Raw genomic sequence first — 57,671 nt, 5'->3', positions numbered from 1 at the left:
TGATTTATTTGATGTGATTTATTCTAGTTTCTTTTTGAAGCTAGAATAATGAGTACAATTAAAGAAATATTAAAAGCAATTAATAATTCCATATAAACCTCCTTTTACATCTCTAAAAGACAATAAAAACAAGCTTAAAGCGATGAAAGTATAGCAACTGCTTAATAAAACAAACTTTAAAATATTAATTATGATTTATTTTTTAAACATCATATTTTAGCAATAATAAAGTATGGGTATTTGGTTTTTATGGATTTGCACTGCACTTTGTTTATCCTAAAGGTTTGGTTGCTTTAGCAACAGATGAATAACGCTCCTTGTATTCTTTAGAATGCCTCGTTAGCAGAGCCTCCTCGCAATGACAAGAAAAGAGGGGGATTTTGTAATGTTGAGGGAAGTAACTCATAATGGGCACTTCTCGCTATCGCTTGTGGATAGATTGGCTTGTATGCTTCATCGCTAACGCTTCTAGCAATAATAATGGAGGCGGTTTGTGGTGGTAAAGAGCTTAATAAATCTCTATTAAATCAAATTCTTTTAAAAGAGTAGGGCTTTTTTCTAAGGGTTCTAAAAAGTCATTTCCTGCTTGATAGATAGGCAATAAAAAAGCTTTGGAGTCTTGGGTGGATTTTTTATCGGTTTTTGTGGGAGTAAAATTTTGATTTTTAGTGTAGTAGTGATTTTGGGGATTTTTTTGTGAATTTGCAATTTGAGCTAGAGTGGATTTTGGTAGATATGCTTCAAGTTCTTTTACCTTTTGAGCTATGCTTTTGTAATAGTTTTCTGCTTGAGTGTTTGCGTATTTGTTTTTTTGCCAACTATATCCTTTGTTATAAGATTTTATAATTTTTTTCCAATCCCCTTTATGTTCTTTGTGCCAAAATTGCAAATCATTGAGCGCGATTTTTTGTGCAAATTCATCATTGCTCACTAGCATAGCTCCTACTAAATTTTCTGTAAAACCATTTTGTTTTAGATTTTTATAGCGTTTAATTACTCCTGGGATATAAGCATGATAGATTCCAGCACTTGGATCTTGAAAATTCATTTTATAAACTCCAGCACATGATTCTTGCCAAGCGATTGCAGCTAGTGTGTAGCCAAAACCATATTTTTCACCCGCTAGATAAGATTGTAAAAGAACTTCTTTTTGTTCGGTGCTAAAATCTTTTAGAGGGACGCACGAATTTTTAAATTCTACTTTAGGGAGTGCATAAGAAAAACTAAAAAGTAATAAAAATAATAAAATAAACTTTTGCATAAATACTCCTTTATCTAGCTTAGTTTAGTGAGTTTTTGTAATTATTTTAAAGATAATAGCAAATAGCGTTCCAAAAATTAATTTATCTTTTAAAAAACATAAAGAGGGGGAGAAAAAGAAGAATAAAGATTAAAAAAGAAAGAAAAAAGCCTTAAAGCTAGGGAATCTTATTTAAGATTAAAGCCATTTTTTCTTTTTAAAATAAATTATAGGAAAGATTGTAGAAGCAATCATTAAGCCAAGAACAACAGGATAAGAATAAGTCCATTCAAGCTCTGGCATATGTGTGAAGTTCATACCATAAATTGTTGCAATAAGCGTTGGGGGCATCATGGCTACGGTTACAACGGTAAAGATTTTAATAATTTTATTTTGCTCAATATTGATTTGGTTGGAAAAAAGTGTTTGGATATTATCTAAAATCCCCATATTTACATTTGTAAATTCTACAAGAGAGTTAATATCTTTTAATACAATCCCTAAGTCTTTTCTCACATCTTCATCGGCTTTTCTTGTGCGGATAAGAGCAGCAATCGCAAGACGCTTATCAAAGAGGCTATCTCGCAAACTTAAATGCATTTCTTGTAAAGTGGATAGCTTCTCTAAAATCTCATCGCCTAGCTGTTTTTCTCCTACGACTTTGCGACGCAAAAGACGCGTTTCTCTAGCAATACTCTCTAGCATATCTGCATCTTTTTCAACGCGTAATTCAAAGATTTTACTGATTAAGTCAAAGCCATCTTCAAAGTTTTTTGGACTTGCTAAAACGCGTTGTTGAATCTCATCAAATACGCGAAACTCACTATATCTTACGGTAAATAAAATCCCTTGTGCAACAAGAAAAGTAACGGTTTCATTGTGGAGGAGATTTTGCTCATTGGGGCGTGTTAAAAAATAGGTATTGATGGTAACCGTTTCGCTATCTTCCCAGTAGCGTGCGGATTCTTCAATCTCTTCTCTTTCTTCTTTTGTTGGGATTTCAAGCATATAGGTTTTAGAAATGTAAGCAATTTCTTCTAAGCTTGGATGTAAAAGATCAATCCATAAAATATCTATATTAGGCGCAATGGCTTCTATGGAAAGGATACTTTCCCTAACGACTAATCCATTGCGTTTAATAAAAAAATTCATCATTTAAGCCTCCTAGCTTTGGAGGCTTAAAGCGCCTCCTTAAAATGTGTTTTGGGGTGGTTCTCCCATAAGTTTATCCTTAAAAATTAATCTCTTTTGTCTAAAACTTCAAAAGCAGGTAAAACAATTCCTTCTAGTAGTTCTAAGCTTGCTCCACCACCTGTTGAAGTAAAACTCATGCTATCTTTGTTACCAGCTTTATCTACTGCATCGGCTGTATCTCCACCTCCTATTACGCTGTAAGCATAAGTATCTGCAATTGTATGAGAGATACTAAAAGTTCCGCGTGAGAATTTTTGCACTTCATATACACCTAATGGCCCATTCCAAATAATTGTTTCGCTATCTCTAATCACTTCATTAAAAAGTTTCACAGTAGCAGGACCAATATCAACAGCTGCTAGATTGTCTGGTATATCTTGTGCGGGGGTAATTTTGATAATTTGAGGATTTTTAATATCATCGGTTGCTACTACATCTACTGGTAAGTAGATTTTGACACCTTTTTCTTTTGCGGATCTTAGAATATTTTTAGCTTCTTCTAATAGCTCTTCTTCTATAAGAGAATTTTTAGTATCATAACCGATAGCTTTTAAGAAAGTGTTACTCATTGCCCCGCCAATGATGATTTTATCTACAACATCTAAGATGGAGTTTAAAAGAGTTAGTTTTGAAGAAACTTTAGAGCCTCCTACGATTAAAAGTAGGGGACGCAGTGGATTTGAAAGTGCAATCGCAAAAGAATCAATTTCTTTTTTTAGAAGAAGTCCGGAAACTTTTTGCTTTGCAAATTGTGCAACACCATAAGTAGAAGAGTGCTTTCTATGTGAAGTCCCAAACGCATCATTGACAAATACATCACAAAGGGAAGCGAGTTTTTGAGAAAGTGCAGTGTCGTTTTTCTCTTCCCCTTCGCAAAATCTAATATTCTCTAACAAAATTACGCTACCATCTACAAGAGTGTTTAGCACAACTTGTGTATTTTCTAAACTATCTACAAAAACAACATCTTTAGATAAAAGTCGCTCCAGTCTTTTTAAAATGTGTTTGAGTGAAAATTCATCACTTTTGCCTTTTGGGCGTCCTAAATGGCTTACTAAAATGATGGATTTTGCCCCATTATCAATGCAATAATTGATTGTTGGGATTGCCTCTCTAATCCTTGTATCATCGCTAATATTAAGCTCATCATCCATTGGGACATTAAAATCAACACGGATAAGGATTCTTTTGTCTTTAATATCAATTTCTCTGATATTTTTTACATTTTGCATAATTTCTATATTTTTGCTCATTTTTTACCTTATTTTTTGTTGTGATTATTATTGCTAGAATTTTAACCCAAAATGGCTTAATTATCAATATTTACAATATTTTTTAGAATATAAAATTAAAATAATTTTTACTTATATTTATGAAAAATTTAGATTTAAATTTTCTAGCCATTTGCAAATTTGCAATTTCTTAAAAGTTTCGTTTGTTTTTAAGGCAATGAGTTTAAAATCTTGACTATTATCATAAATATAAACTTCATCACATAGATGAATGGCAATTTTTAAATTAACTAAAGAAGTGTAATATCTTTTTTCAATAATTTCATCTTTAACATTATGCCCACCTTTTTTTACGCGAATTTTAACGCGCTCTTTGGCAAGTTTGACACTTTCTAAACCTACATAATAAAGAATTATTTTAAATTTTTTCTCTTTTGCCTTTTTAAAAAGCTTAAAGATTCCTTTGCCACTTAATGTTATTTCTTGATTAAAACTTTGTTTTTTTAGATAAGAACCTTTTGCGTAACAATAGGGCAATCTTGGAGGCTCTTAATTGAACTTTTCTCTCTCCAATCTCCTAAAGAGCTTATTATCTTCATCAATATTAATTCTAAAAGCCAAAATCTTCATTTTTTTCTAAAGCTTTATAATAAAAAGTGGTTTTTCTTGAGCCATTGATGCCGCCAAAAATTACTAATTTACTCAAAACTTATACCTTTTAGAAAATTTTCAACATTATATTATAAAAAAACATAAAAAATAGGATTTTAAGGATTTAATAAAATGAGGCTAAGTGCCATCACTCCCATTCCTAAAACTAATCCATAAAGGCTATCGTGCGCTTTATCATAGGTGCGTGCTGAGGGTAAAAGCTCATCAAAAGAGATAAAAACCATAATCCCAGCCACCACTGCAAAAGTGATAGCAAGAGTTAATTCATTCATAAAAGGTAGGATTAAAAAAGCACCCACAAATGCTCCAATGGGTTCTGCAACTCCTGAAAGCACTGAATAAATGAAAGCTTTTTTCTTATCACCTGTGGCATGATAAATAGGAAGTGAAACAGCCATACCTTCTGGGATATTATGGATAGCAACAGCTACTGCTATGGCTATTCCAAATGAGAGGCTATCAAGACTTGAGATAAAAGTAGCAAAGCCTTCGGGGAAATTATGGATAGCAATGGCGAGTGCTGTGAAGATTCCTGTGCGTTTTAGAGCTTTTGTATTGACTTTAGCTATGGAAATACCCGGGTGAAAATTAGGTGTTTTTCTAGGATTTTTAGGAAGGGGGCATATTTTAAGCTCTGAGTAGTCCTCTTTTGGTTCGTGAGGATTGACATCTTCGGGGATTAATTTATCAATAATTGCACTTAAAATAATTCCTCCAAAAAAACATAATAATGCTAAAAGTTCGCCAAAATTTGAGTTGTAATATTTTCTAAAATCTGAAAAAGCAGAGGGTAAAATCTCCATAAAGGAAATATAAATCATAACTCCTGCTGAAAATCCAAGCCCAAAAGAAAGGATTCTTAGATTATCTTTTTTAGAGAAAAAGGCTATCACAGAGCCAATGGCAGTGCTAAAACCCGCAAGAAGTGTCAAAATCATCGCATAAGTAATTTGTGTCCAAGTAAAATCCATAAAATCTAACCTTTATTAAATAATAAAAATTATCAAATAATAGCATAAAATTCTTAAAATAAAATCTTAAAAATATAAAAATTAAATATGATTTATAATTTTAGGAGAAATTTAGTTAATAAATATATAATATGTGTATAAAAAGTTAATGTTAGGAGTTGTTTAAAAATGGAAATCTCAAAGGGTTTTGATTATGCAAATGCTTTTAGTAATGCACAAAATGGTATAAATTCAAATATGCAAATTTTACAAAATAGCTTAGAAACTTCCCAAACAGATTTAGCACAAAGTAGTGTGGATAATATCGTATCTCAAAATGGAGTGGAAGCTAATGCAAAGGTAGTGCAAAGCCAAGATTCTATGATGCAAAGTTTGCTAGATTTGATGGCATAAAGAATTTTGCAATCAATTAAGTAGGGTTTAATAAAGAGAATGTGATTAAAATGAAGCTTTAGGGGAGTAATGGAGTTCTTTAAAAAAAGGGAGAGGGGTTAAAAGTATAAAAACAAAATTTTTAAGAATATAAAATTTATGAAATCTTTGTAGATATTCAATTTTTAGGGTATTTATGCAACTTTTAAACACATTAAAATGTTTAAAAAATATAGAATAATAAAAACTATTATTAATAAATAAAGATTATATTTTATTAAAATATAAGTCAATAAGGGCTACACTTCGCTTCTATCACCTCTTTTAAAAAGTATTTTGGGGTGATAAATTTTTAAGGAGGCTTTATGAAAATTAGCTCTTTATTATCTGTTTCGTCAATTTTGTTGGCTTCGACATTAAGCTTAAATGCAGCTAGCTCTCTAGTGCAAGAAGCAAAGAATGCGGGCTTGGCTCCACTTCCAAAAAATCAAAAAGAAGTAGAAAAAATCTTAAAAGATATGGGTGTAAAATTTAGTCCTTTTACAGAAGAAAAAGCAGATCTTGGAAAACAGCTTTATTTTGAACCTAGACTTTCAAAGAGTGGATTGATTTCTTGTAACACCTGTCATAACTTAGGGTTAGGGGGTGCAGATGGAATTTCTGCAGCAGTAGGTCATAAATGGACAGCAAACCCTCATCATTTAAATTCACCAACCGTTTATAATTCCGTGCTTAATGCTACGCAATTTTGGGATGGTAGGGCAGGTAGTTTGGCAGATCAAGCTAAAGGACCTATCGAATCAGAAGCAGAGATGGCAACCCCTGCAAAGCTAGCAGTGGAAAAAATCGCATCTTTGCCAGAATATGTAGAGGACTTTAAAAAGATATATGGCAAAAGCGGTGTAACTTTTGATAATATTGCAGATGCTATTGCTACATTTGAGCGAACTTTACTCACTCCATCAAGATTTGATAAATTTATGGAGGGAGATGAAAATGCACTCTCTAAGGCAGAAAAAGAGGGTTTAAAACTCTTTATGGATAAAGGTTGCACGGCTTGTCATAATGGAGTGAATTTGGGTGGAACTATGCAAGCTTTTCAAGTAGCAGGACAATATAAATTTGCAAATTTAGGAGATTTTAAAGGTGATGCAAATGGTATGGTAAAGACTCCTACTTTGCGTAACGTAACAGAAACTGCTCCTTATTTTCATAATGGTGCATTTTGGGATTTAAAAGATGCAATTAAGGAAATGGGAAGTATCCAACTTGGAATTAGCATTTCTGATAAAGAAGCAAAATCTATTGCTACTTTTTTAGAATCCTTACAAGGAACAAAACCTCAAGTAATATATCCACAGCTTCCTGCTTCTACGCAAACAACTCCTAAACCAGAGCTTTAGGAATTACCACCTATAGGTGGTAATTAAAAAGTGAAAATTTTTTAAATATTTGATAGCACAAACTAGACAACAAATACAAATAACATTAGTTTTTTATACATTATTATGGGGATTGTTTGTGAAATTTATATAAGAAATCAATGATGAAGTTAAACCTAAATTATGGTATTATGTGAAAAATTTTCCATTATTTTTTAGGAGAAGTCTTTAAAATGAGAAAAACGATTGATTTATTAAAAATGCATAATGAGATAAAGATTATTTCCACTCCTTTGGATATAGAGCTTGAAATACCGCATTTAGCGTATTTAGAAGTAAAAAAGAAAGAAAGCAAAGCCTTGCTTTTTACAAATCCTATTTGCAAAAGATTAAATAAAACTTATGAAACTCCTGTGCTTATGAATCTTTTTGGAAATTTTAAACGCGTAGAGCTTTTAATAGGGGATACACAGAAAATAGCAAAAGAAATCAGTTATTTTTTAAAAATGAAGCCCCCAAAAGGCGTGGGTGAATTTTTAAGATTTTTACCTAAAATCGCACAGCTTAGATTTTTAGCTCCTTGTGTGCAAGAAGATATTAAATTGGCACAAGAAGTTGTGTATAAGGGTGTAAATGTAGATTTGCTAAGTTTGCCAGTTATTAAGACTTGGGAAGAAGATGGAGGGGCGTTTATCACTATGGGGCAGTGTTACACACAAAGCCTAAATGGAGAAGTGAAAAATCTAGGAATGTATCGTTTGCAAGTTTATGATAAAAATCATTTAGGTTTGCATTGGCAATTGCATAAAGATTCGGTTGCACTTTTAAAAGAATATAAAGAAGCTAAGCAAAAAATGCCTGTAAGTATCGCTTTAGGGGGAGATCCGCTTTATACTTGGTGTGCTACTGCACCACTACCTAAAGGAATCTATGAGCTTATGCTTTATGGTTTTATTAAAAAGAAAAGAGCAAAACTTATAAAGTGTATCAGCAATCCTTTGTGTGTGCCTTATGATTGTGATTTTGTGATTGAGGGCTTTGTAGATCCAAATGAGCTAAAAGAAGAAGGGAGGTTTGGCGATCATACGGGCTTTTATACACCTATTGAGCCTTATCCTGTTATGGAAGTGAGTGCAATTACTAGCAAGAAAAATCCTGTTTTTTTAGCCACAGTTGTGGGTAAGCCACCTTTAGAGGATAAATATTTAGGTTATCCAACAGAACGCATTTTCTTACCACTTTTGCAGACAACCACACCTAATTTAATAGATTATTATATGCCAGAAAATGGAGTATTTCATAATCTAATCTTAGCAAAGATAAAAAGTGAGTATGAAGGAGAGGCAAAGCAAAGTATGCATGCTTTTTGGGGGGTGGGGCAGATGAGCTTTGTAAAACATGCACTATTTGTAAATAAAGATGCTCCTAGCTTAGAGAGTGCAGAGATTATTACTTTTATGCTTAATCGCTTTAGTGTAAAAGAATGCGTGATTAGCGAGGGGATTTGTGATGTTTTAGATCATTCTTCTCCTAATTATGCTTATGGAGGGAAGCTTGGAGTGGATTTAACTAAAGAGCTAAAAGAGACTAAAAAAGTGGTGCTTTTAGAAGATGAAGTGTTAAAAGATAAGCTTTCTAAGGTATTTTCAAATTTATGTGTTTTAAAGCAAATTTATAAGGACACTTTGAATCCTATTGTTTTGCTGGGTGTAGAAAAGCAAGCAAGTATGCAAGAGATTTTTTCTAAAAAAGAGTTAGCAGAGCTTACACAACATTTAAGAATTGTAGTGGTGCTAGATGCAAAGAGCAATGATTTAGATAATCTTTATATGGTGCTTTGGAGGGTTGTAAATAATATAGATGCTAAAAGAGATATAAAAATCATTCATGAAGCAATTTTTATAGATGCAACTAATAAAAGTGAAGTTGATGGGCATTTAAGAGAGTGGCCTAAAGAGACAGATTGCACAAGAGCTATTTTGGATAATCTAAGAGAAAAAGGGCTTTTAGAAGATTTTAGCGATGAAGAGCTAGAAGATTTTTATAGAAAATTCCATATTGATAAGTCTTATTCTACAAAAACTTGACAAAAACTTGACAAAATATAGATTTTATTTTGACAAATTTTAGGCAGAATTTCTAATGAGAAAATTTTATCAAGAGGTGAAAATATGGAAACACAAGTTTTAAATAGAAAAACTTGGATTAAAAATCTTGGCAGTTACATTGCTAAAAAAAGAGAAGGGGGACTAAGCGAAAGTGCTATTAAAAAACACATCAAAGAAGAATTTAAAAAAAGAAGCACATGGGGTGAAAATATCGCATTTTTAGTAGCTTCTTTTTTGTTGTTTGCATTGATAGGTTTTGGAATCCATTTTAGTAGTGTAATGCTTATGTGGGAAGCAGACATTCATGCGGTAAATTTAGGATTTTCCCCAACTTATTCTTTGGTTTTAATGCTTCTTTGTGGAGTGTTGATTTTTGGATTAGTTTTAGTTTATGCAAAATTTTTCTTAGATTGGTTTAAATACCATAAGACTTTAGATGAGAGTTTGGATGAGAGTTTTTATTTAAGATTATTTAGAGTGATAGCACTACTAGGACTTATCGCATTTGCAATATTGATGATAGTTGTGATTTTGGCAAGTATGCAGATTGCTAGTGAATATGGTGTAGATTTTAGTAATGTTTTTATAAGAGCAATAGGAGAACTTTTTGATTGATGTAGGTAGAATTTATACTTTAGAGATTGTAAAAATTGTAAAAATTGGGGCTTTCTTACAAAAAGGAGATAAGGAGATTTTGCTTCCTTTAAAATATCTTCCAAAAGATGCAAAAGAGGGGCAGAGTATTGAAGTTTTTCTTTATACAGATTCTGAAGATAGACTTATAGCCACTACTTTGAAGCCTTATGCGATGCTTGGGGAAATCGCACTTTTAAAGGTGGTGGATAAGAATAATTTTGGTTGCTTTTTGGATTTAGGAATTGCAAAAGATCTATTTATGCCAACCCTTAAGCCTCAAAACTATCCACTCAAAAGCAATGTGGCAGTATTAGTGAGTGTGGATAGAGAGGGTAGATTAATCGCTAAAAATGATATAAAACCTTACTTGAAAGATCTTAAAAAAAGCAATCTTAAAACATTTAGCGAAGTGGAAATTATCCCTTTTAGAGCCACTGAGCTTGGTTATGAATGTGTGATAAATGGAGAGTTTTTAGGGCTTGTGTATAAAAATGAAGTGTTTAATAAAAATTTTTTAAATCAAAAATACAAAGCATATATTAAAAAAATTTATCCGAATGGAAAATGTGATTTAAGCTTAAAGCCTCCTATGCAAAAATCTAATGAGAAAGAAGAAGCAAAAAGGGTTTTAGAGATACTAGAGCAAAAGGGTGGCAAAATGGAGTTTAACTATGATAGCACTCCACAAAGTATTTTAGAGAATTTTTCTATGAGCAAAAAGGCTTTTAAACGCGCATTAAGTGAGCTAGTGAAGAACAAACAGATCATTTTAGAAAATGGAAATATTACTAAAAAGATTTAATTTTGATGTTTTAGAACGCTAGGATTTGTTTATATTTTTCTTAGCAAAGCTATAGTTATAATTCATTGCTTAAGCTATAATATAAGAAAAATTTTATTAGAATGGATATTAATTTTGGAGCAAGTAATGAAACGACTATTTTTTGCGCTTTTCTTGGGGCTTGGCTTAGTGTGGGCCAAAATAAATATAAGTGTGTTAGATGCGACGATAAAAGACAAGGCTTTGAGCGGTGTGGAGCTAACTTTTCAAAAAGAGGGTAAAGATTTAAATAAAGCTTTTACGGATAATAATGGCAATGCAAAGATACCTATGTCTTTTAGCAAAGATGATGTTATGATGATTTTGAAAAAAGAGGGCTATGCGAGTATGGCAGTAAAATGCCCAAGTGAAGACTTTGTGTATGCGATGAGTCCAAATTTACAAACACTAGATTCTATGCGTGTGGTGTTGCAATGGGATAATGAGCCTTTGGATTTAGATTTGCATGTATATTTTAAGGACAGCCATATTTATTTTGAAAACAAAGAGGGGGTGGATGTGAATTTAGATGTGGAGAATACAGAGGGTTATGGGCCTGAAACTATCACGATAAACAAACGCCACAATGGAGAAAAATACATTTTCTTTGTGCATAATTATAGCTCATGGGCTAAAGAAGCACGAGATAAAGAAGGCAAATATGCACTTCCGCTTGATAAGCTCAAAAATGCAAAAGTCTATGTATATGTGGGCTCTTCACTTATTCGCGCCTACACTATGCCACCCATTCCACAAGGTTTAAAAGATGCTAGAATCTGGGTGCCATTTTATGTGGATGAAGAGGGTAAAATCATTGATAAAAATATTATTTTAGATGATGAAAATGCGCGCAAAGATGATTATTTTAGAAAAGATTTAGAAAAGGTTATTGCTAAAAACTTTCATCTTGCTTATACACAAACTATAAGCACAGAAGATAAAAAACAAGCTAAAATTTTAGATAATCTAGGTGTAGAAGCCTATAAGAGTAAAGATTATGAAGTAGCAATTTATCATTTAAAAGATTCTATTAGGCTTAATCCAAATGAAGCAAAAAGCTATTCTAATCTTGGTTTAGTGTATCAAAAAACTGGAAATCTAGCAGAAGCAAACTGGGCTAATAGAAAGGCAATTGAGCTAGCAAGTGGCAGGAGGGCAAATACTATTAAGGCAAGTTCATACTATAATATCGCAAAAATCTATGAAGAAAAAGGCGAGTATGAAAATGCACTAGAAAATTACAAAAAAGCTCAAAGCCATAAGGCAAATGCAGTCTATACAAACGCTATTAAAAGAATGGAAGATAAGCTAAAATTTAAAGAAAATAGAGAATTTTGATTGCTTGCTTTAAAGAAGTGTAAAAAAGCAAATATAAAAATAAAACTTTTTGTTAAAATTTGCTTTAATTAAGCAACAAAAAGTGTTTTAAATATTTATAACTGGTAAATTTTTTAAAAATAATTAAAATTAATAAAAATAGGGTTAAGGAAGTAGGGCAAGGCTTAAAAGCCTAGATTTACCCCACCACCTTCTACTTCCTTGTAATTCACTCCTCTTTCTCCGCCACCGTTAAATCCACCACCGATATTTAAAGGTCTGCAAAGGTTGCCTTTTTTCACGCTTCCTTCTGTGATTTTTCCATAAGAGAGTTTTGGAGTGGAGCGAGTGATCTCAATAGTTCCTACTTTTGTTTCAATTTGTCCTGTGGTTTCTTTAGTATAAGAATCTTTAATGGCTTTACCTAAAGAAAAGCATTCATAAGTATCCCCTACATTTAAAGTTTGGGAGAAAACTGCTTCATTGCCTGAAATTTCTGCTACTTTTAGTGGATAAATTGCATTTAAAACATCGCTTGAAATTTTAGCTGCAATTCTTTCTATGATTTTTTCATTTTCACTTAAAGTGCCACTTCTTAGTGTGAATTTCTCCACTAAAGTATTAGAATATTTAATCTGTCTAGTCGCAAAGAGTAAAACTCTATATTCAATAGAAAGTTCAATTTTAGCTTGATCTTTGCCTGTAACTACATTAGTCTTCACAGAGCCTTCAGCACCGCTAAGAGTGAAGAGCAAAATATAATCGGTTGCAAGAACATTTTTTAGTTTATAGACTTCATCACTTGTTGTATCGCCACTTTGAATAAGTGCTTTTTCCATTTGGTAGTAGCCATCACTATCTCTATCTAGCACATTAAATTTGCGACTTTGGAGTAAGTCAGTGATAATTTTTTGTTGTAGATTATTACCAATCCCTGCTTGTAAGTCATTGTGTGCTACATTAAACACAGTAATGCTTCTGCGGTTACTTGCTTTTAGCCCTGGAGCTTGGTATTTTTTAGTGGTTGTAGTTTTATAGATTGTAACATTTGCTATGTATTTGCCTTCATTATCTTTATCTACGCTATTAATCTCATAGCTATCAGCTTTGCCTTTAGTGGCTTTGTTGATTTGCTCGCTATAAGTATCTTGGATATTACTTCCATTATTATCGCTTATTGCTAGAGTTGTGGATTTTTTAAGAGAATTAATGCTAACTCCACTCATTTTTCCAATCGCTTCAATAATAGCATTATTAATCGCCTCTTCTCTAGTCAGTCCGCTTCCCTCACCTGTGCTTGATTTTGTGTTGGTGGTGGTAACCACTCTAGCTTCAAGGCTTAAAGCTAAGAGTAATCCCAAAAATAAAAAAACAAAAATCTTTTTCATCTGTTTTCCTTAAAAATTTTAGAAGTCATCTAGGCTATTAACGACATTAGATTCTCGTTGAATATTTGCGCTTTTTTTAGGAGTGTTAGCAGAAGAAGTAGCTTTTTGATTGCTAGGATTTAGTGCTTCGTTTGTGTTGGCTAGATTTTCATAGGAATAAAATCTTATCGCACCTACATACTCTACGCCATTTTCTCCAGTATAATCCCAAGTTTTAAGCGTTCTAATACCCCTTAATTTTCCACTTGCATTGGTTTTAACTTTTGTGCTTACTTTATCAATAATGTTGGCAATGGTTTCTTCTTGTTCTTGGGTGGAGTTATCATTGATATTTATGGATTGCTTTATGATTTCTTCATAATTCTCCCCAGTAGTTTGCTCATTACTTAAGCTAATATTAATATTCATAAACTCTATAATAGCCGCATCTGCTTGATTAGCTGCATTTTTCTTGGCAATTTCTTCTAAGCGATTTGTTTTTCTAGCATTATTTGCTTCAGGGATATAGCCCCAGTTTCCATAGCTTAAAATAATAGGTGCTCCATTCTCATCATAAATCAGTCTAATCCCATATTCATTTAAATAGCCTTGCTTTTCTTTAGGCAAATATTCTCCTATCGCCTTACCTTTTCCAGTAATTATGCTTTTTCTGCCTAGACTCATATCTGTAGCAATTTGTCTAGTTTTGTTAGAAATTACTGCAATCACTCCTACTTGATATTCGCCTCTTTTTTGTGTAAGCACCGTTTGGACAGGCACTAAACCTTTCATAGAACCAAAAGCTTTAATAATATCTTTTGTAATCATTTCTTCTTTTAAAAGTGTTTTTTTGCGCTCTTCGCTTAAGCCTTGAACATTTATGCCTAAATCTTGCAATGCTTTATCAAGCTTTGCACCTGCAAGCTGGGTAACTTTATCCATAATTTGTGAGAATGTGCCACCTTTTGGTAATTCTTCAAATTCTTTTGCGTTAGTGGAATTGTCTGATTCTATGTTTTGAATTCTTTGTGTAGAATGCTTTCCAAAAGCATCTTTGATAAATTCAGTTTGTAAATCTAGCATAGCTTTTTGATAGGCTAATTGTAATGCTTTTGAGAATTGTGGGTCTGTATCATTGACTAATACATTTGCTTTACCAGTATAGAAAGTTTTTCCATCTTTTGTTTGTCCATATTCTACACCAAATCTATCTTTAAATTCGTTAAAAAAATCATCTACGCTTTTGGGAGTAATGTCTTGTGTACTTGCATCAGAAATTTCATTTTGCACCTTAATATCTTCTTGTGAGATTGTTAGAGGTTGTGAGCCTTGCGCATAAAGCAAACTAGATAAGATTAAAGAACCTGCCATTATTAATTTTTTCATATTTTTCCTTTGTTTTGAAGTAAGACTAAGGCATAAAGCCTTAGAAGTTTTTTTGGGGGGTTACCAAGTTACAGATTTGCTAGAACCTGTTTTGTCAATCACTTTTTCATCTTCCCAGAAAGTTGTTCTTGAATTTGCATCGTTGATTCTTAGGTTAAAAAAGTATTCCACTTGAGTTTTGCCATTACTTAGGCGAGTGTTTGTTTGTCCGATTTTCCCCTCTAGCTCAAAATCAATCCCCGCTGCAGTTCCTTTTTTAATCACTGTTTTTTGGTTAAACTCATCAGAATTTCTTGATTCTTCTAATGCATCTGTGATAGTAGAGTTAGAGCCACCCGCTTGAAGCTCAGAGCTTACGATAAATTTACCACTATTTAAAAGAGCGATAGTTAGCTTTCTTGTGATTCTATCTGTGTCAATCCTTTGGGGAGTGTCGTTTTTAACTCTACCTACATAGATTACTTTTCTAGTGCCTGGTTTAATGTTTGTAAAAGCTGGGGAAGAAAGCATGCTTTGAATCATAGATTCAGCTACATCTTCAAAATCTTGTCTATCAAGCCCCATACTTAGTGCATCACCCTTTTTCTTTTGGCTTGCATAGCCATCTGTGTAGCTTCCGCCTGTCACACAACCACTCACCAACAAACCTGCTAAACCTAATGCTACTAAAATTCCTGCTTTTTTCATTTCATCTCCTTGTGAATAAATTAAAATTTACTTTTTGTTTTGATGTCAATTTTGAATTCTTTGGCTCTTTTATCTATTGCCATTTTTTTAAGGATAAATTCCTCGCCACCGCTTAATCTTAAAGGCCTATAAGAATCATCGCTAGAGTTTGGAAGAGAGAATCCCTTGTCATCTAGCCAAGTTATTTTATAGGTTAAATCCCTATCAAATTCACTTAAAAGTAGTATCTCCACTTCCAAAAGTCCATTGATATTATTGCGTTTTTTAATGGATTTGATAATGCTACTAGAATTTGCAGAACTCACATAGGAAGAACTATCTATGCTGGTAGATTCTACTTTGTAAGTAGCAGAACAGCCCACAAAAATTATAGTCAAACCCAAAAAAACTAACAAAATATTTCTCATAAAATTACCTTATTTTTGAATGATATTTACACTTACTGGATTGCTTGGATTAAAAGATCTCACCATTACAAGTGCGCTTTTGTTTTTATCAATCCTACCTTTATAAAGCTGTGTCCCATCGGGTGCTTTAATATCTAATGTTCCATTATTTTCTAGCATAACCACAGAAATGCTTTTAGGCAGTCCCCTCCATGCTCTTACATCAGCACTATTTGTAGCGGTTGTAAGTGCAGAACTAGCTAAACTTAGCCAACCACCTGTTTTATCGTTTTTAGCTACTGCTACATTAAGGGCAGTTTTTGTGATAGTTTGGGCTAGGGCTTTTGCTATCATGGAAGGCATATTGATTTTAAATTCTGTGGCTACGATATTATCTAAATCTACAATTTGTGAAGTTTGTGCTCCATTGATACTTAGATTTTCATAAGAAGCTTCTCTTTTTTTAAGTGTTTGGAGTGCTACGCTTGTAGTTACGATGTTTTTATCCACAACAAAAGGTAAAGTTAGGCTAAATTCATCTTTGATTGTCCCAAAACCATTTTCATACACTACAAAAACTAAATTGCTCTTTTTGGCTTTTGCACTTTTGGCAGCTTTTTGAAAAATTGCAGATTCTTTTCTTATTTCTTTGTTTTTAGGGTTGATGACTGAAACCTCTCTAAAAAGCTCTGCTGCTTTTCTGTAATCTCTATCCATATAAAAAAATACAGAAGCTAGATAAGTAGCATAAGGGTTTGTGAAGTTTTTAGTAGTGTCAAATTCTTTCCAAAGATGTGCGTATTCATCTTGTATGGTTTGTGTGTTTTGACTCATATTTTTCTTATAGTTTGGATCTTTTTTGGCTTCTTCTACTTCTTTCCTATTTTTGTCAATTTCTTTTGCAAAATATTCTTTTGCTTTATCTTGACGCATAAGAGCGCGGTTAAATTCTACTCTTGCATTTTCATAGTCACCTAAACTCATAAAGTTTAGTCCCTTATAAGCATTTACCATAATGCGTTCATACAAAGAACCCTCATAATCTACAATATTATCGTTAATTAAAGTTGTAGCTATGGTTTTTGCACCTTTTGTGCCTATGTTTTGTAAATCTACATCCCATTTATAAGATTCTTCTGCTAAGTCAAAAAACTCATTACTGACTTTAAATTCACCACAATTTTTAGCAATCAATCCTGCGTTTAATCCACGATAAATCGTATCATCTTGCTTTTTGGCTTTAGCAAGATTATCCTCTAAAAAAGCCTTATCGCAGAACTTTTGTGTTAAGTTATTTTCATAACTTAGATTGCTTTGTGAATGGTTGGCACAAGCACTAAAAACTAGACAACTAGCACCTAAAAGTATAGATGTTCTTAGTTTCACTATTGCTCCTTTTTGAAATTTATTTTTATTGTCCCCTTTTAAATTTTAAGCTTTAAATAAGGTCGTATTATTATACCTTCCTTATATTAGGCTTATATAAAATATTATTTTTATAACTCTATATAATGGGAAATAATTAAATAATAAAACAAAAATTAATTTTTAAAATAAATAAGTGGCTTAAAAAAAGTGTAAAATTTACACATATTATTTTGAGTTAAAAAAGTTAAGGTAAAAGTATGTATCATTAAAATCTAAAAATAAAATTGATAAGGGGCTTTAATGTGTAATTTAAATGCTACTTTTCTAATAAATTTTAAAAAATTTAATTTAAAATTTTAGTGAAATCTATTAAATTTTAATCATATATAAGTATAAAACTATAAAATTATGAAATTACTTTTTTTAATATAAATTAACAAAAATTCTATTACTTTATAATTATTTAATTATAGATAAGACAAAATAACAAAATCAATTTTAGAATTACAATATCTAAAATGTTAAGGCATAATGTATAAATATTATTTTAAGGAATAAGGAATGTTGCAAGAACTATTGGAGCCTCTAGGTAATTTAACGGTTTTGATTGTAGAAGATGATCCTGTGGCATTAGAGCTTTTGGAAACACCTTTAGCAAGAAGATGCCACAAGGTGTATGCCTGTAAAAAGGGGGATCAAGGATTAAAAATTTTTAAGAAGAATTCTATTGATGTTGTGATTACTGATATTAATTTGGAAGGGAAAATGGATGGTATTGAGATGATGCAAGCCATTAGAAAAATATCCTCTAATGTTCCTGTTGTGTTTATGACAGCTTATAGTGATGAGGATAAGATTGCCAAAATAGTAGAGTTAAATAGCACTGCTTTTATCAAAAAGCCTATTGACTTAGAAGAACTTTTTGTAATGCTTTTAAATATTAATCGTCAGTTACACAAAGATACTACTACTAATCTTGGAAAAGGGATTTTTTATCGTAGAAAAGATAAAGTGATTTTAAAAGGTTATGCGATTTTTGAATTAACAGATCGTGAAATTAGCATTTTAGAGCTTTTATTAAAGCGAGAAGGTGAGGCTATCCCCTATGAAGATTTTCAAACACATATATGGAAAGAGGGTAAGATGACAATGGATTCTTTAAGAATGCATATTAACAGCCTAAGACGTAAAACCTATTATGATATGATTAAAAATCATTCTAGAATTGGTTATAAACTACATATTGCACCTGAGCATAAAAAATAATAAATAGCATATTTTGTCTCTTTAAGAGACTTATGCTACAATTTAATCTTTTTAAAACAAACTCTAAAGAAACTATCAAAAATAGGAAAACAATGAAATTTTTTTTAAAAATATTATTTATGTTTTTTGTTGTAGGTGCGATTGCAGGCATTATTTTTATAGGAATGCTATATAGTGAAATAGCAAATGATACAGATGAGATTGTGCATTATAAACCCAAAATCGCTACACAAGTTTTTGATAGAAAAGGAAGATTAGTAGCAAATTTATTTGAAGAGGAATTTCGTTTTTATGCTAATTATAATGAGATTCCTCCAAGATTGATTGAAGCACTTTTAGCAATAGAAGATACTTTATATTTTGAGCATCCGGGTGTAAATTTGGATGCGATTATGCGGGCTATGCTAAAGAATCTAAAAAGTGGGCGTTATGCCGAAGGGGGTAGCACTATCACGCAACAGCTTATTAAGAATTTGGCACTTACGCGTGAAAAAACCATTCAAAGAAAAATTAAAGAAATGCTTTTAGCTTTCAAGTTAGAAACCATTTTAAGCAAAGAAGAAATTTTAGAAAAATATCTTAACCATACTTATTTTGGGCATGGGTTTTATGGGGTGAAAACTGCTTCAATGGGATATTTTAGAAAAGATATGGATGAGCTTAGTTTAAAAGAAATTGCTATGCTTGTTTCACTTCCTAGAGCTCCAAGCTTCTATGATCCTACTAAAAATTATGATTTTTCTTTAGGAAGAGCTAATAATGTCTTACAAAGAATGTATGAAATAGGTTGGATTAGTAAAGATGAGCTTGAAAGTGGCTTAAAAGAGCGTCCTAAAACTTATGATGATACACTGACTAAAAATGTTGCACCTTATGTTGTGGATGAGCTTTTAAGGGTGCTAAAAGATTTAAAAGATGTAAAAAGCGGAGGCTATAAAATCACTTTAAATATTGATTTAGATTATCAAGAAGTGGCACAAGAAGCATTATATTTTGGATATGAGCAGATTTTAAGTAGGCACAAAAACGATGCAAGTTTAAAAGAAAAGCTCAATGGTGCTTTTGTGGTTTTAGAAAATCAAACGGGGAAAATTTTAGCTCTTGTAGGAGGGGTGGATTATCAAAAAAGTAATTTTAATCGTGCCACACAAAGCAAAAGACAAATAGGCTCAAGTGTAAAACCCTTTCTTTATCAAACAGCTATTGATTCAGGACTTTCTCCTAACCATAAAATTGCAGATATTGCAAGAACTTATGAATACAGAGTAAATGGCGTTAAAAAAGTATGGCAACCTAAGAATTATGTAAATTCTTTTAGGGGTTTAGTAAGTATGAAAGATGCGCTTACAAAGTCGCTTAATCTAGCTACAATCAATCTAGTAGAAGAAGTAGGATTTGATAGGATTTATGCAGATATTTTAAAATATGGTTTTAGCAATGTGCCAAAGGATATGTCTATTAATTTAGGGAGTTTTGGGGCTTCTCCATTAGAGATGGCTAGGAATTTCACTCTTTTTTCAAACTATGGAAAAATCGTAGAGCCACAGCTTATTGTAAGTATCCAAAATTATGAGGGCAAAAGTGTAGAGTTTGAAACCAAAGAGAGAGAAATCACAAGTGAAGCACAGAGCTTTTTGCTTGTGGATATGCTAAGAAATGCGGTAATAAGGGGTAGTGGCACAAGAGCAAAAGTGGAAGGAATTGAGTTAGCGGGTAAAACAGGAACGACAAATGATAATGTAGATGCTTGGTTTTGTGGTTTTTCTCCTAGTGTTGAAGCAATCGTATGGTATGGAAAAGACGATAATACTCCTATGGGGCATAGTGAGACAGGAAGCATAGCTCCAGCACCTGCATTTTCTTACTTTTTTGAAAGAATCTTAAAAGTAGATCCAGCAATAAAAAGGGAATTTTCCATTCCTAAAGGAGTGCAAAGCAGAAAAGTAAATGGGGAGATTGTTTATTTTACAGAAAAATCTCCTTTGCGTGAAGATGTTAAAGAACAAAATGAAAGTATTATTTTTTAAGATTTTTATAAAAATTTAGGTAAGTGATAGATGAAGAATTTTTTTAAGCGATTAGCCCCCTATATGAAAGAGTATAAATTATATTTTTTTTATGCAGTTTTGGGGAGCATTATGGTGGCAGGTGCGAGCGGTTATAGTGCTTATTTAGTTAAACCTGTTTTAGATGAAATTTTCATCAATAAAGATACAGCAATGCTTAGCTTTTTGCCCTTTTTAGTGGTTATGGCTTATTTTACAAAAGGGCTTGGTGCTTATATTCAAGTGTATTATATGAATTATATTGGGCAAAATATCGTTATGAGTGTCAAAAACAAGCTTTTAGATAAGCTTTTAACCTTTGAAATGGCTTTTTTTAATCGTTATAGAAAAGGGGAGCTTATTTCAAGGGTTGTAGGGGATATTGGCGCAATTCAAAGTGCTGTTTCAAATTATTTTATTGAAGGAATTAGAGATGGTTTAACCATCTTTGCACTCATTGGGGTTGTGATTTATCAAAGTCCTGAATTAGCATTTTATGGACTTGTAGTTATGCCACTTTCTTTGATACCTATTGCAATGATTGCTAGAAGAATGAAAAAGGCTTCTAAAAAAATGCAGGAAAAAAATGCAGATATTTCTTCAAAATTAGTAGAGATTTTTAACAATATTGAGCTTATTAAAGCAAGCAGTGGTGAAAAGATGGAGCATCAATATTTTGTGGAGCAAAATAAAGATTTAGTTAATCTATCTATTAAAACGATTAGAATCTCAGAGCTTACCTCGCCTTTGATGGAAACTTTAGGTGCTATTGCTATTGCACTTGTGATTTTTGTGGGAGGTTTTCAAGTGATTAATGGAGAGATAAGCACGGGTGCGTTTTTTTCTTTTACAACGGCACTTTTTATGCTTTACACTCCTTTTAAAAAAGTAAGTGCACTTTATAGTAAGATTCAAGTAGCACTCGCTGCAGGAGATAGAATCTTTGAAATGCTAGATAGAAAAGAGCAAATTAGCGATGGAAATGAAGAATTAAAAGAAGTAGTAAAAAGTGTAGAATTTAAAAATATTACCTTAAGTTATGAAGGAGAAAAAAACGCATTAGAAAATGTGAGTTTAAAATTAAACCGCGGAGAGAGTGTTGCGTTTGTAGGGAGTAGCGGTGGAGGGAAAAGTTCACTCGTGAATGTGCTTTTGCGTTTATATGATCCAAAAGAGGGAGCAGTATATATCAATGGTAAAAATATTAAAAGTTTTACACAAGAGAGTTTAAGAGAAAAGATTTCTATTGTAACACAACGCATTTTTATTTTTAATGATAGCATTGCAAATAATATTGCTTATGGTTTGGAAATGGATGAAGAAAGGGTAAAAGATGCCCTAAAAAAAGCTAGAATCTTAGATTATGTAGAAAGTTTAGAAAATGGGATATATACGCTTTTAGATGAATTTGGAGCAAATTTGAGCGGAGGTCAAAGACAAAGGATTGCTATTGCAAGAGCTATTTATAAAAATCCAGAAATTTTGATTTTAGATGAGGCTACAAGCGCATTGGATAACAAAACAGAAGAAGAGTTTAGAGAGGCTTTGAGTGAAATTATTAAAGATAAGATTACAATCATAGTTGCTCATAGATTTTCTACTGTATCTTTAGCTAAAACTCTTTATTTTTTCAAAGAGGGTAAAATCATAAATAGTGGAACCTTTGAAGAGCTTTTAGAAAAATGTGAAGAATTTAGAAGCTATTATAAAAAATCTTAAAAATAAAATATGATATAATAAGTTAATTTTACAATAAGGATTTTTGCTATGTCTAATTTATCAAATGTTGATCAAATTACTAATCTTCATAGAAATAATGAACTGCAGTTGCTATGTTTTAGGCTAGAAAAAGATAAAGATTTATATGCTGTAAATGTCTTTAAAATAAGGGAAGTTGTGAAATATCGTGGGGATATTACCGTGGTTTCACATGAAGGTAGTTCTTTAGTGGAGGGGCTTATTACTATAAGAGAGCTTACAATTCCTCTTATTGATTTAAGAAAATGGTTTTTTTATGATGCAAGAAATAAGGAGAAAAATTTAGAAGGGTATGGCATTAAAAGAGAAGAGGGAGAAGATGAAGTAATTATGATTTGTGAATTTTCTAAATGGACGGTTGGGGTTAGAATTTATGAAGCAGATAGAATCTTAAATAAAAAATGGACAGAAATTGAACAAAGTGCAGGAATAGGAAATTCAGGATTGAACACAAAATTAGTAAGTAGAACAAGATATTTTGATGGAAGTTTAGTGCAAGTTGTGGATATTGAAAAAATGCTTGTAGATGTTTTTCCATGGATTGAAGATGAAAAAAATGATGAAATTACTAAAATAAGACAAATCCAAAGCTCTAAAGAAATATTGTTAGCAGATGATTCTCCAAGCGTTATTAAAACTATGCAAAATATTTTAAATAAATTAGGTGTAGAATATAGAACTTTTGTAAATGGACAACAACTTTTAGATTATATATTTGATGAGGAGACGGATATTACGCATATTGGGGCGATTATTACAGACTTAGAGATGCCAGAAGCAAGTGGTTTTGAAGTTATTAAACAAGTTAAAGCCACTCCAAAAACTTCCCATATTCCTATTATTGTAAATTCTTCTATGAGCGGTAGCTCTAATGAAGATATGGCAAAATCTTTGAATGCAGATGAATTTATTTCTAAATCTAATCCTATTGAAATTGAAGAAGCACTCCATAAATTTATGATTAAATAAAAATGTTACAAAAAGTGAAGTCTAAAATAAAAACCTCCATTTTTATTTTAGGCAAAAATTCCTACAATCTTATTCTTTTAAAAATATCTTAAAATATATATTGACATAAATCAAGGCTTTCATTTTATAAACTTTTTAGAATCTTTATAGCATTTAATGCTATTTTGAAAAATAGGAGGTTTTGCTGATGGATAGACGATCTTTTCTAAAAACAGCAGCGGCTGCGAGTGCTGCAAGTGCAGTTGGTATTAGTGTGCCTACTTCAAGTTTGGCTAAGGCTCAAAGTGCTGAAGCAAATTGGAAATGGGATAAGAGTGTATGTAGATTTTGCGGAACGGGTTGTGGGATTATGGTAGCTACAAAAGATGGACAAATTGTAGCAGTTAAAGGTGATCCATCAGCTCCTGTTAATAGAGGATTAAACTGCATTAAAGGATATTTTAATGCAAAGATTATGTATGGAGAGGATAGATTAAGAGTTCCTTTAATGCGTGTAAATTCTAAGGGCGAATTTGACAAAAAGGGTAAATTCCAGCCTATCTCTTGGCAAAAGGCCTTTGATGTTATGGCGCAAAAGTTTAAAGAAGCTTATAATGAGCTTGGACCAACGGGAATTGGTGTATTTGGCTCTGGGCAATATACTATTCAAGAAGGATATGCAGCAGCTAAGCTTATAAAAGGTGGCTTTAGAAGTAATAATTTAGATCCTAATGCTAGACATTGTATGGCAAGTGCGGTTGTTGGCTTTATGGAAACATTTGGTATTGATGAGCCAGCAGGCTGTTATGATGATATTGAGCTAACCGATACTATTGTTACTTGGGGGGCAAATATGGCAGAAATGCACCCCATTTTGTGGTCAAGAGTAACCGATAGAAAGCTTTCAAACGCAGATAGAGTTAAAGTCATCAATTTAACACCTTATACGAATAGAACTTCGGATTTAGCAGATATTGAAATTGTTTTTAAGCCCCATACAGATTTAGCAATTTGGAATTTTATTGCTAGAGAGATTGTTTATAATAATGAAAAAGCGATTGATTGGGATTTTGTAAAGAAAAATTGTATCTTTACAACAGGCTATGCAGATATTGGCTATGGAATGAGAACAAATATCAAGCATGCAAAATATAAACAAGAAGAGCTAGATACCGCTTCTAAAGAAAAATCAAAAGTTATTAGCGAAAATGAGGGTGTAACTTTAAGGTATTTAGGGCTAAAAAGTGGCGATGTTATGGAAAATAAACATAACGCACAAGCAGGAGATCATTGGGAAATTAGCTTTGAAGAGTTTAAAAAAGCATTAGAACCTTATACGCTTGATTTTGTTGCTAAAATCGCTAAAGGAAATGAAAATGAGAGCTTAGATTCCTTTAAAGAAAAATTACAACAGCTCGCGAATTTCTATATTGAGAAAAATAGAAAAATTGTAAGCTTTTGGACAATGGGAATGAATCAACACACAAGAGGAACTTGGGTAAATGAGCAAAGCTATATGGTGCATATGCTCCTTGGAAAACAAGCAAAACCCGGAAGTGGAGCATTCTCTCTAACGGGGCAACCAAGTGCGTGTGGAACTGCAAGGGAAGTGGGGACATTTTCTCATAGATTACCAGCAGATATGGTAGTAGCAAACAAAAAGCATAGAGAAATTAGTGAAAAAATTTGGAAGCTTCCACAAGGCACGATTAATCCACAAATGGGATCTCATTTTATGCAAATTATGAGAGATTTGGAAGATGGCAAGATTAAATGGGCATGGGTGCAAGTAAATAATCCATGGCAAAATACAGCAAATGCAAACCACTGGATAAAAGCTGCAAGAGAGATGGATAATTTTATTGTAGTTTCAGATGCGTATCCTGGGATTTCTGCAAAAGTTGCAGATTTAATATTACCTGTTGCTATGATTTATGAAAAATGGGGTGCTTATGGAAATGCAGAGCGAAGAACACAACATTGGAAACAACAAGTATTGCCACAAGGGGAGGCTATGAGTGATACTTGGCAGATTTTAGAGTTTTCTAAACGCTTTACATTAAAAGAAGTATGGAAAGAGCAAAAAATTAATGATAAGCTAACCTTACCTAATGTGTTAGAAGAAGCTAAAAAGATGGGCTATAGCGAAGATTCTACACTTTTTGAAGTGCTATTTGCAAACAAAGAAGCACAAAGCTATAAAATTAATGATAAACTTTTAAAAGATGCTCTAAATTCTGAAGTTCTAGGCGATAGCAGAGAAGTGGTAGGAAGTGATGGAAAAGTCTTTAAAGGATATGGATTTTTTATCCAAAAATATTTATGGGAAGAGTATAGAAAATTTGGTATAGGGCATGGGCATGACTTAGCTGATTTTGATACATACCATAGAGTTAGAGGATTAAGGTGGCCAGTGGTTGATGGCAAAGAAACACAATGGAGATTTAATGCAAAATATGATTATTATGCAAGAAAAGCAAATAATGGTGATTTTGCATTTTATGGAACTTTTGGCAAAGAGGTGCCTAGAGGGGATTTAATTGCTCCAAAGACACAAGAAAAATATTCTTTGAAAAATAAAGCAAAAATATTCTTCCGCCCTTATATGGATCCACCTGAAATGCCTAGCAAAGAATATCCATTTTGGCTTAGCACAGGTAGGGTTTTAGAGCATTGGCATAGTGGAACGATGACTATGAGAGTTCCAGAGCTTTATCGTGCGGTTCCAGAAGCTTTATGCTATATGAATCCAGAAGATGGCGAGAACTTAGGCATAAAGCAAAATGAAGCTGTTTGGGTAGAATCAAGAAGAGGTAAGGTTAAAGCAAGAGTAGATATGCGTGGTAGAAATCGTCCTCCTAAGGGATTAGTATATGTGCCTTGGTTTGATGAGAAAGTATATATCAATAAAGTTTGTCTTGATGCTACTTGTCCGATTTCTAAGCAGACAGATTTTAAAAAATGTGCTGTTAAAATCTATAAGGCATAAAGTGTGGAAGAGCTAACAAGAAGAAAGTTCTTATTAAATGGTGCTAAAGCGATTGCACTTACTCTAATGGGCGGCTTAGTGTGGAGTGCATATTTAGGTGAAGCAAAAGCTAATGTTTTTGTTTTGCGACCACCTGCAGCCCTAGATGAAGAAGAGTTTTTAAAACATTGTATTAAATGTGGTTTATGTGTAGAAGCTTGCCCTTTTGGAACTTTGAAGTTAGCAACACAAGGAGAGGCAATAGTTAGCGGAACACCTTATTTTATCCCTAGAGAGATTCCTTGTAAAATGTGCGTGGATATTCCCTGTGTGCCAATATGTCCCACTAAGGCTTTAGATACAAGTTTAGTAAGCAACGAAAAAGGTTTATTAGAAATTAATAAAGCTAAAATGGGGGTTGCTATTGTAGATAAAGAAAATTGTGTGGCTTTTTGGGGGATACAATGTGATGCATGTTATCGTGCTTGTCCTTTAATGGGAGAAGCTATTGTATTAGAATTAAAACGCAATGAACGCACAGGCAAACATTCATTTTTATTGCCAGTAGTTATGAGTGAAGTTTGCACTGGATGTGGAATGTGTGAAAATGCTTGCATTACCAAAAAAGCGGCTATTAGAGTTATGCCACGCCATTTGGCTTTAGGAGAAGTAGGGGAGAATTATATTAAAGGTTGGGAGAAAGAAGATGAAAGACGCTTAGAAAATCTTAAAACCAAAGATTTATCCCTAGATAAAAACAAACAAATACAAGATTATTTAAACACGGAGGAATTTTAAAATGAAAAAATATAGATTTTTGATTTTTAGAAGAATAATCCAAATTGGTTTAATAGTTTTGTATATTTTAGGGACTTATCAAGGTTTTTGGATACTAAAAGGGAATCTTAGCTCCTCTTTAGTTTTTAATACCATTCCTTTAAGCGATCCTTTTGCGATTTTGCAATTAACTTTTAGTGGGGCTATTGTGGGCTTAAATGCACTTATTGGAGCTTTAATTATTGTATTAATTTATGGCTTATTGATAAGGAGGGCATTTTGTGCTTATGTATGTCCGCTAAATTTAGTTACAGATTTTGCAAATTTTTTGAGAAGGATTTTAAAGACTGATAAGCTAAATAGCACACTTAGCTTAAAAAGGAGTTTGCGTTATTATATTTTATTACTTTCTTTAGTGCTTTCAAGTATCTTTGGATTAGCAGCATTTGAAGCTATCAGTCCTATTGGAATATTGCATAGGGGATTGATATTTGGCTTTGGACTTGGGATTTTTGGTGTGTTGGTTGTGTTTTTATTTGATTTATTTGTGGTAAAAAATGGCTTTTGTGGGCATTTATGTCCGCTTGGAGCTTTTTATTCCCTAATAGGTCGCTTTGCACTTTTAAAAGTTCAATACGATTTTAGCTCGTGCACAAACTGCTTAGAATGCAAAAAGATTTGTCCAGAAAAACAAGTATTAAACTTAGTGGGCAAACAAAGTGGCTTTATAAATGCAGGAGAATGTATAGTATGCGGAAGATGTATAGAAGTGTGCGAAGATAATGCACTTAAATTTAATCTAGTAAATTTTGCAAAAAGGAAAAATAATGAACTATAAAAAAGTATTTTTAGCCTCTATGGCTTTGGCATTAATATTTTTTGGTTGTCAAGCGGGTAAGCAGGGAATCAGTGAAGAAGAGCTTGGACTTAGAAAAAGCACGCTTTTTAATGAAGAAGCTAATATCCAAGCTTTTGATTATGAAGATGCAAAAGCAGCAGGAGAATCCACTCTTTTGCAAAGATCTTTTGAAAATGCACCTCCTTTGATTTCTCATAGTGTAGAAGGATTATTGCCTATTACTAAAGAAAATAACTCTTGCACTTCTTGTCATTTGCCAGAGATTGCAGAAGCAGTGGGGGCTATCTCTATGCCAAAATCGCATTTTTATAACTTTAGAACCCATAAGGATTTAAAAGAAAAAATGGATGAAAATCGCTTTAATTGCGTAGCTTGTCATGTGCCACAAGTGAATGCAGAACCTTTGGTTAAAAATAATTTTTCTCCAGAATTTCGTCAAAAAGATGGAGTTTCTAAATCTAATCTTTTAGATGTTTTAAATGAGGGTGTAAAATAATGCTAAAAAGAAGGGAGATATTTAATCTATTTAGCAAAGGAAGCAAAAAAGAGATTTGTATTCTCCCTCCTTATAATGAAGATAGAAGCCTTTTTGATAAATTTTGTAAAGAGTGTGATAAGGCTTGTATAAAGGCTTGTGAAGATTCTAGTAAACTTTATCAAGAGGGCATTATTAAAGAAAAAGAGGGTATGCCCTATGTAGATTTTACAACTAGAGGTTGCACTCTTTGTCAAGAATGTGCTAAGGTTTGTGAATATGATGTCTTAAAAGTGCAAGAAAATCCAAATTGGAATGTAAAATTTTCTATTGATGCGCTAAAATGCTTAGCATATCAGAAAACTATGTGTTTTACTTGCAAAGATATATGTCAAAGTATAACTGAAAAAAAAGATGTGATTTTATTTACAGGGATGTTTTATCCAGTAATAGAAGAAAGTTGTATAGGTTGTGGATTTTGCATAAGTGCTTGTCCAACTTATGCGATTATTTGGAGTTAAACGATGAAGATTGTTTTGGTTTTTATTTTTATGGTGGGGTTTTTAATGGGGCAAAGTTTAGAGTATAGATTAGAGCTAGATGAGAATGTTACTACCTTAATAGAAGATAATGGAGTGCTGCTGGCAGGAAGTGATAATGGTAGCATTTATGCGATAAAATGGGAAAAGGATACTCAAAAATTTAAGGCTTCTAAAATCTTTCAACTAGAAAAAATTCATAATTATTTTGGAGAGAATATTTATCCAAAAATCTTTTCACTTGATGTATTGGATAATCAAATTTTAATCCTTTCTCAAGGAGATGATGGGGGCAAAAATCTTTTTATCTATGGAGAAAAGCTTATACAAATTTTCTCAAGCAAAGATTCTCTTAATATTAAAAAGGCGGGATTTGTAGATAAAAAACATTTATTTTTAGCTCTTGCTAGTAATGAAATTATGCTTTATGATTTAGAAAATAAAAATAATCTATACCAAAAACAGATTTCTGAAGCTAGTTTTTCAGATTTTTCTTTGAGTGAAGATAGAAAAGAGTTTATCGCTTCTTGTGAATCGGGGATTTTATATTATGGCAATACCCAAAATGGTGAGATTATAAAAACTTATGAAGATGCAAATAAAGACAATGTCTATCAAGTAAAAATGGCACAAAATAAACTTGGGGAAAAAGTCTTTGTAAGTGCGGGACAAGATAGGGTGGTTGGAATTTACACAGATAAAAGTAGCAAAAAATTACAAGCTGATTTTTTGGTTTATAGTGTGGGTATAAATAAAGAAGCTACTAAAATCGCTTATCCTTTTAATGAGAATAGTGATATTAGGGTTTATGATCTTTTAGAGGATAAAGAGGTTAAAAGATTAAAAACACATCAAAATATGCTAAATAACATTATTTTTTTAGAAGAAAAATGGCTAGTGAGTGCAGAAGATGGTAAGAATATTTATTTTTGGAATTTAGGGAGTTAAATATGGAAGACTATAATGTATCTAGCGTAGTAGTAATGTGTAAAGCAAAAGATGTGGAAAGCTTATGGGAGAGATTACCTAAGATTTTAGGGGTTGAATGCCATTTTAAAGATGAAAGTGGCAAGATTGTGATTACAATAGAGGCAAGTTGCATTGAAGAAGAGATTAAAACCTTAAAACAAGTGGAAGCACAAGAGGGAGTGATTTTAGCACAAATGATGTATAGCTATCACCAAAAAGAGCTAGAGAATCTAGAAGAGAAAATGCAACAAAGCTCAGAAGTGCCAAACATTTTAGAAGAACAAATAGATGCTAAAAATATTTTCTATGGTGGCAATATAGAAGAACATTTTAAGAAAATGAAATAAGTTTAAAGTATTAAGCTCATATAAAGCCCAAAAATCTATTTGGGACTTTTAAAGTAAGTTGATTAATTTGCTTTATTAGATGGATAATGCTATCTTGCTGATTCAAAAAACTTCTTTATTTAATCAGGTTTTAATTCTAAAACTTTTTTGGTTTGGATAGCCACAGGCACAACACCTCTTTCTTTTGCATAATCATGGCAATAATCGCAAGCTTTAAAAAACTCTTGTGCATAAAAGTCAAAAAATCTACTTTTATCTTCTTCTAGATTTATAAAATCGCCACTAAATTCTTCTAGACCTTTAAGGCGTGAGAGAGAGCTAGCCACAGGACAGACAAAAATCGCTCCCTTTTTGGCAAGATTTTTTTGTCCCTCATCGTTAAAGCCCTCGCTACTCATAAGGCTTACACAAATCATTCCGCAAGCCTTAAAGTTTGCGATATTTTCTTCTTTGGTTCTATTTCTTTTGTAAATCTTACCGGGTTCTTTCCAAGTGGCATCTTTTGCACCCCATAAGAATTGATAGGGTATTTTATTCTTTTTTAGAGCATTGAAGATTTGATTGTGCTTTAGTGTGAGCTTTAAATTGGGCGAGAAAGAGTAATCAGAAATGGTAACTTTTGCCTTTTTTCTAATGGCTTTTAAGCTTAAAAGTAGTTCTTCTTTAAACTCCAAAGTTCCATTGGTTACGATATTGAGTGTTAAAATTTGTTTTTTAGCTCCTAAATAATTTACTAATTTTGGCAAATCTTTAAAAATTAAAGGCTCTCCACCGATAATCCTTAAATGTGCTATGGTATCTACTTTACTAAGCAGAGTTTCTATGCTTTCTTTAATTCCTTCAAAAGTTGCAGAGTATTGGTTGGAGCTTGAAAAGTATTGCATTAAATTCATACAGGATTCACAACGCATCGTGCATTTAGTGGTTAAAACAAGCTCTAAATAAGGAATATCTATTTTACCTTCTAAAACCCTTTTTTTAAAATAGTTTTCTAAAAAAAATTTTTTGGCAAAAAATGCAATAGGGAGTTTATAGATTCTTGCTAGATTCCGTTCACCTTTTAAAAAGCGACTATAACGATAAATGTTTGCTTGAATATACCTTTCTATAAAAGTAGGATTTGAAAGATAATTTGAAAAATTCATTGAAAAGCTCCATAATTTAAATAGATTAAAAATTTTGTAAGTATAGTAAAAAATCTTTAAATTTTCTAGTAAGACTTTTTAAGGAAGTCTTACTAGAGATTTTGGATAATATCCTTTAGGGCAGCATTGATAGCGTTTTGCAGGCTTGTTGTAATGTCTTCTTTAGTAAAGTCTTGATTTCCACCCATACCTAAAATCTTGCTACTTGTTGAATCTAAAGTAGTTTTGCCTAAGAATATAAGATTTTCTTTATAACGACTTAGTGAGAATTGCACTTCAATAATGGCATTTTTTTGAAAGTTTTGCTTAAAGAAATTTCCTTGCTCTTTTTGCGTGTAAAGACTTCCAAAAACAGCATCCAACTTATATTCTTTGCCATAATTTACCCCAAATTCAAAACAATTACTATTTTTTAATGAAGCGATAATTTCTTTTTGCACTTCTTGTTTTTGCAGTTTTAAATCATTAAATTCCCCCACTTTTAAAGATTGCAAATCAAGTGTAGCCACTGGAGTTTTACAAATTTGCTTCATAGGAATTTGTGCAATGGGGGCTTGTTTAGAACAGCCTAAAAAAAGAAAGATGAGAGAGAATAAAACGAGAATTTGTTTCATTTTAGTCCTTTTTGAAAAATATTTTGGATTCTAGCATATTTTAAGTGCTTATTACAAAGATAGCTGATAAAATTGCAAGCTTATCTATAAAATGAGGTATTTTAGGAATGTTTCGTAAAAAAATTGCATTGATACAAATTATATTATTATTATTGATATTGGTAGGTTTATTTTGTCTTTATCAAAATATCAAAAATACAGCAAAAATCCAAGATGAAGCACTTTATTTAGTAAATATTAGTGGAAAACAAAGGGTATTGGCACAACGCATTGTATTTTTGTCGCAAGTAATTTTAGCAAATACTCTAAGCAAACGCGACAATCATGCAAATTTTGCAGAATTTAGAGGATGCATTATGCAGCTTAATTCTATCCATAATGTGTTAAAAGAATTTGTTGTGGGACAAATTAGTAAAAATAGTGAATTTACAACTTTAGATGATATGTATTTTGGTAAGGGAAACCTAGATTATAAAATGGAAAAATTTTTACAAGATGCTAGTAGGATTTTTTACTCAAACGATATTCAAAGTATTGTGATGGGTAATCAAGAATTATTGAGTATGCTAGAGGGTGATAATGGGCTTTTAGCGGTTTTAGAGCTTACGACACTTAGTCATCAAATTTATGCCCAAAATTCAAACAAAACCCATACAAACAAAAGCAATTATTTACTTTTGGCAATTTTAATTTTAGCTGTGGGTGAGTTTTTACTCTTTTTTGTTAAAAAAAGGGATATTAAAGCATAAAAGCACTAAAAATTAAATTCTAAGATCCCTTTTAGAAATTCTATTTTTTGCATCATTGCTATAAGGATAACTCCTAATAGTCCTGCAAAAAATCCTGCAAGTGCGTCATCTCCTATCACCCCAAGTCCGCCTTTGACATTTTTATCTACTTTGCCTATGATTGAGGGCTTCCAAATATCAAAGATTCTAAAAAGCACAAAGGATAAAAGAAGACAAAAAGGGCTAAGTCCAAGCATAGACATACAAATCCAAACGCCCACAAGCTCATCAATTACAATTTCTTTATGATCATGGGCTAAACCCTTTTGCTCATAAGAATCTATAATTTTCACTCCGATTGCACCCAGTAAAAGTGCAGATAAAAAGAGTGTGCTAAGTGCATAGGAGCCGATTAAATAACCAAAGGGCAAAGCTACAAGTGTGCCAAAAGTCCCGGGTGCTTTAGGGGAAAGCCCACTAAAAAAAAGTGTTAAATACATTTTTTTAAAAAAATCATTAAGGTCTTTAAAATCTAAAAAAAAGTTTTTTTGCATAATTTTTCCTAATAAAGTGAATAAGTTTGGTAAAGATTCATAAGTTTGATATAAAAATCTTCATCGCTATAACGCTTTAAAATTCCATCGCTTGCAAACATAGAAGCATATTCATCTAAAAATCCATCAAAACGCTTAGGATAAAGTCGGCTTAAAATTTTAGCAGAAACCTCTTTTCTTACAAGCACAGTTGGAGGCATAAGCCCAAAACTAAGTAGCTGTTTTAAAAATTTTGTGCTATAAGTGATGTGGTGGTGTTTGCCATGGGGGCAGGTTCTCACGCTTACAATCGTTTTGCATTCATTGCAAAAAACAAATTCATTTAAAAGCTTGATTTTAATATCAATATCTTTAATGGTATCATAAATAGAATGGATTTTTTGGTTATCATAATAAATAGAAAGGTTAGGGTGGTTTTCTCCTACTACTAGATGTGTGCAAGAAAGATTTTGGGCTAAAATTGCATCAAGGATTAGCCCATGTGCCCCTGCAAAAAGATAAATATCTTCTAAACAAAAAATTAAGATTCTCTCTTTGGGGAGAAAGTTGCTTACGACAAATTCTAGGCATTGTTTTCTTAAATCAAATTCTAAAAATTCTTCTTTGTGGGGTTTTGAAAGAAGCAAGATTAAAAGATCGCTTTCTTCCAAAATGGAGCGAAAGATTCTCTCATGGATTCTTGTAATGGGTGCTGCTTCAATCACAATGGAAGTAATTTTTTTAGCATCTAAAATAGATTTTTTTTCTAAAATTTTTTCTTTGCTTGCTCTATTTGCATAAAGGGAACTATCAAGTTCTAGTGTGTAATCCCCACAAATAGCATAATCTCCTAGCCTATTGTAAATATCATTTGCTTTTTGTGAGTAAATATCCCCATTCATAATTTTAAAAAGGCGTTCTTTTTTGTTAATAGGAAAGCTAGAATCCACCACAAGTTCGCCACATACTTGACTATCACAAACCAAAGAGAGGATTTCCCCTTTTTTGGCATTTTTCATTACCTCAAGATTACGTTTTCCAGAGGGTGCTAAGATAAAAGAGAAAGGAAAGCTTTGTTTATTATAAATGCCACTTTTATCCACTTCTTGCATTTCTTGTTGATTCATTAAAGATACAACAGGGTATAAAAGTCCTTCTTTGCACAATAAAAGGGCAAAAATAGCCTCTTTGTCAATAAAAAGTGCTTTATTTCTTCTTGCTAACGCCATATTTTTTTCTTTTTTCCCAAAGGCTTTTTCTTGACATTCCAAGTCTTTTGCTAAGTTCTGTATCAGGATACTTATCTTCAAATTTTAAAATCATAGTTTTAATATAATCATCCACACTTAAAATTTCACAAGGAAAATTATCATTAATTTCTTTAATATTGATTTCAAATACATTATCAAGATGGCTTGTATCTCCACCAAGGACAGAAAGAATCACGGGAATATTTTTAAGATTTTTTAAAAACTCTAATTGAGCTTCTTTGTTAAGTCCTTCAAAGCCTACAATATAAGTTAGCTGTTGTTTTTGAAAGTCTTTTTTGCAAAAGGAATCTTTTTTATGAAGAGAGATAAAATGAATGGGAAGTTTTTTATGGTTTGCATAATTCACCACACAAGCATCAATTACCCTTTGAGAGGAGCTTTTAATAACAAAAGGAAAAGTTATTTTTGTGTTGATTGTATGGGAAGATGAAATAAACGAAGAGGCTAAATAATCTTTATAAAAAAGAATCTCTTGTTGCAATTGCGTGAAAGCTTTATAGTGGTTAATCTTTCTTAAAAGCTCTTCAATCATAAAAGGTTTTAGAATATAATCTTTTGCGCCCGCATCAAGAGGTCTTGTGACTGTATCTTCACTTACATAAGGGATCATTAGAATAATAATGGAATTTTTAAATTTGTCAATAACAGGATAAAAATTTTGCCCTGAAATACTTGTAGAGAGTAAAACAATATCCACATTATCCTCATAGCTCATTGCATCTTCTAAAAGTGAGATAATCTCACATTCAAAGCCACAAGTTTGAAGCTTTGCGGCAATGCTTTGAGCGAGATAAATTTCATTTTCTATGATAAGTATTTTCATTTTAAACCTTCTTTTAATAATTTAGTCCAATTAAAATATTCCATAACCACGAGGGTTTGCACCAAAATTCCCTCTTTTCTACCCACAAACCCTAAATGCTCTGTGGTTGTAGCTTTTAAATTGACGCAAAAAAGTGGAATATTAAGTAATTTTGCAATATTTTTTTCGATATGCGATTTGTAGGGAGATAGTTTTGGAGTTTGTGCAAATATTGTAATATCTACTTGCCTTATACTATAACCCACATCTAGTGCAAAATCTAAAATTTTTTCTAAAAGCTTTGCAGAATCTGCTCCTTTAAAGCTAGGATCATTATCAGGAAACCACTCTCCAATATCTCCAGCCCCAATTCCTCCTAAAATCGCATCACTAAGAGAATGGAGGCATACATCACCATCACTATGTGCAATAAACTCATAAGGAGCAGGGATTTTTATCCCACCCATAAGCAAACCTTCTCCTTTTTGAAAGGCATGAATATCACTGCCAAATCCCATAATTGCTCTTTGGCTAGGAGGAGGAAAGTTAAAGGCTTCTAAATCTTTTAAATGTGTGATTTTTAAAGATTCTTTAGAACCTTCTATAAAGCCTATCTTGCCCCCACTTGCTAAAATTGCACTACTTTCATCTGTAAACTGTCCTTTTGTGATGGCAAGCTTTAGCACTTTTGTTTTGCTAAGTTGTGGAGTTTGGATAATTTTTAGATTTTCTCTTTTTAAATAGCTCAATGAAGTTTCATCTTCTAATGCGGTTGTATCATAGATATTTAAAAAAGGCACAATGCAATCAAAATCTTCTTTGTTTTCCAAAATAGAAAGAAAAATTTCTTTTGGAATATTAGCACGCGCGACATCGCTTACTAAAACCCATTCTTCTTTAATGTTTTTTAGGGCATTTTCTAAAGAATCTTGTCTAGTTTCTCCTCCTATAACTACTTCAAAATTTAATTCATAAGAAAAAATATATTTTTCCATTAGTTTTTTTTCTTCTTGATTTGAAGCAGTGATGATGCAAGTGCTAAAGGCATAAAAGCTAGAAACCTCTTTAGCGACTTTTAACCATAAAGGTATTTCATCTAGTCGTAGCCATTGTTTCTTGGGACTTTTTGTACTTCTAAAGCGGGTGGAAGCCCCCGCATTTAATAAAATCAGTGCAACTTTACGCAAATGTTTCCCTTAATTTAACTAAAGTTTAAAATAGCCAATGTGTTTTTTAAGTGTATTTGCAATTTCTTCTAGCGCGTTAGAAGAGCTTGTATTTTGCTCCATAAGGCTTACAGTATTTTTAGAACTTTCTGAAATATCTACTAATTCTTTTGCAAGTTCTTCAATATTTTTGGTTTGAATCTCAGTTGCTTGTGCAACTTCTTTGGCTTTTTCAAAAGAATCTAACGCTTGTGTGTTGATTTGATCTAAAATTCCATCTGCTTCATTTGCAAGTTGCATTCCTTTTTCTACTTGAGGAATCGCTGCTTGAATTGCTTCTACTGCTGTTTGAGTTTCGCTTTGGATAATCTCAATAATGCGTGTAATTTCAGAAGTAGCAACCCCTGTTCTTTCTGCTAGTTTTCTAATTTCATCTGCAACTACGGCAAATCCTCTTCCGGCCTCTCCAGCTCTTGCTGCTTCAATCGCTGCATTTAGTGCTAAAAGATTAGTTTGATCTGTGATTTCTTTAATAAGTTCTGCACTGCCATTAATCTCTTGAGAATGTTTTTCTAGCATTCTAATGCGTTCAGATGAAAGGGAAACAGTTTGAGTAATCTTTTCAATCTCATCAATAGTAGTTTTCATAGATTCTTTAGCATGAAAAGAAAGGCTTGTAGTTTGCTCGGAGTTTTCTTTGGTTTGAATGGCAATTTGTGAAACATCATTAATAGCTTTTACAAGATCTTGAATCTTATTTGCAGAATTTTGAGAATGATTGTATTGTTCTTGTGAAGAACTTTTTGCTACTTCAGAGCTATTGGATACATCACTAGCTTTATTAGTTAGTTCGCTAGAAGAATGTGCAACTTCACCTACAATGCCTCTAAGTCTTTCTTGCATATTAGCAACAGAGGCTAACATGCTTTCTTTGAATTTTGTATCAATATTTGTTTTTAAATTTCCACCTGCAATACTTAAAACAGCTTTTACTGCCTCTTTTGGCTCTCCTCCTAAAGAAGAAATAATCGCTCTAGTAATCAGCGTAGCAATCACAAACGCAAAAATTGTCGCAATAACAGCTAGCCATAATGTTAAATCAAGATAGCTAATAATTGTGCTACTTGCTTGATCGGTTAGAATCTGATTTTTACTTTCTTGGTAGTCAATAAATTCATTAATTACAGCAAGCCAATTTACAAAAGCACCGCGAGCTTTACTAATAAGCAAGGCTCTAGCACCTGCTAAATCTTGATTGGCTTTAAGTGAGATAATCTCAGTAATAAGTGGCATAGTATAAGCTTCTACTGCTTTAATTTTGTCTAAAATTTCTTTATCTTTAGCATCATACATATTCGCATTTTTAAAAATTTCTTCCATTTTTAATGCAGAATCTTTATATGCCTCTTCTAATTTTTTAATAGTTTGAATAGTGCTAGTAAGCTCATTAGGATCACTTAGTAAAACAACATCTCTAATCGCAATAGCTCTATCATGCACGCTCCCTCTAAAATTTATAGCATAGCGTTGTTTAACTGCATTAACATCTGTAATAGTTTTTAAGCTTGTATTTACAAATTGTATCTTTACATAACCCACTGCGGAAATCACAATGATAAAGGCCAATACAATAGAAAAGCCTGATAATAACTGAAACTTAAGTGAGAGGTTTTTATTAAACATGGCAAATATCCTTCTTTATTTTAAAAAATTATATGAGATTATATGAATAATATTATTAACTCTAAATTAAAGCAACATAAAGTATCTCTATTAAAGTTAAGATTTTTTTATCTTTTTTATTAGTTTTTAGACAGAGGATTGGGAGAATATCTCGTGTAAAATTTACTTTATAGCATTTTTTGAAAAATATTTTATTTTTATAAGAAAAAGAAGAAAACATAGAAAATATTTTAAAATAATTTTATAAAAGGATAAAATTTGTCTTAAAGCAAAAAGTTGCTACAATGCAATCAAAATTATTTTATTTATTTAAAAAATGTAAAACTCTACGGATGTAAGGAAATTTATAATGAGTAAAACCCCTATGGAAAATGTGCAATTTACGCATTTGCATTTGCATACGGAATATTCTTTATTAGATGGATTAAACAAGATTAAAATACTAGCTAAGAAAATTAAAGAGCTAGGAATGGAAAGTGTTGCCATTACAGATCATGGCAATATGTTTGGTGCTATTGAATTTTATAAAACAATGAAAGCAGAGGGTATTAAACCCATTTTAGGAATGGAAGCTTATTTGCATAATGCAGAAGATATAGCAGATAAAAGCAACCAAAGATATCATTTATGTCTTTATGCTAAAGATTTAGAAGGGTATCAAAACCTTATGTATCTAGCTTCACAAGCCTCTTTATACGGCTTTCATATGAAACCGCGTGTAAGCAAAAAAATGCTAAGAGAACATAGCAAAGGGCTTATTTGTTCTTCTGCTTGTTTAAATGGTGAGGTGCAATGGCATCTTAATTTAAAAAAGGACGATAATAAGGGTAGAAAAGGCTATGAGCGTGCCAAAGAAGTTGCTTTAGAATATAAAGATATTTTTGGGGAAGATTTTTATTTAGAGCTTATGCGGCATGGAATTCAAGAGCAACAATTAATTGATAATGATATTATTAGACTTTCGCAAGAAACAGGTATAAAAATCGTAGCCACAAATGATACACATTATACTAAACAAAGCGATGCAATCGTGCAAGAAGTAGCATTTTGTATAGGATTTGGTAAAGATTTTAATGATCCTAAAAGAATGCGCCATAATGTGCAAGAATTTTATATTAAAAGCCCACAAGAGATGGCAGCGCTCTATCGTGATTTACCAGAAGCGATTAGTGCCACTCAAGAGATAGCCAATAAATGCAATTTAGAATTGCATTTAGGAGATCCAACTCCTCCTAGTTTTAAATTTACCGCTGAATATGCCAAAAAAGAAAATTTAGATTTTGTAGAAGATGCAGATTATTTTACTTATAAATGTAGAGAGGGGCTTAAAAAAAGACTAAAAAATATTGATAGATCTAAGCATAAAATGTATGAAGAACGCTTAGAGCATGAAATCAATGTAATTAATAAAATGAAATTCCCCGGATATATGTTGATTGTTTGGGATTTTGTTAGGGCGGCTAAAGAGCGTGGGATTCCCGTAGGGCCTGGGAGAGGAAGTGCTGCTGGAAGCTTGGTTGCATTTTGCTTGGAGATTACAAATATTGATCCGCTAAAATATGACTTGCTTTTTGAGCGGTTTTTAAATCCAGAGCGTGTAAGTATGCCAGATATTGATATGGACTTTTGCCAAAGTAGGCGAGGGGAGATTATTGATTATGTGACAGAAAAATATGGCTATCACAATGTCGCACAAGTTATTACCTTTGGACAGATGAAAGCAAAAGCGGTAATTAGAGATGTGGCAAGGGTTATGGGTATGGTTTATGGGGAGGCTGATGCTATGGCAAAGCTTATCCCAAAAGAGCTAGAAATCACACTTGAAGAAGCTTATAATAAAGAGCCAAAAATTAAAGAGTTAATACAAAGCAATCCTTTGGCAAAACAGGTGTGGGACTTTGCTATTACTTTAGAGGGGACTAAAAGAAACGCAGGAACACATGCAGCAGCAGTAGTAATTGATTCTCAAAAAGAGCTATGGTATAAAGCACCTTTATATAAATCTACGCGTGATGGGATTATAGCTACACAATATTCTATGAAATATTTAGAAGATGTGGATTTGATTAAATTTGACTTTTTGGGTTTAAAAACACTTACTCTTATTGATGGAGCGCTAAAACTTATTGAAAAAAAGCATAATAAAAAAATAGACTTTTTAGCAGTGGATGTAGATGACAAGCTTGTTTATGAAACTTTGCAAAGCGGAAATACTTTAGGCGTTTTTCAAATAGAATCTAGTATGTTTCAAGGGATTAATAAGCGTTTGCGTCCTAGCACTTTTGAAGATATTATTGCAATTATTGCCTTAGGCCGTCCAGGTCCTATTGAATCGGGAATGGTGAGCGATTTTATTGATAGAAAGCATGGAAGAGAACCTATTGTTTATATGTTTCCAGAGCTAGAACCGATTTTGCGTCCTACTTATGGGACGATTGTCTATCAAGAGCAAGTTATGCAGATTGTGCAAAGGATTGGTGGATTTTCACTAGGTGGAGCGGATTTAATCCGTCGTGCTATGGGTAAAAAAGATGCTCAAATTATGGCAGATAACAAAAACAAATTTGCAGATGGAGCGGTGGCTCAAGGCTTTGATAGAGCAAAAGCAGAAGAACTTTGGGAACTCATTGTAAAATTTGCAGGATATGGATTTAATAAATCCCATTCAGCAGCTTATGCGATGATTACCTTTGAAACAGCTTATTTAAAAACTTATTATCCAAAAGAGTTTATGGCAGCTCTGCTAACTTCAGAGGATAATAACACAGATAAGGTAGTAGAATATATAGAAGAAGTTAAAAGAATGGGAATTAAAGTTTCTCCTCCTAATCTGCAAAAATCTGCTTTGGAATTTAGTGTGGAAGAGATAAATGGAGAAGATTGCATACTTTTTGGGCTTGGAGCGATTAAAGGTGCTGGAGAAGTTGCGATTAATATTATTTTAGAAGAGCGTGCTAATAATGGAGAATTTAAGGATTTAAAAGACTTTTTATCAAGGATTGATCCACAAAAGGTTAATAAAAAATCCATAGAAGCTTTTATTAAAAGTGGTGCGATGGATTGTTTTGGATATAGCAGAAAAACACTTTTAGAGCAAGTAGAAGCTTTAACAGAAAACGCCAAAATGTCGCAAACTTTACAAAAAGAAGCGCAAAACTCTCTTTTTGGTATGAGTGAAGAGATGGTAAATGTAGAAATCAACCTAGAAGATAAAGGAGAATATTCTAAAAAAGAACTTTTAGAATTTGAAAAAGAAAGTTTAGGATTCTATGCTTCAGGACATCCGCTAGAAGAATATAAAGAGGTGATTAAAAGCATAAAATGTGCTTTTAGCAATCAGATTCAAGAAATTGCCGAAAATAGTAGCATTTTGCTTGTAGGAAAGATAGAAGAAATCATCACAAAGTTTTCTAAAAGTGGAAAGCGTTATGGAATCTTAAAGCTTCAGGATCTCTATGGAAGTGTGGAACTTACGATTTTTGAAAAAACATTAGAGCAATTAGAGGGCTTGGATAAAGAAGTGCCTATTGCTATTAAATGTATGGTGCAAGAGCAAGAAGAAACCAAAAAGCTTAAAGCAGATAAGGTTTTAACCCTAGAAGAAGCACAAAAAGAGCAAGTAGATTTTACAATAGAAAAAAGCGATGTAAATACGCCTTTAACACTTGTTTTAAATTCTAGTATGAATGAAAGTATTATTATGCTTTTGCAAAGAGCTGCTTATAAAAATAGAGGCAAAAGAGAGCTAAGAGTGCTTTTTAAAACCCCTACACAAGAGCTTGAAATGATAAGCAATCTTTTTGTGCATAGTCAAATCAAAGAAGAATTAAGTGAGCTTGAATGGATCGATTAAATTTACAAATTGGAGCAAAATTTGGCGATAGCTTTGATGTAGTTTGCAAAAAATGTGGAGAATTACAAAGCAAATGTAAATGTAAAAAAGTGGCTCCAACAAAAGAAAAAAGCGAATATTTTTTATGGATTAATGAAGAAAAAAGAGGTGGGAAAGATCTCACAATTTGTGGGATTTTCTATATGGATAAAAAAGAGCTAGAAAAGCTTTTAAAGCAGTGCAAGACTACTTTGGCAAGTGGTGGGAAGATAAGAGAAGAAAAAGAGGGCTTTTTGTTAGAGATTCAAGGGAAACATAAAGACAAACTAAAAGAGATATTAAAAGCACAAAAATTTATTTTTAAGAAGTAAAGATGAGATTAAACCAATATATAGCACATTTTTCAAAATATTCAAGACGCGAGGCAGATACACTTATAAAAGAAGGCAAGGTAAGCATTAATAAAGAAATTATAAAAGATTTTTCTTATAAAGTGAGAGAAACTTCAAAGGTGTATTTAGAAGGAAAGCTCCTTAAAGCTAAAGAGGAATACTCTGTAATCGTCTATAATAAGCCAAAAGGCGAGCTAGTTAGCAAAAAAGATGATAGGGGTAGAAAAGTAATTTATGAAAGTTTGCCTAAGAGATTTAGGCATTTTAATCCTGTGGGGAGATTAGATTTTGCAAGTGAGGGGTTATTGCTTTTAAGTGATAGCAATAAGGTGGTTACAAAGCTAATGGAAAGTAGGTTAGAGCGCACCTATCTAGTGAAGCTTAATGGACTTATAAAAGATAAAGTTTTTGATGCAATGGAAGAGGGGATAAGCTTAGAAAATGCTAGAAGTGGAGCACATAAAAAAAGCAAAATTACTTCTATGGAATTTGCTCCATTTTTGGATTACTCTGTGATTAAAAACACACCTAAATACTCTAAAATCAAAGTCGTGATTAATGAGGGAAAAAATAGAGAACTTAGGAGGTTTTTTGCGCATTTTAATTTAGAAGTTTTGGATTTAAAGCGGATTTCTTATGGATTTGTCAAACTTAATAATCTTCCTACACAAAAAGTGCGTTTTCTAACACGCCAAGAATATAATAAATTGCACGAGTTTATGCACGAGTTTATGGAGAAAGAATGAAATTTTTAGCACTAAGAGATGATGGACTAGGAGAGAGGCTAAGGGCGATTTTAAATGCAATGTATTTAGCTAAGAGATTAAGGGGGGAGTTTGGCTTTTTATGGAAAGATCATAGCCAAAAAACAAAAAAATTTCATAGCACATTAGCTAAAAATGGATTAGCTGGAATCTCTATGGAAAGCCAAGAGAGGATTTTTAGTCAAGAATTTATTTCTAGATTTTCACTAAAAGGGCAGTTTATGCCAACTTGCCAAAATAATTTTGAAAGTTTTTTAGGTAAAGTTACTAAAGAACTACTTAGTGGGGGGGGGGGGGCAATTAGCAACTACTCAAAAAGATTTATCTAAGATTTTTAAAGATATTAACCAAGAAGAATATTTGCAAAGCACAAGGAAGATTTTTAAAGAAATTAATTTTAGAATGCTTTAAAATAGCAAAAAAGATTAAAGAAACAAAGGGAGAGTTTGTAGCAATTCATATAAGAAGTGGAGATGCAATTTTTAATATAGATTATAGAAACACATTTACTTCTAATGGAGTTTTTTATAAAGCATTAGCAAGTGAAATAGCAATTTATACAATCAGAAATGAATTGCAAAAAGGTGCTAAGGCTATTGTTTTTAGCGATGATTTATCTATGCTTGAAGTTTTAAAGCAAGAATCAAAAACACTCTTTAATCAAAGTGAAAATCTCTACACCTCGCACGATTTTTTAGAAAATTTACCCAAAGAGCTAAGGGGTGGGGTTTATAGGGCACTATTTGAAAATTATTTGATGAGCTTATCTCAAACCCTCTATTATTCAAAAGAATCGGGATTTTCATTTTTGAGCGTGATAATAGGGGAGTGTCGTGGGGTTAGCCTCTATGAGTTTTATTCTAAAAAAGAGCAATATGAGATTTTAATAGATAAAAGCAATAAACTAGAGGGCATTCACCCTTTGCAAAAGGCATTTTCTAGCTTTAGTGCATATAGAATAGCAAAAGATTTAAAGCTTAAAGGCAAGGTTTTACAATCTCACATAAAAGAAGCTTGGCAGTTTGATAGGGAAAATTTGCTTTATGCGATGATAGAATTTTCTTATATTGTGGAAAAGAATAAAAAAGAAGCTGAAAATTTTTTAGAAAACATCTCAAAAGAGCAACAAGAGCAATTTTTTAAAGCACTTTTAACCTATACAAGTGCTAAAAAGTTTTCTAATGATGAATTTTTTAACGATTATTTTAGAAATTATGGCAAAAAATATCCTAATATCTCTTATGTGGCTTTCAAACTGGCTCAAATTTTAGGCGATGAAAAAATATCTAATAAACTTTTTACAATCTTAGCTATAAACAATCAAGCTTATTTTGATTTAACAAATCCAACAATGGATAAAATAGGGGCAAGTTATTTCATAAAAAACAGCCTATATTACAAGTTAGGCAAGGTTATAGTAGAGGATTCTTATAGTGTTGTGGGATATATGAAAATGCCTATAAATATTTCTAGCACGATTGTAAGACATTTTTTAGAGAATTTTAAAATACCTAAAACTAAAAATATTGAAACTTACAAAGATTATGAAATATCTAAAAAGCTTTATAATCATCCTTATTATAAGTTAGGTTTTGCACTTATAGAGGCTTATAAGAGCTTTTATAAAGGAGGATTTAAAAAATTCTTTGCAGTGGTTAGAGAAATCAAAAAGGCTTACAAATAAATCATAATTAATATTTTAAAGAGATATTAAGCTATAAATGCTAAAATCCTAACAGCTTGAGCGAAGTTTTTATTGTCTTTTAAGGGCTTTAAGGAGGCTTAAGATGATAGCAGAAATAAATATGTTTTTTATATTATTAATAGCCTTGGTTATAGTTTTAAAACAACCATAACCAAAACAAAGCACATAAAAAAATTTTAAAAGCATTCTAAAGAAAACCCGCTTAACTTAAGCTTAAAGCTAGTACTAAATGTTTTTAGTATCTATTTTCCTTCAAAAGATAGAGCGGGGGGAGGCTAAAACTCTCTATCTTTTAAAAATATAGTTATAATCTGCAAAATAAAATTTATTCATAAAGCTTTTTGTGTAAATTTGTTGAATAAGTTAATAAACATTATCATAATTTATTTTATTTTAAATAAAAAAGTTATAGATTTTCATCGCTAAAATTTAGTAGATTTTTTAAAAAATAAGGATAAAAATATGGAAAAAATTGGTTTATTTTATGGTTCAGATGCAGGCACTACAAAAGATATTGCACAAAAAATCGCACAACATTTTGAAAATATTGAAATTATAGATGTAGCAAATGCCAAAAAAGAGCAAATTTCTAGTTTTACAAATCTAATCTTAGCAACTCCAAGCTATGGGAGTGGAGATTTGCAAAGCGATTGGGAAGATTTTTTAGAAGATTTGGAAGAAAAAGATTTTGAAAATAAAATAGTAGCATTTGTAGGAGTAGGGGATCAGGATACTTATGGGGATACATTTTGTAATGGATTGTATGAAATCTATAAAAAAGCATCTAAGAGTGCCAAGGTTATAGGAGAAACTTCAATAGAGGGCTATGATTTTGAAGAAAGTTTATGTGTGGTAGATGGAAAATTTATAGGACTTATTTTAGATCAAGACAATCAAGAAGAGTTAAGCGATGATCGCATTAGCAAATGGTGTGAGGCTATCAAAGGGCAATTTGCTTAAAAAGCTTCATAGCCCAAAAGGATACATTTATTAAAGCGAGGAAGAGCACACATAGCTTTAATCTCTCCTCCTATATCTATATCTTTTAAGGTTTCATAATATTTTTGATCAAATTTTAAATAACTTCCATTTTCTGTGCTTAAAGCCACTCCACTTTGTTCGTTTAAAAACAAAAACAAAGAAATTCTGCTAAATACTAAAACAAGTCCGCCTTTTTGATGGAGTTGTTCTTTTTCTTCTATGCTAAGGGTGTGGTAGCTCTCTTTAGTAACAAGGGGTCTATGCCTAAAAGTAATATAGTTTTTCTCTTGTGCTTGTTTGGCAACTTGCCTATAAAAACTATCAAAATCCATGCAATATGCAGGTAAAATCCCTAGCATAGAGCATAAAATCAAATTAATTTTTTTCAATTTCTTTTTTAAAGCTTTCATAATAGAGCTTTTTTGCTTCTTCTAAAGAGATAAAATCATTCCCAAATTGAAGCTTATCTCCACCTAAAGTTGCAACTTTTTCTAAGCAAAGATTGGAATCTGCAATAAGTGCTTGGATACCTTTTAAATTTTCTGCTTTAATGGCGATTAAAATCTGTGTAGGTGCTTCTCCAAAAAGCTCTTTTGTTTTGAAATCCTTGCTAAGTTTAAAGCCGATATTTCCTCTAATACAAGCTTTGCTAAGTGCTGTGATTAATCCACCTTGATAAATATCGCTAACAGCTTCTAATAAATTTCTTTCATTTGCACTTGCAAGTACACTCCATAAATAAAGCTCATCTTCTAATTTAATCTTAGCAATATCATCTTTAAAGCTATTACCAAAAAGCTTTGCAAATAAACTCGCTCCATACTCTTCTTTAGAATGTCTAGAAGCTAGTTTATAGACTTCTAGCCCTTCTTTGTTAAAATCACTTTTTAAGACATTGTTTAAATCATCTATAATCCCAACTCCTGCGATTGAGGGTGTAGGATAAATATCTTTATTATTTGTTTGGTTATAAAGGCTTACATTTCCACTTACAACTGGAGTATTTAACGCTTTACAAGCAAGCTTAATCCCTTCACAAGATTCTTTAAACTGCCACATAACTTCTTTATTTTCTGGGCTTCCGAAGTTCAAACAATCTGTAATTGCTAAAGCTCTCCCACCTCTTAGGGCAATATCTCTACCTACCTTTGCTACTGCTTGTTTAGCGCCCTCTTGTGGATTAAGATAACAAAGTCTAATAGGACATGCCACACTCATACCAAGCCCTTTTCCATTCTCTTTTACACGAATTACGCTTGCTCCACCAAAACCACAAGGTATGATTGTATTAGCTTGAACACTGCTATCAAATTGCTCATAAATCCATGCCTTATCACTTACGCTTGGATGTGCTAAAATAGTTTTTAGTGCTTCTTTTTGATTTACATTATTTAAGGCTTCTTTATTAAGAGATTCTAACTCCTCTAAATAAGTAGGATTTTCGCTCACAGGACGCTTTAAAATAGGTGCGTTTTCGCTCAAAGGTGCAACAGGAATCTTCGCACAAAGCTCATTATGCCAGAAAAGCTCCATAACACCACTATTTGTAACTTCTCCTATAATCGCACAATCAAGCTCCCATTTTTGGAAGATTTGTATAATCTTATCCTCGCAACCTTTTTTAGCACAAATTAGCATTCGCTCTTGTGATTCGCTAAGCATTAGTTCATAAGGATTCATTCCTTCTTCTCTCATAGGCACTTTATCTAAGTGCATAATCATACCGCTTCCACTGCGTCCTGCCATCTCAAAACTAGAGCTTGTAAGTCCTGCTGCTCCCATATCTTGAATCCCTACGATTAAATCCTCTTTAAAAAGTTCTAAACATGCTTCTAAAAGTAATTTTTCTGTAAAAGGATCACCCACTTGCACGGTTGGACGCAAAGATTTAGAATCTTCATTAAAGCTATCAGAACTCATAACAGCCCCGCCAAGTCCATCGCGTCCAGTTTTAGAACCTACATAAATTACAGGATTTCCAATTCCTTCTGCTTTTCCATAAAAAATTTCATCATTTTTTACAATTCCTAAAGTAAAGGCATTAACTAAAATATTTCCCTCATAACAATCTTCAAAGCTTGTTTCTCCTCCGATTGTTGGCACACCCATACAATTCCCATAGCCACCAATCCCGCTTACTACGCCTTTTAAAAGATAGCGGTGTTTAGCACCTATTGCATCTTCTTTGGTAATATCTCCAAAACGGATAGAATTTAAAGAAGCTACCGGTCTAGCCCCCATTGTAAAAACATCACGCATAATGCCACCCACTCCAGTAGCAGCTCCAGCATAGGGCTCAATAAAGCTTGGGTGATTGTGCGATTCCATTTTAAAAACAGCACCATAACCTCCCCCTATATCAATGACACCTGCATTTTCACCTGGCCCTTGAATCACCCAAGGAGCGCGTGTGGGGAAGCCATTAAGATAAACTTTGCTGGATTTATAACTACAATGTTCGCTCCACATAGCTGAAATAATGCCAATTTCTACTAAATTAGGTTCTCTTCCTAATATTTTTAAGATTTTTTCATAATCTTCACCGCTTAGCTTATGTTGCTTTAAAATCTGATCCAAATTCTCCATAAATCACCTTTATTGTTGTCTAGAATGTGTAATTTTGTATAAATTTACACTTTTTAAAGATGAAAGTTTATCAAACTCCTCTTAAAGAGTAAATAAACTAAGAATGAGATAAACTTAAATTAAGTAGAATAACGCTTTAATTCAATAAAGCGTAAGAATAATAGGAGATTTCAAAATGAAATACATCAGGTTTTTCAAGGAACTGAATAATAAGGATGTGCCAATCGTTGGTGGAAAGAATGCAAGTATTGGAGAGATGTTTCAAGAGCTTGTGCCTATGGGGATTAAAGTCCCAAATGGTTTTGCAATTACAAGTGAGGCTTATTGGTATTTATTAGATAGTGCTGGCATTAGAGAAAAAATTAAAGAGTTGCTTGATGGCGTTGATGTTACTGAAATAGATGTTTTAAATGTGCGTTCTAAAAAGATTCGTGATATGATTTTTGGAACACCACTTCCAGCAGATTTAAGAGAAGAAATTTTAGAAGCTTATAAAATATTAAGCGATGAATATGGTATGGAAGAAGCCGATGTGGCAGTAAGAAGTTCAGCAACTGCTGAGGATTTGCCCGATGCATCTTTTGCAGGACAACAAGATACTTATTTAAGTGTTCAAGGACAAACAGAGTTAATCCACTATATTAAATCCTGTCTTGCCTCTCTTTTTACAGATAGGGCAGTAAGCTATCGTGCCTCAAGAGGTTTTGATCACTTTAAAGTAGCACTTTCTGTAGGGGTGCAAAAAATGGTGCGTTCTGATAAGGGGAGCTCTGGAGTAATGTTTAGCATTGATACAGAAACTGGCTTTAAAGATGCAGTGTTTATTACTTCATCTTGGGGGCTTGGTGAAAATGTAGTGGGTGGAACAGTAAATCCTGATGAATTTTATGTATTTAAACCTGCACTAGAGCTTGGTAAGCGTCCTATTTTAAAAAGACAATTAGGCTATAAAAATATTAAAATGGTGTATGCAGCACCGGGTGCTAAACATCCTACAAAAAACATTCCTACAACAGAAGAAGAGCTAAAGAGTTTTTCTTTAAATGATGATGAGATTTTAACTCTAGCAAGATATGCAATGCTTATTGAAAAACATTATTCTAAAGAAGCAGGGGAATATCGCCCTATGGATATGGAGTGGGCAAAAGATGGAAATAGTGGAGAGATTTTTATTGTTCAAGCGCGTCCTGAAACTGTCCAAAGCCAAAAAATGAAAAAACAAAACAATACTTTAGAAAAATACTTCTTTAAAGATAAAGGCGAAAAAGAGGTTATTTTAAGCGGTAAAGCCGTAGGGGGCAAAATAGGCACAGGTAAAATAAGAGTGATTGATAATATTAATAATATGGGTGAATTAAAAGCAGGAGAGATTTTAGTAACCGATAACACAGATCCAGATTGGGAACCTGCTATGAAAAAGGCTTCTGCAGTTATTACAAATCGTGGGGGTAGAACTTGCCATGCAGCAATTGTAGCTAGAGAAATCGGAGTTCCTGCTATTGTGGGTGCTGTGGGTGCTACTGAAAAGCTAGAAACTGGAATGGAAGTAACCGTCTCTTGTGCAGAAGGAGAAGATGGATTTGTATATAATGGAATCTATGAATATGAAGTGGAAAAAGTAGATTTAACTTCACTAGAACAACCCAAAACTAAAATTTATATGAATATAGGAAATCCTGAAAAAGCCTTTTCTTTTTCTATGATACCTAATAATGGGGTAGGGCTTGCTAGAATGGAATTTATTATTAACAATTACATTAAAGCACATCCTTTAGCTCTTATTGGTTTGCATAATGGCAACAAAGAGTTTGATGGAGTAGAGGGCGTAAGAGAGATCATGTCAGGCTATGCAAATCCAAAAGACTTTTTTATTAAAAAAATCGCAGAGGGTGTGGGTATGATAGCAGCAGCATTCTATCCAAAGCCTGTAATTGTTAGAACGAGCGATTTTAAATCTAATGAATATTGTAGAATGGTGGGTGGAAAGGACTATGAGCCTCATGAAGAGAATCCTATGATTGGCTATCGTGGAGCTAGTAGATACTATTCTAAAGAATATTTACAAGCATTTGAGTGGGAATGTCAAGCTCTTGCTATGGCTAGAAATGAAATGGGCTTTTCTAATATGAAAATTATGATTCCATTCCTTAGAACTCCAGAGGAGGGAAGACGCGTATTAGAGATTATGCGTAAAAATGGGCTAGTGCAGGGCGAAAATGGCTTAGAAGTGTATGTGATGTGTGAATTGCCTGTGAATGTGATTATGGCTGATGAATTCTTACAACTCTTTGATGGCTTCTCCATTGGTTCTAATGACTTAACACAATTAACTTTAGGAGTAGATAGAGATGGAGAGCTTGTAAGCCATATCTTTGATGAGAGAAATCCTGCACTTTTAAAAATGTTTAAACTTGCAATTGAAGCTTGTAAAAAGCAAAATAAATATTGTGGAATCTGCGGACAAGCGCCTAGTGATTATCCAGAAATTGCTGAATTTTTGGTAGAAAATGGCATTACTTCTATTTCTTTAAATCCTGATTCTGTTATTGAAACTTGGGATAGAATCGTAAAACTTGAAAAGAAACTCAACATCTCTTAAAGCAAGAAATTTTCTTGCTTTAGAAAATCTTAAATAAAAAATCTAATATTTTTTTTAAATTTCTTTAATAAATCTAAGATAATATAATGTATGAAAAACTAAAAGGATAATTTTGAAATTAGCTGTATTTGACTTTGATTCTACTCTAATGGATGGAGAGACCATTGATCTTTTAGCAAAAGCGCATGGAAGTTTTGAAGAGGTAAGAAAAATCACAAAAGAAGCAATGAATGGTGATTTGGATTTTTATCATAGCTTAAAAAGGCGTGTAGCTACACTAGAGGGTATGCCCTTAAAACTTGTTTTAGAGGTTTGTGAGAATCTCACTTATAATCAAGGAGCAAAGGAGCTTATTAGTGCGCTTAAAGAAAAAGATTATAAAGTTGTAGTCTTTAGTGGTGGATTTGATGAGGGAGTGTGTGCAGGTAGAAAGGCACTAGGCTATGATATTCATTTTAGTAACACTCTGCATCACAATCATGGATTTCTAACAGGTTCGGTTGGAGGAGAGATGATGTTTTCTTACTCTAAGGGTAGAATGCTTAATAAAATTCAATCTTTACTAGGTGTTAGCTATGAAGATACTATCGTAGTGGGCGATGGAGCTAATGATATTTCTATGTTTCAATACGCCTATAAACGCGTGGCATTTTGTGCTAAAGATGTATTAAAAAAGGCTGCCAATATTATTGTAGATAAGAAAGATTTATCTCTTATTAAAGAATATATTTAAGGAGTAACAATGTCAAATAATTTTTCATTTTCTTTATGGTGTGATTTTATTGAAAGAGAGTTTTTAGAAAAAGGTTTTATTCAAATGATTAAAGGAGATGTTATTAAAGGTGCTACTAGCAATCCTATCATCTTCCAACAAGCACTTAGCAAGGATAGCTATAAAAAACAAAAAGAAGAGCTAAAGGGTAAAAATAAAAAAGAAATCTATGAAACATTAGCAAAGAGCGATATTCAAAGAGCTGCAGAAATTTTATTACCTCTTTTTAACAATAATCCCAATGATGGTTATGTAAGCTTAGAAGTGGATCCTAATCTTTGTGATGAAGCTAAAGCAACCATAGAAGAGGGAGAAAGACTATTTAAAGAAATTAATTACCCTAATGTTATGATTAAAATACCTGCAACTAAGGCAGGTTATGAAGCTATGGAGGTTTTAATTTCCAAAGGAATTTCTGTGAATGCTACTTTAGTTTTTACTAAAGAGCAAACCATTGCTTGTATGGAAGCTTTTAAAAAAGGGTATGAGATTTTAAAAGAACAAAGCAATAAAGCAATAAAAGACTATCCAAGGGCAGTCGTGAGCGTATTTGTATCACGCTTAGATAGGAAATGTGATAAGATTTTAAAAGATCATAATCTTCCAACAGCCACTTTAGGGGTTAAAAATGCTCAATATCTTTATCATATTATCAATAATTATGAACTTCCTTGTGTAAGAACGCTTTTTGCAAGCACAGGGGTAAAGGGGGATGAATTAGAACCTAGTTATTATATCAAAGAACTCTATCATACCCATTCTATTAATACAGCACCTTTGCATACTATTGAAGCTTTTATGCAGACAGGAGAACCAAAAGAAGCTTATTTGCCAACTCTTGAAGAATTGGAAGAATATTTTAAAAATGTAAAAGAAATAGGCATTGATCTAAATTTGGTATGTAAAGAGCTTATAGAGCAAGGTTTAGAGGATTTTAAAGTAGCATTTGCAAAAATTTTAAAAAACCTTTAATTAAAGTAGTTTTCAACAAAAAAAGATATAATTAGCACTTTTATTTTACTATTTAAGGAAGAAAAATGTTAAGCGGAATAATTAGAGAGAGTATTTCAAAAGCTGAAGTGAAGCAGTTAAGAAAAAATGGTTATCTAATTGCCAACATTTATGGTAAAGGCAAAGAAAATATCCATTGTGCTTTTAAGAGAAATGATTTTATTCGTGAAGTTAAAAACAAAACAGATTTGATTTTTAATGTTGAAGTTGCTAAAAATGAATATCCTGTGGTTATTCAAGAATACCAAAAAGATCCAATCACAAGTGAAATTATCCATGTGGATTTAATGTTAGCACAACAAGGTATTGAGGCAAAATATTCTGTGAAAGTAAGATGTGTTGGAACACCTAAAGGATTGAAAAATAAAGGTGCTTTAATACTTTCTAAAAAGAGAATTAAAGTAAAAGCAGCGCCCGAAAAATTACCAAAAGAATATGAAATCAATGTAAGTGATTTAGATGTAGGTGATGTAGTTTTAGTGCGTGATTTACCACAAAATGAGGGTGTTAAAATCGTAGAGCGTGATGATGTTGCTATCGTGGGTGTGGTAAAATCTCGCTAGTTTTTTGAAATGTTTTTGATTGTTGGTTTAGGGAATCCTGGTAGCAAATACGAAAACAATCGCCACAATATAGGCTTTAAAATTATAGATGCTTTAGTAGATGATTTAAAGGCTACTAAAGTATCTAACAAAGATTTTTTGGGAGAACTTTATAAAACTTCCAAGCTTCTTCTTTTAAAACCCAATACTTTTATGAACTTATCTGGAAAATCTGTTTTGGCTGTAAAAAACTTTTTTAAAATACAAAATATTCTTGTTTTGCATGATGAATTAGATTTACCGATAGGAAGCATTAAGTTTAAATTTGGTGGAAGCAGTGGAGGGCATAATGGGTTAAAATCTATAGATTCACTTTGTGGGAACTCTTATTATCGTTTGCGTTATGGCATAGGTAAGCCCACACAAAAAGAGAAGATAATCCATTGGGTTTTAGAAGATTTTACTTACACAGAACAACAAGAACAACAAGAATTAATTTTACATTGCTTAAAAGCAATCAAAGAAATAGTAAAACTAGAAAATCCACAAGATTTAGCAAGTAAAGTAAGTGCTTTTTTTACAATCAATGCTAAAAATGAGAAACAATGAAACTTTTTAATCGTTATTTGACTTATTTGTATCTAAAATATTTTTTGATTTTTTTTGTATCTTTAGAATGTTTTTTTGTGGTTGTAGATTTAGCAAAATATCTTGATAGATTGCCAAATTCTGCAAATTTAATGGTTTTGTTGATTTTTTATGATTTTTTGTATGCTAGTAATTTTATTTTACCTCTTGCTTTAATACTTGCACAAATTGTGCTTTTTCTCACTCTTGTTAAAAATTCACAATTTACAGCTTTTTTGGCATTAGGTTATACAAAAATTAGACTTTTTATTCCAGTTTTTATAAGTGCATTTTTGATTACTTGTTTTTATATTTTGTTAAACTTTACTCCTTTTACTTATGCAAAAGAAAGAATTGATATGATTGTAGATCAAGGATTCTTAGGAGATTTTAAAAAAGATCTTTTTGTAAAATATGACAATTCCTATGTTTATTTTGGGCGAATTTTTCCTTTTTTAAAAAGTGCAGAAAATATCAAAGTTTATGAATTCAATAAAGAAGGCACTGAGTTAGAGTGTATTTTGGAATCTCCTAAAGCTACTTTTTCCAACAATGAATGGATTTTAGAAAATGTAAAGATTGAGCAAATAAACAATACATTACAACTAGGCAAAACCCCCCTTAATATAGAAGAGCAAACAGAATACAAGATACTTAGCGGATTTAGACCTAAGATTTTAGATAGTATTTATGAACTAGAAAATGGTATGTCTATTTTAGATGCTTATGAGGCAATATTTCTATTAAAAAATCAAGAAATTAATACGCAAAAAATGCGTGGCGTTTTGTATTCTTTGGTATTTTTTCCTTTTTTTGCTCCTTTAATTATGGTAATTTTAGCTTATTTTGTTCCAAATTCTAATCGCTATTGCAATCTAATGGCAAATGCTTTGGGTATGATTTTAATAGTATTGGTGGTTTGGGGAATTTTCTTTGGGTTTTCTAGACTTTCTATGAGTGGTTTTTTACAACCCGAAATTAGCATTTTAGGACCTATTTTATTGTTGGCCTTAAGTGGTGTGTGGATGTTTTTTAAACTAAGTAAAGTTTGATTTGCTATAATCTAAAAATTATTTTAACAATGAGGAAGTAAAATGACAGCACTTTTAAGTGTGAGTGATAAAAGTGGAATTGTTGCGTTTGCAAAAGATTTGATAGAGCTTGGATATGAGATTTTATCCACAGGTGGGACGCTAAAAACATTGCAAAAAAATGGTTTAGAAGTATTAGATGTGAGTGGCTATACACAAAGTCCAGAGATGTTTGATGGTAGGGTAAAAACTTTGCACCCAAAAATCCATGGAGGGATTTTACATAGAAGAGAACTCAAAGAAGATGTGGCAAAAGCTCAAGAATTTGGCATAAAAGATATTTCTTTAGTGTGCGTTAATCTTTATCCTTTTAAAGAAACGATAGAAAAAACAGAAGATTTTGACACAATTATTGAAAATATTGATATAGGTGGTCCTTCAATGGTTAGGGCTGCAGCTAAAAATTTTAAATCTGTTTTGATTGTTACAGATTCTAAAGATTATAGCAGAGTAATAGAGCGTCTAAAAAAGGGTGAAAATACTTTAGAATTTCGCCAAGAAATGATGATAAAAGCTTATGAACATACTGCAAGTTATGATAGCACTATCGCAAATTATATGAATGAGCGTTTTAAGGGTGGTTTTGGAAATAAACATTTTATTTGTGGAAATCTAGTATCGCCTACGCGTTATGGAGAAAATCCTCATCAAAAGGGTGCTTATTATGAGTTTAATGAATTTTATTCTAAAGAATTCAAAACTCTAAAAGGTGAAATTAGTTTTAATAATTTAACCGATATTAATAATGCAGTAAAAATTGCTTCAAGCTTTGGAGAATCTCCAGCAGTTTGCATTGTAAAGCATGCAAATCCTTGTGGATTTGCCATTAAAGAAACACTTTTAGATTCTTATAAAGAAGCACTAAAATGCGATAGCGTTTCTGCCTATGGTGGTGTAGTGGCAGTAAATGGAGAAATCAACAAAGATTTAGCAGAAGAAATTAATAAAATTTTTATTGAAGTGTTAGTAGCCCCAAGCATTACCGATGAAGCATTAAAAGTATTTGAAAATAAAAAGAAAATTAAAATTTTTGTATGCGGTGGTAAATATTTGAACTTTCCTAAAGACAAATATGATTTTAGACACATTGAAGGTGGCTTTGTATTACAAGAAAGTGATAGAGTAGGGGAAAATGAAGTAAAAGAAGCAAAATGTGTAAGCAAACTAGAAGCTACACAAGAACAAAAAAGAGATTTAGAGATTGCTTATAAGGTAGCATCTTTGGTAAAATCTAATTGTGTCGTTTATGTAAAAAATAATGCTATGGTAGCAGTAGGTATGGGCATGACAAGCCGAGTAGATGCTGCTAAAAGTGCCATTAGAAAAGCACAAGAAATGGGACTAGATTTAAAAGGCTGTGTTTTAGCTAGTGAAGCCTTTTTCCCTTTTAAAGATAGCATAGAAGAAGCCTATAAAGCGGGAGTAAGTGCTATTATTGAGCCGGGTGGTAGCATTAGAGATGATGAAGTAATTGTTTGTGCAAATGAGCTTGGAATATCCCTATATTTTAGTGGAGTAAGGCATTTTTTACATTAGTTTTTGAGGGGTAAATTTTGTTTGATTGGGAGTTTATCTTACAATCCATTCCAGCTTTTAGCAAAGCATTGTGGCTAACTATCCATCTTTCTTTTTTTGGGATAGTTTTGGCCATTATTTTTGGCTTTTTTATAGCATTGATTCAATATCATAAAATTAGATTTTTAAAAACAATTGCAAATATCTATGTAGAAGTCTCACGCAATACCCCCATGCTTATCCAGCTATTTTTTATTTATTATGGACTTTCGCGTCTTGGCTTAAAACTAGAAGCATATACTTGTGCGATTTGCGCTGTGGTTTTTTTAGGGGGAAGCTATATGGCAGAATCCTTTCGTGCAGGTTTTGAAGCTATCAGTAAAGTTCAAATTGAATCAGCTAAAAGCTTAGGTTTAAAAACTTTTCAAATTCTATTTTTTATCACATTGCCTCAAGCACTCGTTGTAAGTTTGCCCTATATTGGGGCAAATATAATTTTTCTACTCAAAGAAACTTCCGTAGTTACGGCAATCGCCTTGCCTGATATTTTATATGTTACAAAGGATATTATAGGGACTTATAGTAAGACAAATGAAGCCTTTTTCTTATTGATTTTGTGTTATTTGATTGTGCTTTTACCCATCTCCTTTTTATTTTCTTATTTAGAAAAACAATATAAGCAAAGGCTATAAATGGAAATTCTATTAGATTTGCAAAATATCAAACGCCTAATGCAAGGAATTTTAATCACTTTTAAAATTTCATTTATATCCATTATTTTTTCTTGTATTTTTGGATTTATTTTTGGTTATTTAATGAATACAAACAATTTCATCATTAGATTTCTTTGTAATTTTTATTTAGAAGCTATTAGAATTATTCCTGTCTTAGCCTGGCTTTTTATTGTGTATTTTGGGCTATCGTCTTTTATAAGTTTTAATGCAGTGGGGGCTTGTATTTTTGTTTTTAGCCTTTGGGGTATTGCTGAAATGGGGGATTTAGTAAGAGGGGCAATTAGCAGCTTGCCAAAACATCAAATTGAAAGTGCAAGGGCATTAGGTTTAGGAGAGATTAAAATACAAATTTTTATTCTTTTTCCACAAGCACTTAAGCGTTTGCTCCCTTCTTTGGTGAATCTTTTTACAAGAATGATAAAAACAACTTCACTGGCGGCTCTAATAGGTGTAAGTGATTTGCTAAAAGTGGGGCAACAAATTATTGAA

52 protein-coding genes (1 of these 52 only partly in view) are annotated in these 57,671 nt (G+C 32.3%); 33 read left to right on the top strand and 19 right to left on the bottom strand.

Annotated features, from left to right (window positions below; translation table 11 throughout):
- Positions 1-508: 508 nt before the first annotated feature.
- The 5 genes from EBF09_RS00825 to zupT all read right to left on the bottom strand — a co-directional run bounded on the left by EBF09_RS00825 (position 509) and on the right by zupT (position 5,309).
- A complete protein-coding gene (locus EBF09_RS00825) occupies positions 509-1,261 on the bottom strand; it encodes a hypothetical protein (protein ID WP_121763250.1) in 753 nt (250 codons plus the stop codon).
- A gap of 177 nt (positions 1,262-1,438) precedes the next feature.
- Positions 1,439-2,395: a magnesium/cobalt transporter CorA gene (gene corA / locus EBF09_RS00820; protein WP_121763249.1), complete on the bottom strand. Its 957-nt coding sequence runs from the start codon at positions 2,393-2,395 to the stop codon at positions 1,439-1,441.
- Positions 2,396-2,478: 83 nt separating this feature from the next.
- Positions 2,479-3,687 carry a phosphoglycerate kinase gene (locus EBF09_RS00815; RefSeq protein WP_121763248.1) on the bottom strand — a complete coding sequence of 403 codons (1,209 nt, stop codon included), beginning with the start codon at positions 3,685-3,687 and terminating at the stop codon, positions 2,479-2,481.
- A 117-nt stretch (positions 3,688-3,804) separates the two neighbouring features.
- Positions 3,805-4,203 carry a hypothetical protein gene (locus EBF09_RS00810; RefSeq protein WP_121763247.1) on the bottom strand — a complete coding sequence of 133 codons (399 nt, stop codon included), beginning with the start codon at positions 4,201-4,203 and terminating at the stop codon, positions 3,805-3,807.
- A gap of 230 nt (positions 4,204-4,433) precedes the next feature.
- A complete protein-coding gene (gene zupT, locus EBF09_RS00805) occupies positions 4,434-5,309 on the bottom strand; it encodes a zinc transporter ZupT (protein ID WP_121763246.1) in 876 nt (291 codons plus the stop codon).
- 168 nt (positions 5,310-5,477) lie between these two features.
- Between zupT and EBF09_RS00800 the strand changes: the two genes are divergently transcribed.
- From EBF09_RS00800 to EBF09_RS00775, 6 genes are all read left to right on the top strand, one after another.
- The gene (locus tag EBF09_RS00800; protein WP_121763245.1) at positions 5,478-5,702 is read left to right on the top strand and encodes a flagellar basal body rod C-terminal domain-containing protein; all 225 of its coding nucleotides are present in this window, start codon (positions 5,478-5,480) and stop codon (positions 5,700-5,702) included.
- 344 nt (positions 5,703-6,046) lie between these two features.
- The gene (locus tag EBF09_RS00795; protein ID WP_121763244.1) at positions 6,047-7,084 is read left to right on the top strand and encodes a cytochrome-c peroxidase; all 1,038 of its coding nucleotides are present in this window, start codon (positions 6,047-6,049) and stop codon (positions 7,082-7,084) included.
- A gap of 212 nt (positions 7,085-7,296) precedes the next feature.
- On the top strand, positions 7,297-9,150 hold the full coding sequence (locus EBF09_RS00790) for a menaquinone biosynthesis decarboxylase (protein WP_121763243.1): 1,854 nt from the start codon (positions 7,297-7,299) through the stop codon (positions 9,148-9,150).
- Positions 9,151-9,234: 84 nt separating this feature from the next.
- The gene (locus EBF09_RS00785; RefSeq protein WP_121763242.1) at positions 9,235-9,786 is read left to right on the top strand and encodes a hypothetical protein; all 552 of its coding nucleotides are present in this window, start codon (positions 9,235-9,237) and stop codon (positions 9,784-9,786) included.
- Positions 9,779-10,609: a CvfB family protein gene (locus EBF09_RS00780; protein ID WP_232817598.1), complete on the top strand. Its 831-nt coding sequence runs from the start codon at positions 9,779-9,781 to the stop codon at positions 10,607-10,609. Before EBF09_RS00785 ends, EBF09_RS00780 begins: the two co-directional genes overlap by 8 nt.
- Before the next feature lie 126 nt (positions 10,610-10,735).
- On the top strand, positions 10,736-11,965 hold the full coding sequence (locus tag EBF09_RS00775; RefSeq protein ID WP_121763241.1) for a tetratricopeptide repeat protein: 1,230 nt from the start codon (positions 10,736-10,738) through the stop codon (positions 11,963-11,965).
- A gap of 164 nt (positions 11,966-12,129) precedes the next feature.
- Here EBF09_RS00775 and EBF09_RS00770 read toward each other — a convergent pair whose 3' ends face one another.
- The 5 genes from EBF09_RS00770 to EBF09_RS00750 are packed head-to-tail and all read right to left on the bottom strand — an operon-like array spanning position 12,130 to position 17,156.
- On the bottom strand, positions 12,130-13,332 hold the full coding sequence (locus EBF09_RS00770; protein ID WP_121763240.1) for an LPP20 family lipoprotein: 1,203 nt from the start codon (positions 13,330-13,332) through the stop codon (positions 12,130-12,132).
- Between the two features lie 18 nt (positions 13,333-13,350).
- Positions 13,351-14,697 carry a DUF6844 domain-containing protein gene (locus tag EBF09_RS00765; protein WP_121763239.1) on the bottom strand — a complete coding sequence of 449 codons (1,347 nt, stop codon included), beginning with the start codon at positions 14,695-14,697 and terminating at the stop codon, positions 13,351-13,353.
- Positions 14,698-14,757: 60 nt separating this feature from the next.
- A complete protein-coding gene (gene lpoB / locus EBF09_RS00760; RefSeq protein WP_121763238.1) occupies positions 14,758-15,384 on the bottom strand; it encodes a penicillin-binding protein activator LpoB in 627 nt (208 codons plus the stop codon).
- A gap of 20 nt (positions 15,385-15,404) precedes the next feature.
- The gene (locus tag EBF09_RS00755) at positions 15,405-15,791 is read right to left on the bottom strand and encodes a YcfL family protein (RefSeq protein ID WP_121763237.1); all 387 of its coding nucleotides are present in this window, start codon (positions 15,789-15,791) and stop codon (positions 15,405-15,407) included.
- A 9-nt stretch (positions 15,792-15,800) separates the two neighbouring features.
- Entirely contained in the window at positions 15,801-17,156 is a 1,356-nt protein-coding gene (locus tag EBF09_RS00750) for a COG3014 family protein (RefSeq protein WP_121763236.1), read from the bottom strand.
- A 543-nt stretch (positions 17,157-17,699) separates the two neighbouring features.
- On the opposite strand from EBF09_RS00750, the gene EBF09_RS00745 reads away from it, so the two are divergent.
- The 11 genes from EBF09_RS00745 (at position 17,700) to EBF09_RS00695 (ending at position 30,089) form a co-directional block, all read left to right on the top strand.
- The gene (locus tag EBF09_RS00745) at positions 17,700-18,404 is read left to right on the top strand and encodes a response regulator transcription factor (protein ID WP_121763235.1); all 705 of its coding nucleotides are present in this window, start codon (positions 17,700-17,702) and stop codon (positions 18,402-18,404) included.
- A gap of 92 nt (positions 18,405-18,496) precedes the next feature.
- Positions 18,497-20,431, top strand: coding sequence for a transglycosylase domain-containing protein (locus tag EBF09_RS00740; protein WP_121763343.1), 1,935 nt, complete (start codon positions 18,497-18,499; stop codon positions 20,429-20,431).
- A gap of 30 nt (positions 20,432-20,461) precedes the next feature.
- Positions 20,462-22,168, top strand: coding sequence for an ABC transporter ATP-binding protein (locus EBF09_RS00735; RefSeq protein ID WP_121763234.1), 1,707 nt, complete (start codon positions 20,462-20,464; stop codon positions 22,166-22,168).
- Positions 22,169-22,216: 48 nt separating this feature from the next.
- Positions 22,217-23,176: a chemotaxis protein gene (locus tag EBF09_RS00730; protein ID WP_121763233.1), complete on the top strand. Its 960-nt coding sequence runs from the start codon at positions 22,217-22,219 to the stop codon at positions 23,174-23,176.
- Between the two features lie 187 nt (positions 23,177-23,363).
- Positions 23,364-26,144, top strand: coding sequence for a nitrate reductase catalytic subunit NapA (gene napA, locus EBF09_RS00725; protein WP_121763232.1), 2,781 nt, complete (start codon positions 23,364-23,366; stop codon positions 26,142-26,144).
- Positions 26,145-26,147: 3 nt separating this feature from the next.
- Positions 26,148-26,921: a ferredoxin-type protein NapG gene (napG, locus tag EBF09_RS00720; RefSeq protein WP_121763231.1), complete on the top strand. Its 774-nt coding sequence runs from the start codon at positions 26,148-26,150 to the stop codon at positions 26,919-26,921.
- A 1-nt stretch (position 26,922) separates the two neighbouring features.
- Positions 26,923-27,738: a quinol dehydrogenase ferredoxin subunit NapH gene (napH, locus tag EBF09_RS00715; RefSeq protein WP_121763230.1), complete on the top strand. Its 816-nt coding sequence runs from the start codon at positions 26,923-26,925 to the stop codon at positions 27,736-27,738.
- Positions 27,728-28,255: a nitrate reductase cytochrome c-type subunit gene (locus EBF09_RS00710; protein WP_121763229.1), complete on the top strand. Its 528-nt coding sequence runs from the start codon at positions 27,728-27,730 to the stop codon at positions 28,253-28,255. Before napH ends, EBF09_RS00710 begins: the two co-directional genes overlap by 11 nt.
- The gene (locus tag EBF09_RS00705; RefSeq protein WP_232817597.1) at positions 28,255-28,755 is read left to right on the top strand and encodes a 4Fe-4S binding protein; all 501 of its coding nucleotides are present in this window, start codon (positions 28,255-28,257) and stop codon (positions 28,753-28,755) included. The genes EBF09_RS00710 and EBF09_RS00705 overlap by 1 nt, the downstream gene beginning before the upstream one ends.
- 3 nt (positions 28,756-28,758) lie before the next feature.
- On the top strand, positions 28,759-29,721 hold the full coding sequence (locus EBF09_RS00700; protein ID WP_121763227.1) for a WD40 repeat domain-containing protein: 963 nt from the start codon (positions 28,759-28,761) through the stop codon (positions 29,719-29,721).
- Positions 29,722-29,723: 2 nt separating this feature from the next.
- A complete protein-coding gene (locus tag EBF09_RS00695) occupies positions 29,724-30,089 on the top strand; it encodes a chaperone NapD (protein ID WP_121763226.1) in 366 nt (121 codons plus the stop codon).
- Positions 30,090-30,208: 119 nt separating this feature from the next.
- Here EBF09_RS00695 and EBF09_RS00690 read toward each other — a convergent pair whose 3' ends face one another.
- Together EBF09_RS00690 and EBF09_RS00685 are read right to left on the bottom strand one after the other, a co-directional pair.
- Complete coding sequence (locus EBF09_RS00690) at positions 30,209-31,234, bottom strand: radical SAM protein (protein WP_121763225.1); 1,026 nt, start codon at positions 31,232-31,234, stop codon at positions 30,209-30,211.
- Positions 31,235-31,326: 92 nt separating this feature from the next.
- Positions 31,327-31,848 (bottom strand): hypothetical protein, encoded by a 522-nt coding sequence (locus EBF09_RS00685; RefSeq protein WP_121763224.1) that lies wholly within the window; start codon positions 31,846-31,848, stop codon positions 31,327-31,329.
- Positions 31,849-31,955: 107 nt separating this feature from the next.
- Here EBF09_RS00685 and EBF09_RS00680 point away from each other — a divergent pair, with 107 nt between their 5' ends.
- Positions 31,956-32,597: a hypothetical protein gene (locus tag EBF09_RS00680; protein WP_121763223.1), complete on the top strand. Its 642-nt coding sequence runs from the start codon at positions 31,956-31,958 to the stop codon at positions 32,595-32,597.
- A gap of 5 nt (positions 32,598-32,602) precedes the next feature.
- On the opposite strand, the gene EBF09_RS00675 is transcribed toward EBF09_RS00680, so the two are convergent.
- From EBF09_RS00675 to EBF09_RS00655, 5 genes are read right to left on the bottom strand one after another with little or no spacing between them, the layout of a single operon-like run.
- The gene (locus EBF09_RS00675; protein WP_198672506.1) at positions 32,603-33,130 is read right to left on the bottom strand and encodes a phosphatidylglycerophosphatase A family protein; all 528 of its coding nucleotides are present in this window, start codon (positions 33,128-33,130) and stop codon (positions 32,603-32,605) included.
- Positions 33,131-33,138: 8 nt separating this feature from the next.
- A complete protein-coding gene (locus EBF09_RS00670; RefSeq protein ID WP_121763342.1) occupies positions 33,139-34,338 on the bottom strand; it encodes a sulfate adenylyltransferase in 1,200 nt (399 codons plus the stop codon).
- Positions 34,316-35,203 (bottom strand): response regulator, encoded by an 888-nt coding sequence (locus EBF09_RS00665; RefSeq protein ID WP_121763221.1) that lies wholly within the window; start codon positions 35,201-35,203, stop codon positions 34,316-34,318. The genes EBF09_RS00670 and EBF09_RS00665 overlap by 23 nt, the downstream gene beginning before the upstream one ends.
- Complete coding sequence (locus tag EBF09_RS00660) at positions 35,200-36,369, bottom strand: bifunctional 2-C-methyl-D-erythritol 4-phosphate cytidylyltransferase/2-C-methyl-D-erythritol 2,4-cyclodiphosphate synthase (protein ID WP_121763220.1); 1,170 nt, start codon at positions 36,367-36,369, stop codon at positions 35,200-35,202. Before EBF09_RS00660 ends, EBF09_RS00665 begins: the two co-directional genes overlap by 4 nt.
- 18 nt (positions 36,370-36,387) lie before the next feature.
- The gene (locus EBF09_RS00655) at positions 36,388-38,031 is read right to left on the bottom strand and encodes a methyl-accepting chemotaxis protein (RefSeq protein ID WP_121763219.1); all 1,644 of its coding nucleotides are present in this window, start codon (positions 38,029-38,031) and stop codon (positions 36,388-36,390) included.
- Between the two features lie 349 nt (positions 38,032-38,380).
- Here EBF09_RS00655 and dnaE point away from each other — a divergent pair, with 349 nt between their 5' ends.
- From dnaE to EBF09_RS00625, 6 genes are all read left to right on the top strand, one after another.
- On the top strand, positions 38,381-41,884 hold the full coding sequence (gene dnaE / locus EBF09_RS00650) for a DNA polymerase III subunit alpha (protein ID WP_121763218.1): 3,504 nt from the start codon (positions 38,381-38,383) through the stop codon (positions 41,882-41,884).
- Entirely contained in the window at positions 41,872-42,234 is a 363-nt protein-coding gene (locus EBF09_RS00645; RefSeq protein ID WP_121763217.1) for an SUI1 family translation initiation factor, read from the top strand. Before dnaE ends, EBF09_RS00645 begins: the two co-directional genes overlap by 13 nt.
- A 2-nt stretch (positions 42,235-42,236) precedes the next feature.
- Positions 42,237-43,001 (top strand): pseudouridine synthase, encoded by a 765-nt coding sequence (locus tag EBF09_RS00640; protein ID WP_121763216.1) that lies wholly within the window; start codon positions 42,237-42,239, stop codon positions 42,999-43,001.
- Positions 42,998-43,348: a hypothetical protein gene (locus tag EBF09_RS00635; RefSeq protein WP_121763215.1), complete on the top strand. Its 351-nt coding sequence runs from the start codon at positions 42,998-43,000 to the stop codon at positions 43,346-43,348. Before EBF09_RS00640 ends, EBF09_RS00635 begins: the two co-directional genes overlap by 4 nt.
- Before the next feature lie 245 nt (positions 43,349-43,593).
- Positions 43,594-44,703 carry a hypothetical protein gene (locus tag EBF09_RS00630; protein WP_121763214.1) on the top strand — a complete coding sequence of 370 codons (1,110 nt, stop codon included), beginning with the start codon at positions 43,594-43,596 and terminating at the stop codon, positions 44,701-44,703.
- Between the two features lie 483 nt (positions 44,704-45,186).
- Positions 45,187-45,684: a flavodoxin gene (locus tag EBF09_RS00625; RefSeq protein ID WP_121763213.1), complete on the top strand. Its 498-nt coding sequence runs from the start codon at positions 45,187-45,189 to the stop codon at positions 45,682-45,684.
- Here the strand turns inward: EBF09_RS00625 and EBF09_RS00620 are convergent.
- Together EBF09_RS00620 and purL are read right to left on the bottom strand one after the other, a co-directional pair.
- On the bottom strand, positions 45,681-46,094 hold the full coding sequence (locus EBF09_RS00620; RefSeq protein WP_232817596.1) for a hypothetical protein: 414 nt from the start codon (positions 46,092-46,094) through the stop codon (positions 45,681-45,683). The genes EBF09_RS00625 and EBF09_RS00620 overlap by 4 nt on opposite strands.
- Positions 46,081-48,291 (bottom strand): phosphoribosylformylglycinamidine synthase subunit PurL, encoded by a 2,211-nt coding sequence (gene purL / locus EBF09_RS00615; RefSeq protein ID WP_121763212.1) that lies wholly within the window; start codon positions 48,289-48,291, stop codon positions 46,081-46,083. The genes EBF09_RS00620 and purL overlap by 14 nt, the downstream gene beginning before the upstream one ends.
- A 175-nt stretch (positions 48,292-48,466) precedes the next feature.
- Between purL and ppsA the strand changes: the two genes are divergently transcribed.
- From ppsA to EBF09_RS00570, 9 genes are all read left to right on the top strand, one after another.
- On the top strand, positions 48,467-50,890 hold the full coding sequence (gene ppsA / locus EBF09_RS00610) for a pyruvate, water dikinase (RefSeq protein WP_121763211.1): 2,424 nt from the start codon (positions 48,467-48,469) through the stop codon (positions 50,888-50,890).
- A gap of 112 nt (positions 50,891-51,002) precedes the next feature.
- Complete coding sequence (gene serB / locus EBF09_RS00605; RefSeq protein WP_121763210.1) at positions 51,003-51,623, top strand: phosphoserine phosphatase SerB; 621 nt, start codon at positions 51,003-51,005, stop codon at positions 51,621-51,623.
- A gap of 9 nt (positions 51,624-51,632) precedes the next feature.
- Entirely contained in the window at positions 51,633-52,634 is a 1,002-nt protein-coding gene (locus EBF09_RS00600; protein WP_121763209.1) for a transaldolase, read from the top strand.
- A gap of 65 nt (positions 52,635-52,699) precedes the next feature.
- Positions 52,700-53,236, top strand: a complete 537-nt coding sequence (locus EBF09_RS00595; protein ID WP_121763208.1) for a 50S ribosomal protein L25/general stress protein Ctc — start codon at positions 52,700-52,702, stop codon at positions 53,234-53,236.
- A 9-nt stretch (positions 53,237-53,245) separates the two neighbouring features.
- On the top strand, positions 53,246-53,824 hold the full coding sequence (gene pth, locus EBF09_RS00590; RefSeq protein WP_121763207.1) for an aminoacyl-tRNA hydrolase: 579 nt from the start codon (positions 53,246-53,248) through the stop codon (positions 53,822-53,824).
- Positions 53,821-54,894, top strand: a complete 1,074-nt coding sequence (locus tag EBF09_RS00585; protein WP_121763206.1) for an LptF/LptG family permease — start codon at positions 53,821-53,823, stop codon at positions 54,892-54,894. The genes pth and EBF09_RS00585 overlap by 4 nt, the downstream gene beginning before the upstream one ends.
- Positions 54,895-54,936: 42 nt before the next feature.
- Positions 54,937-56,469 carry a bifunctional phosphoribosylaminoimidazolecarboxamide formyltransferase/IMP cyclohydrolase gene (gene purH, locus EBF09_RS00580; RefSeq protein ID WP_121763205.1) on the top strand — a complete coding sequence of 511 codons (1,533 nt, stop codon included), beginning with the start codon at positions 54,937-54,939 and terminating at the stop codon, positions 56,467-56,469.
- Positions 56,470-56,486: 17 nt separating this feature from the next.
- The gene (locus EBF09_RS00575; protein WP_121763204.1) at positions 56,487-57,140 is read left to right on the top strand and encodes an amino acid ABC transporter permease; all 654 of its coding nucleotides are present in this window, start codon (positions 56,487-56,489) and stop codon (positions 57,138-57,140) included.
- Positions 57,141-57,671, top strand: the 5' portion of a protein-coding gene (locus EBF09_RS00570) for an amino acid ABC transporter permease (RefSeq protein ID WP_121763203.1). 120 nt of this gene lie beyond the right edge of the window; only the first 531 of its 651 coding nucleotides appear in the window; the start codon lies at positions 57,141-57,143; its stop codon lies off the right edge, out of view.

This window comes from Helicobacter burdigaliensis (assembly GCF_003670295.1).
GTDB lineage: Bacteria > Campylobacterota > Campylobacteria > Campylobacterales > Helicobacteraceae > Helicobacter_D > Helicobacter_D burdigaliensis.
Note: the sequence above shows the minus strand (reverse complement) of the source record. Positions and strands in the feature narration are given on the sequence as shown.

Coding starts and splice junctions, on each gene's coding strand:
- EBF09_RS00775 (WP_121763241.1), top strand. CDS start 10,736: ATGAAACGACTATTTTTTGCGCTTTTCTTGGGGCTTGGCTTAGTGTGG.
- EBF09_RS00680 (WP_121763223.1), top strand. CDS start 31,956: ATGTTTCGTAAAAAAATTGCATTGATACAAATTATATTATTATTATTG.
- EBF09_RS00825 (WP_121763250.1), bottom strand. CDS start 1,261: ATGCAAAAGTTTATTTTATTATTTTTATTACTTTTTAGTTTTTCTTAT.
- EBF09_RS00800 (WP_121763245.1), top strand. CDS start 5,478: ATGGAAATCTCAAAGGGTTTTGATTATGCAAATGCTTTTAGTAATGCA.
- EBF09_RS00675 (WP_198672506.1), bottom strand. CDS start 33,130: ATGCAAAAAAACTTTTTTTTAGATTTTAAAGACCTTAATGATTTTTTT.
- EBF09_RS00735 (WP_121763234.1), top strand. CDS start 20,462: ATGAAGAATTTTTTTAAGCGATTAGCCCCCTATATGAAAGAGTATAAA.
- EBF09_RS00645 (WP_121763217.1), top strand. CDS start 41,872: ATGGATCGATTAAATTTACAAATTGGAGCAAAATTTGGCGATAGCTTT.
- EBF09_RS00765 (WP_121763239.1), bottom strand. CDS start 14,697: ATGAAAAAATTAATAATGGCAGGTTCTTTAATCTTATCTAGTTTGCTT.
- EBF09_RS00705 (WP_232817597.1), top strand. CDS start 28,255: ATGCTAAAAAGAAGGGAGATATTTAATCTATTTAGCAAAGGAAGCAAA.
- EBF09_RS00795 (WP_121763244.1), top strand. CDS start 6,047: ATGAAAATTAGCTCTTTATTATCTGTTTCGTCAATTTTGTTGGCTTCG.
- EBF09_RS00585 (WP_121763206.1), top strand. CDS start 53,821: ATGAAACTTTTTAATCGTTATTTGACTTATTTGTATCTAAAATATTTT.
- EBF09_RS00695 (WP_121763226.1), top strand. CDS start 29,724: ATGGAAGACTATAATGTATCTAGCGTAGTAGTAATGTGTAAAGCAAAA.
- EBF09_RS00690 (WP_121763225.1), bottom strand. CDS start 31,234: ATGAATTTTTCAAATTATCTTTCAAATCCTACTTTTATAGAAAGGTAT.
- napH (WP_121763230.1), top strand. CDS start 26,923: ATGAAAAAATATAGATTTTTGATTTTTAGAAGAATAATCCAAATTGGT.
- purL (WP_121763212.1), bottom strand. CDS start 48,291: ATGGAGAATTTGGATCAGATTTTAAAGCAACATAAGCTAAGCGGTGAA.
- EBF09_RS00815 (WP_121763248.1), bottom strand. CDS start 3,687: ATGAGCAAAAATATAGAAATTATGCAAAATGTAAAAAATATCAGAGAA.
- EBF09_RS00790 (WP_121763243.1), top strand. CDS start 7,297: ATGAGAAAAACGATTGATTTATTAAAAATGCATAATGAGATAAAGATT.
- corA (WP_121763249.1), bottom strand. CDS start 2,395: ATGATGAATTTTTTTATTAAACGCAATGGATTAGTCGTTAGGGAAAGT.
- EBF09_RS00685 (WP_121763224.1), bottom strand. CDS start 31,848: ATGAAACAAATTCTCGTTTTATTCTCTCTCATCTTTCTTTTTTTAGGC.
- napA (WP_121763232.1), top strand. CDS start 23,364: ATGGATAGACGATCTTTTCTAAAAACAGCAGCGGCTGCGAGTGCTGCA.
- dnaE (WP_121763218.1), top strand. CDS start 38,381: ATGAGTAAAACCCCTATGGAAAATGTGCAATTTACGCATTTGCATTTG.
- purH (WP_121763205.1), top strand. CDS start 54,937: ATGACAGCACTTTTAAGTGTGAGTGATAAAAGTGGAATTGTTGCGTTT.
- ppsA (WP_121763211.1), top strand. CDS start 48,467: ATGAAATACATCAGGTTTTTCAAGGAACTGAATAATAAGGATGTGCCA.
- EBF09_RS00625 (WP_121763213.1), top strand. CDS start 45,187: ATGGAAAAAATTGGTTTATTTTATGGTTCAGATGCAGGCACTACAAAA.
- EBF09_RS00730 (WP_121763233.1), top strand. CDS start 22,217: ATGTCTAATTTATCAAATGTTGATCAAATTACTAATCTTCATAGAAAT.
- EBF09_RS00635 (WP_121763215.1), top strand. CDS start 42,998: ATGAAATTTTTAGCACTAAGAGATGATGGACTAGGAGAGAGGCTAAGG.
- zupT (WP_121763246.1), bottom strand. CDS start 5,309: ATGGATTTTACTTGGACACAAATTACTTATGCGATGATTTTGACACTT.
- EBF09_RS00745 (WP_121763235.1), top strand. CDS start 17,700: ATGTTGCAAGAACTATTGGAGCCTCTAGGTAATTTAACGGTTTTGATT.
- EBF09_RS00655 (WP_121763219.1), bottom strand. CDS start 38,031: ATGTTTAATAAAAACCTCTCACTTAAGTTTCAGTTATTATCAGGCTTT.
- EBF09_RS00665 (WP_121763221.1), bottom strand. CDS start 35,203: ATGAAAATACTTATCATAGAAAATGAAATTTATCTCGCTCAAAGCATT.
- EBF09_RS00670 (WP_121763342.1), bottom strand. CDS start 34,338: ATGGCGTTAGCAAGAAGAAATAAAGCACTTTTTATTGACAAAGAGGCT.
- EBF09_RS00700 (WP_121763227.1), top strand. CDS start 28,759: ATGAAGATTGTTTTGGTTTTTATTTTTATGGTGGGGTTTTTAATGGGG.
- EBF09_RS00755 (WP_121763237.1), bottom strand. CDS start 15,791: ATGAGAAATATTTTGTTAGTTTTTTTGGGTTTGACTATAATTTTTGTG.
- EBF09_RS00770 (WP_121763240.1), bottom strand. CDS start 13,332: ATGAAAAAGATTTTTGTTTTTTTATTTTTGGGATTACTCTTAGCTTTA.
- EBF09_RS00640 (WP_121763216.1), top strand. CDS start 42,237: ATGAGATTAAACCAATATATAGCACATTTTTCAAAATATTCAAGACGC.
- lpoB (WP_121763238.1), bottom strand. CDS start 15,384: ATGAAAAAAGCAGGAATTTTAGTAGCATTAGGTTTAGCAGGTTTGTTG.
- EBF09_RS00740 (WP_121763343.1), top strand. CDS start 18,497: ATGAAATTTTTTTTAAAAATATTATTTATGTTTTTTGTTGTAGGTGCG.
- EBF09_RS00710 (WP_121763229.1), top strand. CDS start 27,728: ATGAACTATAAAAAAGTATTTTTAGCCTCTATGGCTTTGGCATTAATA.
- EBF09_RS00595 (WP_121763208.1), top strand. CDS start 52,700: ATGTTAAGCGGAATAATTAGAGAGAGTATTTCAAAAGCTGAAGTGAAG.
- EBF09_RS00785 (WP_121763242.1), top strand. CDS start 9,235: ATGGAAACACAAGTTTTAAATAGAAAAACTTGGATTAAAAATCTTGGC.
- pth (WP_121763207.1), top strand. CDS start 53,246: ATGTTTTTGATTGTTGGTTTAGGGAATCCTGGTAGCAAATACGAAAAC.
- EBF09_RS00600 (WP_121763209.1), top strand. CDS start 51,633: ATGTCAAATAATTTTTCATTTTCTTTATGGTGTGATTTTATTGAAAGA.